The organism is Rhizobium sp. 01T417, from assembly GCF_056398905.1.
The window spans coordinates 56,301-113,048 of the sequence record NZ_JBFTQH010000008.1 but is presented as its reverse complement, the minus strand read 5'-3'; the positions used below and the strand labels follow the sequence as shown (position 1 = coordinate 113,048).

54 protein-coding genes and 1 pseudogene (2 of these 55 running past the window's edge) are annotated in these 56,748 nt (G+C 56.9%); 28 read left to right on the top strand and 27 right to left on the bottom strand.

All coding sequences use genetic code 11. The features are described 5' to 3' along the window. Positions 1-511, top strand: the 3' portion of a protein-coding gene (locus tag AC1DPR_RS11275) for an ABC transporter permease (RefSeq protein ID WP_477816334.1). Its footprint begins 590 nt before the window's first position; 511 of the gene's 1,101 nt are visible here — the last part of the coding sequence; its start codon lies beyond the left edge, outside the window; its stop codon occupies positions 509-511. Continuing rightward, positions 508-1,419, top strand: coding sequence for an ABC transporter permease (locus tag AC1DPR_RS11270; protein ID WP_477816333.1), 912 nt, complete (start codon positions 508-510; stop codon positions 1,417-1,419). The genes AC1DPR_RS11275 and AC1DPR_RS11270 overlap by 4 nt, the downstream gene beginning before the upstream one ends. A 187-nt stretch (positions 1,420-1,606) precedes the next feature. On the opposite strand, the gene AC1DPR_RS11265 is transcribed toward AC1DPR_RS11270, so the two are convergent. After that, on the bottom strand, positions 1,607-2,353 hold the full coding sequence (locus AC1DPR_RS11265) for a sulfite exporter TauE/SafE family protein (protein ID WP_477816332.1): 747 nt from the start codon (positions 2,351-2,353) through the stop codon (positions 1,607-1,609). 97 nt (positions 2,354-2,450) lie between these two features. Here AC1DPR_RS11265 and AC1DPR_RS11260 point away from each other — a divergent pair, with 97 nt between their 5' ends. Beyond that, on the top strand, positions 2,451-3,332 hold the full coding sequence (locus AC1DPR_RS11260) for a LysR family transcriptional regulator (protein WP_477816331.1): 882 nt from the start codon (positions 2,451-2,453) through the stop codon (positions 3,330-3,332). Positions 3,333-4,340: 1,008 nt separating this feature from the next. On the opposite strand, the gene AC1DPR_RS11255 is transcribed toward AC1DPR_RS11260, so the two are convergent. The 3 genes from AC1DPR_RS11255 to AC1DPR_RS11245 all read right to left on the bottom strand — a co-directional run bounded on the left by AC1DPR_RS11255 (position 4,341) and on the right by AC1DPR_RS11245 (position 6,725). Beyond that, positions 4,341-4,925 carry a hypothetical protein gene (locus AC1DPR_RS11255; protein ID WP_477816330.1) on the bottom strand — a complete coding sequence of 195 codons (585 nt, stop codon included), beginning with the start codon at positions 4,923-4,925 and terminating at the stop codon, positions 4,341-4,343. Positions 4,926-5,075: 150 nt separating this feature from the next. Next, a complete protein-coding gene (locus AC1DPR_RS11250; protein WP_477816329.1) occupies positions 5,076-5,501 on the bottom strand; it encodes a SyrB-like regulator in 426 nt (141 codons plus the stop codon). Between the two features lie 837 nt (positions 5,502-6,338). Next, positions 6,339-6,725, bottom strand: coding sequence for a hypothetical protein (locus tag AC1DPR_RS11245; RefSeq protein WP_477816328.1), 387 nt, complete (start codon positions 6,723-6,725; stop codon positions 6,339-6,341). Positions 6,726-8,509: 1,784 nt separating this feature from the next. On the opposite strand from AC1DPR_RS11245, the pseudogene AC1DPR_RS11240 reads away from it, so the two are divergent. Further along, positions 8,510-9,017: pseudogene (locus AC1DPR_RS11240) on the top strand (SDR family oxidoreductase); the annotation flags it as partial. A gap of 258 nt (positions 9,018-9,275) precedes the next feature. On the opposite strand, the gene AC1DPR_RS11235 reads toward AC1DPR_RS11240, so the two are convergent. From AC1DPR_RS11235 to AC1DPR_RS11200, 8 genes are all read right to left on the bottom strand, one after another. Continuing rightward, positions 9,276-10,202, bottom strand: coding sequence for a cation diffusion facilitator family transporter (locus AC1DPR_RS11235; RefSeq protein WP_477816327.1), 927 nt, complete (start codon positions 10,200-10,202; stop codon positions 9,276-9,278). Positions 10,203-10,767: 565 nt separating this feature from the next. Then, positions 10,768-11,445: an HAD hydrolase-like protein gene (locus AC1DPR_RS11230; RefSeq protein ID WP_477816326.1), complete on the bottom strand. Its 678-nt coding sequence runs from the start codon at positions 11,443-11,445 to the stop codon at positions 10,768-10,770. A 257-nt stretch (positions 11,446-11,702) separates the two neighbouring features. Continuing rightward, positions 11,703-12,350: a dihydroxyacetone kinase family protein gene (locus tag AC1DPR_RS11225; RefSeq protein WP_477816325.1), complete on the bottom strand. Its 648-nt coding sequence runs from the start codon at positions 12,348-12,350 to the stop codon at positions 11,703-11,705. 4 nt (positions 12,351-12,354) lie between these two features. Continuing rightward, on the bottom strand, positions 12,355-13,356 hold the full coding sequence (locus AC1DPR_RS11220) for a dihydroxyacetone kinase subunit DhaK (protein ID WP_477816324.1): 1,002 nt from the start codon (positions 13,354-13,356) through the stop codon (positions 12,355-12,357). Between the two features lie 20 nt (positions 13,357-13,376). After that, a complete protein-coding gene (locus AC1DPR_RS11215) occupies positions 13,377-14,411 on the bottom strand; it encodes an ABC transporter permease (RefSeq protein WP_477816323.1) in 1,035 nt (344 codons plus the stop codon). After that, positions 14,411-15,976, bottom strand: coding sequence for a sugar ABC transporter ATP-binding protein (locus AC1DPR_RS11210; protein WP_477816322.1), 1,566 nt, complete (start codon positions 15,974-15,976; stop codon positions 14,411-14,413). Before AC1DPR_RS11210 ends, AC1DPR_RS11215 begins: the two co-directional genes overlap by 1 nt. A gap of 75 nt (positions 15,977-16,051) precedes the next feature. After that, positions 16,052-17,062 (bottom strand): substrate-binding domain-containing protein, encoded by a 1,011-nt coding sequence (locus tag AC1DPR_RS11205; RefSeq protein WP_112649340.1) that lies wholly within the window; start codon positions 17,060-17,062, stop codon positions 16,052-16,054. Between the two features lie 30 nt (positions 17,063-17,092). Then, positions 17,093-18,115, bottom strand: coding sequence for an ABC transporter permease (locus AC1DPR_RS11200; protein WP_477816321.1), 1,023 nt, complete (start codon positions 18,113-18,115; stop codon positions 17,093-17,095). Between the two features lie 195 nt (positions 18,116-18,310). Between AC1DPR_RS11200 and AC1DPR_RS11195 the strand changes: the two genes are divergently transcribed. Both AC1DPR_RS11195 and AC1DPR_RS11190 read left to right on the top strand, forming a co-directional pair. After that, the gene (locus AC1DPR_RS11195) at positions 18,311-19,393 is read left to right on the top strand and encodes a LacI family DNA-binding transcriptional regulator (protein ID WP_477816320.1); all 1,083 of its coding nucleotides are present in this window, start codon (positions 18,311-18,313) and stop codon (positions 19,391-19,393) included. Positions 19,394-19,608: 215 nt separating this feature from the next. Beyond that, a complete protein-coding gene (locus AC1DPR_RS11190) occupies positions 19,609-20,760 on the top strand; it encodes an MFS transporter (protein WP_477816319.1) in 1,152 nt (383 codons plus the stop codon). Positions 20,761-20,900: 140 nt separating this feature from the next. Here AC1DPR_RS11190 and AC1DPR_RS11185 read toward each other — a convergent pair whose 3' ends face one another. After that, a complete protein-coding gene (locus AC1DPR_RS11185) occupies positions 20,901-22,124 on the bottom strand; it encodes an MFS transporter (protein ID WP_477816318.1) in 1,224 nt (407 codons plus the stop codon). Between the two features lie 779 nt (positions 22,125-22,903). Here AC1DPR_RS11185 and AC1DPR_RS11180 point away from each other — a divergent pair. The 14 genes from AC1DPR_RS11180 to AC1DPR_RS11115 all read left to right on the top strand — a co-directional run bounded on the left by AC1DPR_RS11180 (position 22,904) and on the right by AC1DPR_RS11115 (position 40,116). After that, entirely contained in the window at positions 22,904-23,608 is a 705-nt protein-coding gene (locus AC1DPR_RS11180) for a helix-turn-helix transcriptional regulator (RefSeq protein WP_477816317.1), read from the top strand. A 239-nt stretch (positions 23,609-23,847) separates the two neighbouring features. After that, on the top strand, positions 23,848-25,167 hold the full coding sequence (locus AC1DPR_RS11175) for a nucleotide sugar dehydrogenase (RefSeq protein ID WP_477816316.1): 1,320 nt from the start codon (positions 23,848-23,850) through the stop codon (positions 25,165-25,167). Between the two features lie 99 nt (positions 25,168-25,266). After that, positions 25,267-26,640 carry a glycosyltransferase gene (locus AC1DPR_RS11170; RefSeq protein WP_477816315.1) on the top strand — a complete coding sequence of 458 codons (1,374 nt, stop codon included), beginning with the start codon at positions 25,267-25,269 and terminating at the stop codon, positions 26,638-26,640. Between the two features lie 16 nt (positions 26,641-26,656). Beyond that, positions 26,657-27,757 (top strand): hypothetical protein, encoded by a 1,101-nt coding sequence (locus tag AC1DPR_RS11165; RefSeq protein WP_477816314.1) that lies wholly within the window; start codon positions 26,657-26,659, stop codon positions 27,755-27,757. Then, on the top strand, positions 27,742-29,196 hold the full coding sequence (locus tag AC1DPR_RS11160) for a mannose-1-phosphate guanylyltransferase (RefSeq protein ID WP_477816313.1): 1,455 nt from the start codon (positions 27,742-27,744) through the stop codon (positions 29,194-29,196). Before AC1DPR_RS11165 ends, AC1DPR_RS11160 begins: the two co-directional genes overlap by 16 nt. After that, a complete protein-coding gene (locus AC1DPR_RS11155) occupies positions 29,189-30,703 on the top strand; it encodes a right-handed parallel beta-helix repeat-containing protein (RefSeq protein WP_477816312.1) in 1,515 nt (504 codons plus the stop codon). Before AC1DPR_RS11160 ends, AC1DPR_RS11155 begins: the two co-directional genes overlap by 8 nt. 4 nt (positions 30,704-30,707) lie before the next feature. Then, positions 30,708-32,138 carry an MBOAT family O-acyltransferase gene (locus tag AC1DPR_RS11150; protein ID WP_477816311.1) on the top strand — a complete coding sequence of 477 codons (1,431 nt, stop codon included), beginning with the start codon at positions 30,708-30,710 and terminating at the stop codon, positions 32,136-32,138. A gap of 7 nt (positions 32,139-32,145) precedes the next feature. Continuing rightward, complete coding sequence (locus AC1DPR_RS11145; RefSeq protein ID WP_477816310.1) at positions 32,146-33,246, top strand: alginate O-acetyltransferase AlgX-related protein; 1,101 nt, start codon at positions 32,146-32,148, stop codon at positions 33,244-33,246. Positions 33,247-33,251: 5 nt separating this feature from the next. Then, on the top strand, positions 33,252-34,025 hold the full coding sequence (locus AC1DPR_RS11140) for an SEL1-like repeat protein (protein ID WP_477816309.1): 774 nt from the start codon (positions 33,252-33,254) through the stop codon (positions 34,023-34,025). A gap of 23 nt (positions 34,026-34,048) precedes the next feature. After that, positions 34,049-35,359, top strand: a complete 1,311-nt coding sequence (locus AC1DPR_RS11135) for an alginate O-acetyltransferase AlgX-related protein (RefSeq protein WP_477816308.1) — start codon at positions 34,049-34,051, stop codon at positions 35,357-35,359. Between the two features lie 5 nt (positions 35,360-35,364). Continuing rightward, positions 35,365-35,994 (top strand): alginate O-acetyltransferase AlgF, encoded by a 630-nt coding sequence (locus tag AC1DPR_RS11130; protein WP_477816307.1) that lies wholly within the window; start codon positions 35,365-35,367, stop codon positions 35,992-35,994. Between the two features lie 9 nt (positions 35,995-36,003). Continuing rightward, complete coding sequence (locus tag AC1DPR_RS11125; RefSeq protein ID WP_477816306.1) at positions 36,004-38,739, top strand: tetratricopeptide repeat protein; 2,736 nt, start codon at positions 36,004-36,006, stop codon at positions 38,737-38,739. Next, positions 38,740-39,816: an alginate lyase family protein gene (locus AC1DPR_RS11120; protein ID WP_477816305.1), complete on the top strand. Its 1,077-nt coding sequence runs from the start codon at positions 38,740-38,742 to the stop codon at positions 39,814-39,816. Positions 39,817-39,867: 51 nt separating this feature from the next. Then, the gene (locus AC1DPR_RS11115) at positions 39,868-40,116 is read left to right on the top strand and encodes a hypothetical protein (RefSeq protein WP_477816304.1); all 249 of its coding nucleotides are present in this window, start codon (positions 39,868-39,870) and stop codon (positions 40,114-40,116) included. Between the two features lie 711 nt (positions 40,117-40,827). On the opposite strand, the gene AC1DPR_RS11110 is transcribed toward AC1DPR_RS11115, so the two are convergent. Next, positions 40,828-41,433 carry a general stress protein gene (locus AC1DPR_RS11110; protein ID WP_477816303.1) on the bottom strand — a complete coding sequence of 202 codons (606 nt, stop codon included), beginning with the start codon at positions 41,431-41,433 and terminating at the stop codon, positions 40,828-40,830. 26 nt (positions 41,434-41,459) lie between these two features. Then, on the bottom strand, positions 41,460-41,771 hold the full coding sequence (locus AC1DPR_RS11105) for a PepSY domain-containing protein (protein WP_477816302.1): 312 nt from the start codon (positions 41,769-41,771) through the stop codon (positions 41,460-41,462). A 224-nt stretch (positions 41,772-41,995) separates the two neighbouring features. Here AC1DPR_RS11105 and AC1DPR_RS11100 point away from each other — a divergent pair, with 224 nt between their 5' ends. Next, on the top strand, positions 41,996-42,460 hold the full coding sequence (locus AC1DPR_RS11100; RefSeq protein WP_477816301.1) for an HD domain-containing protein: 465 nt from the start codon (positions 41,996-41,998) through the stop codon (positions 42,458-42,460). A 100-nt stretch (positions 42,461-42,560) separates the two neighbouring features. Here the strand turns inward: AC1DPR_RS11100 and AC1DPR_RS11095 are convergent, their stop codons facing one another. Continuing rightward, positions 42,561-42,812 (bottom strand): DUF6894 family protein, encoded by a 252-nt coding sequence (locus tag AC1DPR_RS11095; RefSeq protein WP_113164039.1) that lies wholly within the window; start codon positions 42,810-42,812, stop codon positions 42,561-42,563. A gap of 249 nt (positions 42,813-43,061) precedes the next feature. On the opposite strand from AC1DPR_RS11095, the gene AC1DPR_RS11090 reads away from it, so the two are divergent. Continuing rightward, the gene (locus AC1DPR_RS11090; protein WP_477816300.1) at positions 43,062-43,571 is read left to right on the top strand and encodes a cupin domain-containing protein; all 510 of its coding nucleotides are present in this window, start codon (positions 43,062-43,064) and stop codon (positions 43,569-43,571) included. A gap of 104 nt (positions 43,572-43,675) precedes the next feature. Here AC1DPR_RS11090 and AC1DPR_RS11085 read toward each other — a convergent pair whose 3' ends face one another. Next, positions 43,676-43,837: a hypothetical protein gene (locus AC1DPR_RS11085; protein WP_477816299.1), complete on the bottom strand. Its 162-nt coding sequence runs from the start codon at positions 43,835-43,837 to the stop codon at positions 43,676-43,678. A gap of 367 nt (positions 43,838-44,204) precedes the next feature. Here AC1DPR_RS11085 and AC1DPR_RS11080 point away from each other — a divergent pair, with 367 nt between their 5' ends. Then, positions 44,205-44,570, top strand: coding sequence for a PAS domain-containing protein (locus tag AC1DPR_RS11080; protein WP_477816298.1), 366 nt, complete (start codon positions 44,205-44,207; stop codon positions 44,568-44,570). 189 nt (positions 44,571-44,759) lie between these two features. On the opposite strand, the gene AC1DPR_RS11075 is transcribed toward AC1DPR_RS11080, so the two are convergent. From AC1DPR_RS11075 to AC1DPR_RS11060, 4 genes are all read right to left on the bottom strand, one after another. Further along, positions 44,760-44,963 carry a CsbD family protein gene (locus tag AC1DPR_RS11075; RefSeq protein ID WP_018859863.1) on the bottom strand — a complete coding sequence of 68 codons (204 nt, stop codon included), beginning with the start codon at positions 44,961-44,963 and terminating at the stop codon, positions 44,760-44,762. A gap of 374 nt (positions 44,964-45,337) precedes the next feature. After that, positions 45,338-45,826, bottom strand: a complete 489-nt coding sequence (locus tag AC1DPR_RS11070) for a GNAT family N-acetyltransferase (protein WP_477816297.1) — start codon at positions 45,824-45,826, stop codon at positions 45,338-45,340. A 328-nt stretch (positions 45,827-46,154) separates the two neighbouring features. Continuing rightward, positions 46,155-46,466 (bottom strand): hypothetical protein, encoded by a 312-nt coding sequence (locus tag AC1DPR_RS11065; protein WP_477816296.1) that lies wholly within the window; start codon positions 46,464-46,466, stop codon positions 46,155-46,157. An 86-nt stretch (positions 46,467-46,552) separates the two neighbouring features. Then, the gene (locus AC1DPR_RS11060) at positions 46,553-46,948 is read right to left on the bottom strand and encodes a DUF1236 domain-containing protein (RefSeq protein ID WP_477816295.1); all 396 of its coding nucleotides are present in this window, start codon (positions 46,946-46,948) and stop codon (positions 46,553-46,555) included. Between the two features lie 371 nt (positions 46,949-47,319). Here AC1DPR_RS11060 and katE point away from each other — a divergent pair, with 371 nt between their 5' ends. Next, complete coding sequence (gene katE / locus AC1DPR_RS11055) at positions 47,320-49,455, top strand: catalase (protein ID WP_477816294.1); 2,136 nt, start codon at positions 47,320-47,322, stop codon at positions 49,453-49,455. A gap of 120 nt (positions 49,456-49,575) precedes the next feature. Here the strand turns inward: katE and treZ are convergent, their stop codons facing one another. The 3 genes from treZ to AC1DPR_RS11040 are packed head-to-tail and all read right to left on the bottom strand — an operon-like array spanning position 49,576 to position 52,376. Beyond that, on the bottom strand, positions 49,576-51,333 hold the full coding sequence (treZ, locus tag AC1DPR_RS11050; protein ID WP_477816293.1) for a malto-oligosyltrehalose trehalohydrolase: 1,758 nt from the start codon (positions 51,331-51,333) through the stop codon (positions 49,576-49,578). Further along, positions 51,330-52,106: an SDR family oxidoreductase gene (locus tag AC1DPR_RS11045; RefSeq protein WP_477816292.1), complete on the bottom strand. Its 777-nt coding sequence runs from the start codon at positions 52,104-52,106 to the stop codon at positions 51,330-51,332. Before AC1DPR_RS11045 ends, treZ begins: the two co-directional genes overlap by 4 nt. Next, complete coding sequence (locus AC1DPR_RS11040) at positions 52,107-52,376, bottom strand: hypothetical protein (RefSeq protein ID WP_113162975.1); 270 nt, start codon at positions 52,374-52,376, stop codon at positions 52,107-52,109. A 642-nt stretch (positions 52,377-53,018) separates the two neighbouring features. Here AC1DPR_RS11040 and AC1DPR_RS11035 point away from each other — a divergent pair. The 3 genes from AC1DPR_RS11035 (at position 53,019) to AC1DPR_RS11025 (ending at position 54,368) form a co-directional block, all read left to right on the top strand. After that, on the top strand, positions 53,019-53,519 hold the full coding sequence (locus tag AC1DPR_RS11035; protein WP_113471860.1) for a sigma-70 family RNA polymerase sigma factor: 501 nt from the start codon (positions 53,019-53,021) through the stop codon (positions 53,517-53,519). 160 nt (positions 53,520-53,679) lie between these two features. Continuing rightward, a complete protein-coding gene (locus AC1DPR_RS11030; RefSeq protein WP_477816291.1) occupies positions 53,680-53,892 on the top strand; it encodes a hypothetical protein in 213 nt (70 codons plus the stop codon). Between the two features lie 29 nt (positions 53,893-53,921). Further along, the gene (locus AC1DPR_RS11025; protein WP_113162972.1) at positions 53,922-54,368 is read left to right on the top strand and encodes a hypothetical protein; all 447 of its coding nucleotides are present in this window, start codon (positions 53,922-53,924) and stop codon (positions 54,366-54,368) included. Between the two features lie 22 nt (positions 54,369-54,390). Here AC1DPR_RS11025 and AC1DPR_RS11020 read toward each other — a convergent pair whose 3' ends face one another. The 3 genes from AC1DPR_RS11020 to AC1DPR_RS11010 form a co-directional block, all read right to left on the bottom strand. Next, a complete protein-coding gene (locus AC1DPR_RS11020; protein ID WP_477816290.1) occupies positions 54,391-54,813 on the bottom strand; it encodes a hypothetical protein in 423 nt (140 codons plus the stop codon). 120 nt (positions 54,814-54,933) lie between these two features. Then, positions 54,934-55,095 carry a DUF1328 domain-containing protein gene (locus tag AC1DPR_RS11015; RefSeq protein ID WP_082728580.1) on the bottom strand — a complete coding sequence of 54 codons (162 nt, stop codon included), beginning with the start codon at positions 55,093-55,095 and terminating at the stop codon, positions 54,934-54,936. 74 nt (positions 55,096-55,169) lie between these two features. Beyond that, positions 55,170-55,697: a hypothetical protein gene (locus AC1DPR_RS11010; protein ID WP_477816289.1), complete on the bottom strand. Its 528-nt coding sequence runs from the start codon at positions 55,695-55,697 to the stop codon at positions 55,170-55,172. A 394-nt stretch (positions 55,698-56,091) separates the two neighbouring features. Between AC1DPR_RS11010 and AC1DPR_RS11005 the strand changes: the two genes are divergently transcribed. Continuing rightward, on the top strand, positions 56,092-56,748 hold the beginning of the coding sequence (locus AC1DPR_RS11005) for a phospholipase D-like domain-containing protein (RefSeq protein ID WP_477816288.1). 849 nt of this gene lie beyond the right edge of the window; the window shows 657 of its 1,506 coding nt (coding positions 1-657); its start codon is at positions 56,092-56,094; its stop codon lies beyond the right edge, outside the window.

Here is a 56,748-nt window from a genome sequence, read left to right as displayed (position 1 = left end):
GCTCTTGATTTCGGGTACGCGCGTCAACGTCTCGCTGATCATTACAATCGTCCTATCCTTGGCTGCCTGGATATTCATGCAGCGGAGCTTTGCCGGCTACAAGCTACAGGTTGGAGGCCTGGCGCCGCGGGCTGCAGCCTATGCCGGCTTCAAGGAAGGCTGGGCAATCTGGCTCTCGCTCCTGATCGGTGGATGTGCCGCAGGTCTTGCCGGCGCCGCTGAGGTCGCCGGGCCTCTGGGACAGTTGCAGCGGTCAATCTCCACCGGCTACGGCTATGCGGCTATCATCGTCGCCTATCTGGGCGGTCTGCATCCAATCGGCATCATCGCCTCAACATTGTTCATGGCGGCTCTCTACATTGGCGGCGACAATGCCATGGTATCAGCAAACCTGCCCATCGCGGCGGTCCGGGTTTTCCAGGGAAGTCTCCTTCTCGCTTACCTGGTTGCAATCGCCTTCGTCCGATACCGTCTTGAGTGGCGTCGGATCGTCCACCGGAGCCAATCATGAATGCCATCGAGTTCATTCTTGCGGGCATGCTCGCAGCCGCAACCCCTTTTCTTCTTGCGGCACTTGGCGAGCTGGTCGTTGAGCGTGCAGGCGTTTTGAACCTTGGCGTGGAGGGTCTGATGGCCTTTGGCGCAGCCTTGGCCTTCATCATCGTCTATCACGGCGGCGGGCACTTTGCGGGATTTGTCGTCGCGGGGCTTGGCAGCGCCGCCCTTTCCCTGGTCTTTGCGCTGATTGCCCTTGGCTTCAGGGCCAACCAGGTGGCAACGGGCCTTGCGATCGGCATCCTTGGCCAGGGTCTGTCTGCACTGTTTGGCAAGTCCTACGAGAGCCTCACGGTCAAGGGCCTGCCCAAACTTTCCCTTCCGTTTCTGTCCGACATCCCGATCATCGGTGGGATCTTTGTTCAAGACGTTGTCGTCTGGCTGTCGCTCGCCGCTACGATCGGGATCTGGGCCTTTTTTGCCTTTTCGAAGGTTGGGCTCGTCGTGCGGGCAGTGGGTGAAAACCCCAGGGCCGCTCACGCCATAGGCTATCACGTGATTGCTGTTCGCGTGATTGCTGTAGCCTTCGGCGGCGCGATGGCAGGCTTTGCCGGCGCCTATGCTTCGGTGGTCTACACGCCGCTTTGGGCAGACGGGATGATCGCGGGTCGAGGTTGGATTGCCATTGCGCTTGTTGTCTTCGGCACGTGGCTGACTGGCCGCATCTTTCTCGGAGCGTGCCTGTTTGGCGCCGTCTCCCTGATGGGCCTGGCCGCACAGGCGACAGGGTTGAACGTGCCCTCGCAACTTCTTGCAAGCCTGCCCTATCTCGTTACCATCATCGTGCTCGGCATCATTTCTGCAGATCGTCGCCTGTTGAAGCTGAATGGGGTCGCCTCGCTCGGCGAGCCCTTCGAACGTTGAGCGTTGCAAATAGCTGCATCGAGCACGATGGAAACTGGTGGGAGACGCGAGATTATGAGGGCTTCGCCGCCGGCTAACCCAATCGCACCTGCCAAGAGCGTCGATGGTCTCAGGGCCATAGGCATCAAAGCGAGATCTCTCTATGCGCAGTCTCGATCTGGCCAGCGCTCATGCCAGGAGAGGCTGACTAAACGCCTCGCAGCAACATCTCTATCCCGAGAAGCGCAAGGGCGATCAAAAAGCAGCGCTTGAACGTCGCCGGACTAACCGCCTTCCTCATGTACTGGCCGGCCCACATACCGATCAGAGCTGGAAGAACAGCCAGGCTCGACAGCGCTACTCCATCGAGCTGAAATGCATCTTGCAGGGCAAGCCCAACGGCGAGCGCGATGGTGGAAATCGTGAAGGATAGACCGAGCGCCTGAACGAGATCATCCCGTTCAAAGCCAAGTGCCTGGACATACGGTACGGCCGGAATGACGAACACGCCGGTTGCGCCTGCGACTAGGCCTGTCGCCAACCCAATCATGGGCGAGAGCCAACACTCGTGTGTTTGGTTAATATGGTAAGGTTTGGCTGACAGCGTGTAGATCGCATATGCCGTAAGCGCGAGGCCGAGGAAGACGGTGCTCAGGCGGGTTTCGCCACCTGTCAGCACAGACGCACTGGCGAGTGTGCCGACAAAAACTCCGGCCAGCATCGGCCAAAGCCGACGCAGGACTGCGACAAAGTTCGGGCCCGCGATGAGTTGCCAGACATTCGTTGTGAACGAGGGGATGATGAGCAGCGATGCCGCTGTAACGGGCGACAACAATCCGCCCAGAATAGCCATGGCGACCGTCGGAAGGCCCATCCCTGTGATACCCTTTACGATACCGGCGACAAAAAATGTAGCTGCGACAGCGAGCAGCAATGAGATCGAGACATCATTCATGTCTTCTCATTACGACTTCTGACATCGTCCACAATGCGGCAGTTCCGTTTCCAGCCTTCGCCTGGACCGAAGGCAACGAGGAGTGTAATCTTCGAGGATGCGCTTCGATTTTACCGATCTTCGCCTCTTTCTTGCTGTTGCTGACGCTGGCAGCATCACACACGGAGCGGCGGAGGTGAGCCTTTCGCTTGCCGCGGCGAGTGAGCGCCTACGGGAAATGGAGGCAACCGGAGGCGTACGCCTGCTCGAACGAGGTCGTCGGGGCGTGAAATTGACAGAAGCGGGTGAGGCGCTTTCGCACCACGCTCGTGAGATTCTAAATCAAGTGACGCTAATGCGTGGGGAAATGGGACGCTTCGCACAAGGCATACGCGCGAGTATTCGTGTAATCGCAAATACTGCGGCCATCGTCGAGGTTCTTCCGATCCGCCTATCGGCGTGGCTTGCTTCGCATCCGCAAGTCGATATTGATCTCCGGGAGCGCCAAAGCCATGAAATTGCCCGAAGCGTCTCTGCAGGTTTCGCCGATATCGGCGTATTGTCGGATGCAGCTGCCCACCAAGGTTTAATCCTTAAACCTTTCGCGGTGAGCAAACTCGTCGTCGTCTCAGCAAAGACACATTGGCTCGCGACTGAAAAGGAAATCCCGTTCGCCCGGCTCGCCGAGCAATACTTTATAGGCCTGGAAGGCGGCGCATTACAGGACCATCTCGACACTCAAGCCGAGAGGCTGGGCGTAGTGCTCCGATACCGGATCCGCCTCCGCACGTTTGAATCCATATGTGCAGCAGCAAGCAACGGCGTCGGGGTCGCTATCGTGCCGGACACGGTGGCGCGGCAGTGCAAGCGGGCTTATAACTGCGGGATAACACCTTTAACCGACGCATGGGCGCGGCGAAATCTTTCCGTTTGCGTGGCCTCTGGATTCGATCCCACTCCAATTGCTCGAGAGCTCTTCGACCACTTGGCAAATGCGTGACCTGATGCCAGCATGTGCCGAGGCAACGGCAGGCGAAACTCGAGCAGTAGCGCAGGAGCTTTTTCTCGGGGAACGCCTTTGAGGCGGGGCTTTTTGTTGACCTATGCGACTTCTGCGCTAGTTTGTCTCTTGCACCTGTTTTGGTGCGTCCTCTTAATTCCACCTAAACGGCCCCGCCAAATCGCGGGGTTTCTTTTTCGCCTTCGACGCAGGGACCCGTCCATTTGCAGGGTATGGATTCCACGGTTCGTTCTGCTATCCCGGAAAACAAGTAAGGAATTTAAGAAACATCACACACCTCTCCGTGCCACCACTCAGCGAGTGGACGGCATGCGGTATTCTTCAACAGGCTCGGGTTTGCCGGTACGAGCCGCACCCACCTTGGTCCGTTATTTAATAATCAATCGCCGAAGCGTCGAAGCATCGTCTGAAGCTGCAGATTTTCCTGGCGAAGGCGTATTGCCAAGAGTCGTTTCAGCCGCCTGTTCTCCTCCTCCAGGTCCGCGAGATCGTCGAATTGCGTTTCGATCTTCGCAAGGCGCGTGACCAGATTGCTCGCCTGTGGGACGCGATTTTTCTGGCGGGCGGCGCGTTGTTTGCGAGGAGGCGCACTTTGATTTGGCGAAGTGACCTCAGGTTCGATTGCCTCTGCCTTGGAATCCGAGCTGACTGTTACGCCGTCCTTTTGCTGAACCGTTGGAGTCTCGAAAGCGGCGACGGGAAGCTGGATCGTTTGATCGGTGCGACCTTCGCTCGACACATCAATTGATCGCACTGGAACCGGAGCCGACTCGATTTGGCTTTCTTGGACGGCAGGTATCGAAAGAGTACTCGGCTCGAAAAGGTTCGGTGTCTGCGAGGCCGTTTCACGGACGGCGGCCTCAAGATCCGTACCGGCCCAAATGGAAGCCGGCTGTGTTTTCGATCGACGCCGCGCTGACTTGAACTCGACGACAAATTTCCGTTGCTGTGTTTTCATGGTGTCCTAAACTGTGCGAGCGACGCAATTCAGCTTACGTCGAATCTCTTGAGCATCTCTCTAAGCTGAGCATTCTGCTGGCGCAACTTTTCAGCCAGTCGCGTCCTCAACTGCCCTATTTCGTCATCGAGTTCCCTCAACGGGTCAATGGGGGTTTCCCGGGGAGGCGAAATTGATCTCGCTCTTTGACCCTCCCCTGATAACACGGTCTTTCCGACAACTCCATCCGGGCGGTTTTCTTTGACATGGCGCATGCGTCGCGCGTTGCTTTTGCGTGCGTGTTGCCCACCGGAACCGCCTTTAGCAAACGATTCCTGAGCCCTCGCCCCCGGCGGAGGGACCTGAGCATTGCTCCGTTCTTCATCCGCGACAGATTCGACTGGCAGCCCCGATGATGGAGGATCAATGTCGCTTCTGGCCGCGTCCGGGCCCACGAGCGTGTCGTCGTTTTCTGGCGCCAGATCCTGCGCATCCGGTACCTTTGGCGATGCGGGAAAATGCTCTTCCTCGACTTCAACCGCCTTTGCGTCGGCCTCGTCACCCGGTGAAGATACGCCTTCCGTTCGCCGTTGGCGCGACGTCAGTTTTGACAGGAATTTCCAAGGAGATTTCATCTTGCTTCAATCTTGAACAAGCTGCACCGCGAGGTTGCAGTAGCTTATTGGTCAGGCCCGGAACTGGGCTCGACCAAATCAGTCTTGACAACATCCGTCGCCACATCATGTCACGCTGGGTTACCGCAACTGATCGAGTTTTTTAAACTCTCAGTTAAGACCAAGCCGTTTGCGAAGGTCAGCATTTTCCGAGCGTAGCTTTTCAGCAAGTGTCTTGCGCAATCGGCTGTTCTCTTCCTCGAGTTGGATCAGATCTGCCATATCGTCCAGTGCCGAGACAGAAGCGGGAGCTGTCTTGGTCACTTGTTTTTGCGCTCCAGGTCTCCGGCCTTGCTTGACCGCGCCCTTCGCTTTCGCAGTGGCGGTCGTTGCTGAAGCAGCTGGCTTTGGCTCGCTCGCTGGCTCTTCCACCTTCTTGCGGCGACCTCGCGGGGATTTTACGACCGGCGCTGGCGCTACGTCGGCAGCGGCCTTCTGACGTCGTGGTCCCCGTGTTTTCTTCGGCGCCGGCGCCTCCGCCGAAGTAGTCGCCTCTGCGCCTTCGGTTATCGACGCGGTATTGTTTTCGTCAGCCATGGTTTTCTCCCTCACTAGCTAAGGATTCTTTTCAACTGCGCGGTGGACAGAGTCGACATAAGGCCAATCCTCGGGATTGTGATTTTTACGCACTTCATTCAATTCAGTTCGTTGCACGTGCGACACCCCTATTCTGGTAGCTTGCTCAAGTCATGAGCGGTAAGAAGGCAGGCGCAAGGGAAATGGGAGCCAACCTTTGGGCCATCGGCCGCGATGCACGAGAAACTAAATATTGGCTGCGTTGACGGCTAGTGAAAGGGCAACGCGCGACTTCTCTCCTGCCAATGCCCGGTCAACCGCGACGCACATCACTGCCCGAGCGCGTTCGGAATCTAACGCTACACCATGATCGTTACACCACTGGCGGACAACATCGCTCACTGTCTGGAGGTCGTCGTCATCCAAGGGGATCAAGTTGAGAAGTGGAGGCATGCCCGTGCTCTCCAGTTAGGCAAGAGCACCTATAATCTCCCAACCGGTCTCTGCCGATAAAATAGGGACCGACACCTGGAATGATACTCTGATCTTGGAACAAGGCAATGCCGAGATCGGAGGTCAGACAATGTATAGGAAGGGGCGCAAGCTAACACTGTTGACCAGGGCGATGCCAAAATGAAGTTGACCGAGAATAGCCTTGCGATCCAACTCTATGTCGTCCTTGACAAGCCGCCATCATACCGTCCGGATGGCGCCCTAGTCGGACATAATCGAACACATCTCCCTTTTCGCTTCGGGGGCGACGAATGGCCGCTCGATCCGTCGTGAGGGCTGAATTAAGCTGGCGGGATCCTGCAATGCCCCACCAGCGCTACGAGCATAAACTCTCTTCGGTCAAGCCTAGTTCCTTGAGAGGAGAACAACGTTCTCGTTCGACAAGGTTACAGTCACAGGAGCGCCATTGATCCGAATGGTAACCTCTCCCTTTTCGTCGTCCACGGCAGTAATCTCACCAAACAGACTGACACGGTCTTTTATGGTGAAACTCCTGCTAGATGTGTCGGAACGCCACATCGAGTCGTCCCAGTAGAGGTCGAGTTCCGATATGCCAACGCTCGTGAGAAAGCTGGTCTTCAGGTTTTGCTCCAGCCACTCTGCCGAACAGCCAAGCGCGGTCGCGGCCGCGTTGACGTCAGAATAGTCGTTCTCTCCGCCCTCGCCCCAAGTGACCTTGACGGACTCGCCGCGCTCTGGATTTCGATAGATCCGAACGTTCTTCTGTCTCATGGTTCGACCTCCTATTGGCTGTGACTTAGCGTTGATGTGCGAGTTTTCTTCCGCGCTGATTGCGTTTTTGATTATCCCGGTTCAAAGATTGCGGATTGGCGATATATTGTAAAGGCACTCTAGCGAGCTAAAATAGCCGCTACTACGGGGTCGTAGTCTGGACTTTCCCGCGACGCCTCTCTCGCGCAGCGCTCAAGGTAAAGATTCAGCTCGTCAACGTTAGTCTTGGTCATTCCAGCAGGGAAACCTGCGACGATGCAGCTCGAAAATTCGGCCACGACACGGCTGGACCGCCCTGAAATGGGGTGTCATCGACTTCGCTCGTTTGAGGGAAAGCAACCAAGCTTCGAGACCTATCTGAAGCGCATAGCGAGGCCATTGCCTTTCGTCAAAAGATGAGGCGGGCTAGACAAGTTGGCCTCGTCGCCGAATGCAATCAGACCCGCAAGAAACTGGAAGAAGACACATACGACTACCTGGTTTTCTAGATTCTCTTCCCATCGCCGTGCGTCCTCCCCGGCCAACAGGATTGCGACACCGGCGGCGTGTTCATGCAGTTCTGAATCCTCCTCGATATTTGCGAAGATATCGCATCGCYTTCATGCTTGGCTCCATTCACCGCCTGGTTGATGAGGATAGGAAGTTCGCTATATTGGACAACTATTGGTGATGTGGCGCTATTGGATTGATTAATGTCGTAATTTGGACACCAAGCAATCAAATGAAAGGTAATGTAGTTATAACGAAATAAAGCGCAAAAAAATCGCGCCGGGAACGAATCAAATGACACCGTCCGAGTACCGGGCGACGCTGGCTGTCATCGGATTGACGGCAAGCGTCGTGCAAGAGCTTTTCGATATAGATGAACTTACAAGCCGCCGATGGGCCACCGGCGACCTACCCGTTCCGCGCGCCGTCGCATTGAGTTTGTTGCTGATGACATCGTATGGCGTCTCCATCGGTGAGGCACGGATTCTTACAGGCTCCATACCCCTATTAAAGTCAGCTTGAGCCCCTCCCCCGACCGCATGCAAATGGGTCATGTTAAACCTGTCCCATCCTTTTGCAGGATAGTACGGGTCGATAACGCAGTCAGCTGCGATGTCGCCGACGCGTGGCCGTCTTGCGGCGGACTGGCCGCGCGATCGGAAAGAGCGTGGGTTTCAGAAAAGACCGGCAGGCTGTTTGACCAGTTCCGTTTTAAGGAGGTCTGGGGGCCAAAAGATATTGCCGGTCTGAAGCGGGCGAAGGGAAGCCGTTTGGGGCGGGGGCTTCCCTTCTTGTGCTTCCCAGCCGCTCAGCGATCAGGACAACCTAGAGATAGCCGCCGTGGGCGATGCACGCTAGTTGGACCAAAGTCCGAGCACGTCGGTCCAAAGTCCTAGCTGCTGGCGTCCACACGTGCCCATTGCCGATTTGGAGGAGGGTGATGGAGCAAATGAAGACCGCTGCGCGCGACGAGATCGTCGAAACCGTTCGATCGTTGGCAAGGACAGGCAGCCAGGGAGTGGCGATTGGCTGTGCCTGTTTTGCGTTGTAGGCAAGACTTGCGGCGCGGCATTGGTCTTTGTCAAAAACCCATGGCTCTGGCCACAATCCAGGTGGGAACCCCGGCGGTTACGGCTGATGCCAGCAATATCGAGACTATCTTGATTGCATAATCCCGAGCATCGTGCCGTTCGTATCTCATTGACCTACCTTCCAATCCCCGCTTTCGAATTGAACTACGGGGTGACGGACGCGTCGAGTCACGATTCTTCAACGTCGTTAATAGTCGGCGTCGCAAGACTGTCACGCGGTTCGGACATCTCGATATCCTCGTCAACAACGCTGCGTTCCAGGTGCATTCACAAAACATCGAAGACCTGAGCGATGAACATTTCGACGAGACGATGAAGACGAACCTTTACGGCTATTTCTTCATGTCGAAAGCGGCCGTCCCTTATCTCGTGAATGGTTCGGCAATCATAAATACAGGGTCGGTGACGGGGATCGAAGGAGTTGCTCGACTACTCAATGACAAAGGGCGGCATACATGCCTTCACCCGAGCACTCGCGGGCCAGCTTGTTCCCAAGGGCATCCGCGTGAACGCGGTCGCACCCGGGCCAGTCTGGACGCCGCTCAATCCTTCGGACAAGGAGGCGAAGGATGTGGAAACGTTTGGATCGCAGACGCCGATGAAGCGGGCCGCACAGCCGGAAGAAATCGCTCCGGCATACGTCTTCCTCGCATCTTCGCAGATGTCGAGCTACATCACCGGCGAAATTCTGCCAATCGTTGGCGGATACTGACGCGGTGCAGCGAGCGGGGTTTGCGCCCAGTTCGGTCACGGCTGGTTGTCAGCGTGACCCTGCCAAGCACCTCTCGGATCTGTGGAGCGTCGCGTGATAGCGGACGCTATGAGAAAGTCGGCGCCCAAGGAGTCTTTCTGAGCTGTCATCGTATCGAGTGAGGCCGCTTGTGACGAAGCAGTGTTCAAATCAGTCAACGGCAGTCATCATGCTCTTTAAAGCGCAAATGCTGTGCCGAAAAGCGCGAGGCTCAAGGAACTATCCCGCCCATTCCGCATCGGCCGTGAACGCGATGGTGAGCCAGCGGTTGGTGCTTTCATCGCCGATCGCATTGCCGATTTCGTCGCGCAGCGCATCCCAATCCTCCACCGTTTTCGGCGGAAGGCCCTTGGGAACGATGAAGTAGAGTTCGATCTGTGTTGCCCTACCGACACGAGCAACGTAGGCGCGATATGAAAGGAAGTGGAGGCGACGCACGGTTTCGGAAGCGACGTTGTCCACATGGTTCTTAAGGTCGACCGGCGCGATGAGAAGGATCTCGGTCAGTGCCTTCCAGATCGTACCGATTGGAAGCGGGATCATCACCACGCAAACCAATGCGAGGACGACCGGGTCTACGTAGCTGGCGATCCACGCGACAGGGGTCGGCTGAACAGCGAGACCTATGACAAACGCGATCAGCAGAGCAAGGGCAATACCTCCCGACATTATCCAAGCCTTGACGTCAAGCGAAATGAAGTCCGACTTCAGGCGGCGGTTCAACCTGGCACCAATAGCGGCCATGACAGCGCAGACGAGTACAGTCGTCGCCGTGTAGGTGATCGCCACGCCGTAATGCAGTTCGTGCCCGCCATTGAGGATGCTGATGATCGCGTTAATCAGCGCGTAAACCGCAACGGTCATCAGCAGGCTGCCATTAAGCATCAAGACGATCGGCTCCAGATGCCAGAAGCCCATTGTAAAGCGGTTACGAACTCTTCCAGACAAAGCGTCCGTTTGCGCTGACTTCACGATCAGGCTCGACACCCAAAGCGCAAGGCCGGTCATCGCAGCGTCGCCCAGAGAATAGACGCCGTCAAAGGCGATGGAGAACGAGCCCGACAAAATGCCAAAGGCGACTCCGAGAGCGGCGACAACAACCGTTGCCGCAATTGATATGCGTAGGAACTGCTGCTCGCTCAACATCCAGTATCTCCGACATGACCGCCCGACTACGTCCATCCTATCGTTTTGGCATCGCTCGTGAAGAAATATCGAGGATATCGACGACATCACGGTGCTGGCTCCGCGCTCTAGGCTGCGTTCAAATACCGGGGTTTCGCCGGCCGCGGGTCACGATCGCCGGCAGTCATTCCTCTGCGAGCCGGAGCGGCTTGTCCAGTCTGTCGCGCAGTACGTCTAGGAGGCGGTTCAGCCAGCGAATGATGGCGTCCTCGACGGTGTTCAGGGCACGCCCCCAAGCTCTCGACCTTCTTCGTCCACAATGAGTAGTCACCAGATGTTTGATGACAAGGTCGTCCTCGTTCTCCTTGACCGCCAGATAGCTGTGGATCAGACCAAACGCGGCGTTGTGCGCAACTTTGTATTCCGAAAACGCTCAATCGACTCCCGCCTCCCGGTTGGATTTACGCATTTTCCATACGTGGTCAGGAACGCCGCGGAGGAACCATTCTATCGATCAAGTCCGTCGTTCCGCCGACGCAGCCCGGATCGGCCTCGAAAGAAAATCGGCCGAGATCGACAGACCGTTTCAATTCGAAGCCTCGGGTGCGATTGTCCCGATGGCCGCTGCGGCGAGCTCCGCCGGCGTTTCAATCAATAGATCCGCGCCGGCGTGTTCCAGCTCTTCTTTCGTCCCGTAGCCCCAAAGGACGCCAATCGATCGCATTCCGTTCGCATGCGCGCCGGCGATGTCGTACCGGCGATCCCCAACCATGACGCAGCGATCGCGGTCGAGGCCGTTCTCCCGCAGGATATGGGCGATCAGTTCCGGCTTATGGTCGATATCGCCAGTCGGCGTCGATCCGTAAATTCCGGCAAACTGCGAATCCAGCCCCTTATTCTCAAGGATCCTACGCGCGAACGTCTCGCGCTTCGACGTAGCCAGGTAAAGCCTTGCGGACCGGCTCATTGCCCGCAGAGCCTGCGGTATCCCGTCATAAACCTCGCTGAGGAGCAGGCCGCCAGCCCCGTAATCCTGCCGGTAGGCATCGACAGCTTCTGCGACGCGATCATCCCCGAATTGTTTGAGAAGGTAAGACATGACGTCTTCAATCGGTGGACCGATGATCGATGCGATGTCCATCGCTGGATCGGTTGTATGCCCGAGCGCGCGCAGAGCAGCACGACAGCTTGAGAGGATGCCAGGTTCCGACGCGATCAGCGTCCCATCGAGATCAAGAAGGATTGCGGAAAGATCAGATACCACCAGGCAGTTCTCCGTTGAGTTGCTGAAGGGGCAATAGCGGAAGTGAAACTGAAATACACCTCCAAGAAACCACGCCAGTCCCGGCACGGATGGGGTACGCAAAACCTCGGTCGCCCAGAATGACAATTCAGGGTCTCGTTCAAAACCCGGTGCAGCGGGTCAAAGTCGGTGTCTAAATCGACACCGACCCATACAGATCACTGCTTGTGCTGTCGCACGAAAGTCACACGCTGACCAAGGACCAGACTACCTATCGTCTATCGGCGCCCCACGAAGTCCGCCATCCGACGGATCAAGAATGCGCCGACCGTGGCGCCGGCGTCCTGCAGACCGACGGTCTTTTCCTGGAATGCCGCCGCCTTGCCGTGCTGTGCCAGCATGGACTTTGTGGCTTCCAGCGCCTGTTCGGCAGCCTCGGCCGTGACGCTTAGAGCGTCTGAAAGCGCTGAACCCGCAGCAGCATGCGCCTCCAGCGTCGTCGCGACAGGATCCAGCACGTCGAGCAGGGTTTTGTCGCCAACCTTGGCCTTGCCACGCTCGGCAACACCATCGCGGTAAGCCCGCCAGAACGCTGCCATGTCGGCAGTATCAAGCGATTCCTTGCCTTCTACAGCCTTGCTTGCCCGGAGAAACCCTGTTGCCGTCAATGTGCCCATCGTGGAGGGAGCAGTACGCGCCATCGTCGCCCCGGCGGTGCGAAGAAGCTTGGCTATACCGGCTGCCTCGCCTTCAGCGACCAGCGCTTCGGCCGCGGCCGCGAAGGACTTGTTCATGGTAATGCCGAGGTCGCTATCGCCTACCTTGCCATCAAGCGCGATAAGGAACTCGCGCTGTTCGGCAAATAGCTCCTTCCAGCTCTTGAAGAGGTCGATAAGGTTCGCGGCGTTCAATGTTTGAAGCGTCATGATCTCACCCCGCGATGTGCTGGAAGAACGGCGTGTTTGCGGGGGCCGCGACGAGGCGATCCAGCTCTTCGTCGAGATGCAGGATCGAGATGGAGGCGCCTGCCATTTCCATCGACGTGGCGAACTCACCGATCCAGACATGCTTGGCCGTGACGCTGCGTGCTTCGAGAAGCTGCGAGACGCGGCGGAAGAGGATATAGAGTTCCTCCAGTGGCGTACCGCCAAGTCCGTTGATCAAAACGGCGACATTGTCGCCGGGCTTGTAGTCGGTTTCGGCGATGATGCGCTCCATCATCTCGTCGACGACAGCATCGGCAGGCGCGAGCTTCTTGCGGCTGATGCCGGGCTCTCCGTGGATGCCCATTCCGATTTCCATCTCATCCTCTCCGATAGAAAAGGTGGCATGGCCGATCTCGGGAACGACGCAGCTGGAAAGCGCGACGCCCATGGTGCGGGTGCGCAGGCGGGCCTTGTCAGCAACACGCGTGACCTCGTCCAGTGAAAGACCTTCCGCAGCGGCAGCGCCCGCAGCCTTATAGATGAAGAAGATGCCGGCGACGCCGCGACGCTTGTGTTCCTCGCCAACGACCGACGAGGCAACATCGTCATTGCCGACGACTTGCTTGACGGCGATGCCGTCGAGATCGGCGAGTTCTGCCGCCATGTCGAAGTTGATGATGTCTCCGGTGTAGTTTCCATAGATGTAGAGCACGCCGGCGCCCTGATCGATGTGTTTGGTGACCTGGTACATCTGCTCTGCGCTGGGTGACTGGAAAACCCCACCGACGGCCGCGCCATCAAGCATCCCGTCGCCGACGAAGCCGAGGAAGGTAGGCAGGTGACCGGAGCCCCCACCGGTGGCGATGCCAACCTTGCCTGTCTTGGCCTTGGCGGTGACGAGGCAGCGCAGGTCGCCAGCTGTATAGGTGACGGCGGGATGGGCCTTGTAGATGCCTTCGAGCATCTCGTCGACGAAGTTGACGGGGTCGTTCAGGAATTTTTTCACGGGGGTCCTCCGGGACTGGGTTATTTCTTACGCTGGCGCGTGACGAAGAAGGCGGCCGCCAGCAAGATAAAGCTGCCGACGACGAGGCGCTGCCAGGTGCTGGGAATACCGACCATGACGAGCACGCTGTTGAGCACGACGATCAGCAGCACGCCGAGAAGAGTGCCGAGGACCGTGCCCGTGCCGCCGGTGATGCGCGCCCCGCCGAGCACGACGGCGGCGATGACATTGATCTCGGTGCCAACAAGATCGAAGGGGTTGGCCTGGCGGTTGGCGCAGACATGGATGATGCCGGCAAGACCGGCAAGGGCGCCTGCATAGCCGAACAGGAAGACATGCACGGTGCGCAGGCTGTAACCGAGACGGCTTGCGATATCGGCATTGCCGCCAACGGCAAAGATTGCACGGCCCATCAGGGTGCGGTTGAGGATCCACCAGGTTACGAGCGCCGCGACGGGCAGAACGAGGAAGTAGAACGGCAGCGTGATGAGCGCACCGTTGGCGGACTCAAACTGGACGAGCGGCATGCGCCCGAAGGCGCCCATCTGCGGTGGCAGCGACATGATCCACACTGTGCCGATGAACGAGAGCAGGAAGCCGCGGAAGAGATATTGTGTGCCGATGGTCACGATCAGCGACGGCACCTTCAGATGATGGACAAGCAAGCCATTGATGACGCCAAGCACCGCGCCGCCAAGTGTCGCCATCAGAATGACGATGACGATGGGCAAGCCTGGCAGGTAGCTCTGCACCAGTACCGTCATCGAGTACATGGTGAAGGCCGCGATCGCTGTGAAGGACACATCGATGCCGCCCGCCGCAAGGATAATGAAGACCCCGAGCGCGAAAAGCCCCATGACCACACTGGCGCGGCCGATGTCGATGAGCGTCGATGGCTGCAGGAACGCCGGGTTGGCGATGGCGACACCGACAGCGATCGCTATCAGGAGGATGAATGTGATGGTCTCTGGGCGACGGCGCACCAGCTCACCGAAAGTGAAGGAACGCGACGGGCCGTCGGCACCGTGGAGTTCATCGGTTCGTGAAGCGTTCATTACACGGTCTCCGTCGTAGTCGCCAGCATCGCCTTGTAAAGCTGGTCTTCAGTTGCCTGCTCCGCATCCATTTCCGCGACCACTCGACCGCCGTTCATGATGAGGATGCGGTCTGCGTTCTGAAGGAGTTCCGGCAGGTCGTCGCTGACAATGATAAGACCCATGCCGGCTTCAGCGAGCCCCTGGATGACGCGGTAGATCGTATCCTTGGAGCCAACGTCGACGCCGACGGTCGGTCCGTGCAGCACGAGTAGCTTGGGCGCGATGCTCAGCCATCGGCCGATCAGTACGCGTTGCTGGTTACCACCCGAAAGCGCCCCAACAGGCAGGTCGAGATTCTTGGTGTTGAGCCGCATTTCCTCGGAGAGCCGGGCCGCAATGGTGCGCCCCTCCTGTCGATCGACGACGCCGAAAGAATTGGCAAGGCGCGAGACGATAAGAGCGATCTCGTTTTCAAAGATCGACTTGCCGAGGAAAAGGCCTTCGGCGAGCCGGTCCTCCGGCACATAACCGATGCCTCGCTCGATCGCCTCGGCGGGCGAGCGTACCGAAACGGTCTGACCCTCGATCGTCACCACGCCGCTTGTCGCGGGTGCGACGCCGGTGAGTGCCATGGCAAGTTCGTTGCGGCCGGAATCGGCAAGACCAGTAATGCCGAGGATTTCACCCTTTTTGATCGAGAAGCTCATATCCCGCACGCCATCAGCAATGAGGCGGTCGACCTTGAGAAGTTCGGCATCGGACGGCTTGCCCGTACGATAGCGCTGAGCGTCGATGGATCGGCCGGTCATCAGCTCGGCCAGTTCCTTCTTGCTGTAGTTCGCGATGGGGCCCTGGGCGACGCACTGGCCGTCACGGAAGACGACAGCGTGGCCCCCGATGCGGTAGCATTCATCAAGCTTGTGGGTGACGAAAAGCACAGCGACATTTTCGGAGCGAAGGCGCTCGACGACACGAATGAGATTGTCCACCTCGCGACGCGTCAGGGACGTGGTGGGTTCGTCCATGATGACGAGCTTGGCGCGGGTCGCAATGGCCCGTGCGATGGCGACGAGTTGGCGGGACGCAAGCGGCAGATCGGAAACGATGGTGTTCAGGAAGGTCCGGTCGGTCGGCAGCCCCGCGGCGGCGAGCGCCCGTTCGGCCGTCTCCTTCAGTCGCTTGCGGTCGAAGAGGCGCGCCAGGCGGCCATTGCCGTTGACCAACTGCTCGTTCAGCGCGACGTTTTCGGCGACTGTGAGGTTGGGCAGAAGCGACAGGTCTTGGTAAACCGTCTCGATACCGGCAGCCAGCGCCTGGATCGGCGTCAGCGACGAAAAGGTCTCGCCATCGAGGATGATTTCACCCGAGGTCGGTGCGTGTGCCCCGGACATGATTTTGATGACAGTGCTCTTGCCGCACCCGTTCTCACCGAGAAGGTGGTAGGCTTCGCCCGGCTGGAGCGTCAAGTCGATGCCACGCAAGGCATGAACGCCGCCAAACCTCTTCTGGATGTTTCTAAGTTCAAGGAGCGCAGCCGAATGCTGCGCGGTATGTGTTTGTGCCGCCACGGAAATTGTCCTCATGCTGACCGGCGCGTCGTTGCGCCGGACGGGTCGGCCGGGAGGTAAATCTGCCGGCCGACTGACGGTTTGCGGGAATTAGAACAGGTGTTCCTTGTAGGTCGCCTTGTCGGCCAGGACCATGCCATTGCCGAGGATCAGCAGACCCTTGCCCGGGCCCTTTTTGACCGAGACCTTGTTGTAGCCTTCGACACCGAGATCCATCCCGTCGGTGACTTCCTTCTTTTCCAGCAGCAGCTTGGCAACGGAGTTCATGGCCATGCCGGCCTTCTGCGGATCCCAGAAGCCGATTGCGGTGATTGCGCCGGATTCGAGAAGGTCAGCGGATGGGTTCGGCAGGCCGGTGCCGACCAGGCAAACCTTCCCGCTCAGACCCGCTTCGTCGATCGCGCGGCCAACGCCGAGCACGTCATTGCCGGCCGAGGTCTGGAAGCCCTTGATATCCGGGTGCTTGCGCAGGATCTCCTTGGCCTTTTCATAGGTGCCGTTTGCGTCGTCGAAGGATTCGTTGTTCGGATCGACGAGTTCCATGCCGGCATATTTCTTGGCATTCTCTTCGCCGGCGCCGACCCACTGCATATGAGTGCGGCTACCTAGCGAACCAACAAAAGTCGTCCACTTGCCTTGCTTGCCCATGCACTCGGCCAGGCGCTCGTTGAGCGCGGCACCGTAGTCGGCATTGTCGAAGGCCTCGACGTCGGCATTGGTGTTCGTCTGGTTATCTGCTTCGTGAGTCACGACGACGATGCCGCGGTCCATGGCGCGCTGGAACGTACCTTCGAGAACAGCCGGGTCCATCGGCACGACGGCGAGCGCGTTGACGCCCTTGGCAACGAGATCGTTGACGATCTGCAGCTGTTGGGCCGAATCCGCTGTCGCTGGACCGCTCTGGGTGGCAACAACGTCAGTATTTGCCTCCTGATAGGCAACGACGCCCGTGTTCATGCGGTCAAACCACGGAATACCGCTGATCTTGACGACGGTGGCGATGACAGGCTTGTCCTGGGCGGCCAGCCCACCGATCGAACCTGCGAGCGCGACAGCTGCAACCGTGGTTCCAGCCAAAAGCTTCTTCGAAAACGACTTCATAGTTTCCTCCACGAATATTCCCTCCTGTTCTTACTTCGATGCTTGAGGGACAGGCACCGAAGGGGTTTGCGTGCGGCGACCTGGGGACAGGAAGCCAGCGATGTCGTAGCGGCCGATGGCCAGGAACGTGAGCAGCAGCAGGCCCCAGGCAAAATCGCGCACGAAATTGGAAAGGCCGCCGAAATTGAGCAGGCTCGACATAAGCTGCAGGGCGATGGCGCTGAGCACAACGCATACGACGCGCCCGTAGCCGCCCTCCGGCTTCACGCCCGCCATCACCGCAATGAGGATGGCGATGAGCAGGTACGAGCTGCCGTAGTCGAACTTCACATTGACGTTGCGCGCCGCAATGATGATCCCGGCAAGACCCGACAGCGTGCCCGAGATCGCATAGGTGGCGATGATCACGCGGTTCCTGGGAAAGCCCGCATAAACGGCTGCCCTGGGATTGGTGCCCATCAGCATCAGCCACAAGCCATAGGGCGTGAACTTCAGCAGTGCTGCAACGGCGCCGGCGACGAGCACAAAGATTAGAAAGCTGATCGGCACCGCAGCAATCATGTCGTTGCCGATGCTGGAAAGCAGCGCCGGGCTGCCGACAGCCACGGCCTTGCCGCCCGAAACAACAACCGCAAGTCCCATGAAGGCCATCTGCGTGCCGAGCGTGCAGAGGATGGGCGTAATGTTCAGCCGCGAGATGAGAAGGCCATTGATGACGCCGCCGGCAAGACCGACCAGGATCGCGCCCGCGATGAACAAGAGGCTAAAGGCCATGCCGCTCTCTGACACGGACAAAACGGATGACACGATGACGGCGGAAAGCACGCCGGAAAGATTGGCGAGCGCAATCCCTGACAGATCGATACCGCCATTGCCGGCACACATGGCGAGCATGACGCCGATGGCCAGAAGACCGATTTCCGGAACCTGGCTTGCCATGGACTGGAGATTGAAAACAGAAAGGAACGAGCCGCCTGAAATCAGGGCGCCTGCCACAAGCAACAGACCGTTTATGACAAGCAGCATCGCCAGCTGTCCGCCGGTTTTCTGCATGATCTCCTCCCATGTGTTTACTAAACAATATCAAGCTTCACTAAACGCTATCAAAGGATATTTGCGCTGACAAGCCCCGTTTTTGCGGGATATCGGTTGCGAATGGTCCAAAATTGGCTTAGGTCTCGCAAATACCGCTTAAATCGTTTAGTAAACTCGTTCGCAGTCGCAGCATGAAGGGCAACTTGTCTCCGCATGAAGAAACCGGGAAAACTGACCATCAGGGATATCGCCGAAGCGGCGGGCGTATCGCCCGCGACGGTTTCGCTCGTGCTGAACGGCAAGGGGGAGATTTCCGGCGTGACGCGGGCGCGGGTCTTAGAGGCGGTGGCTAGCCTCAACTACGTGCCGCGGGCAACGCGCAGCAACGCCGAACCGGGCGAGACCTTGCGCTTCTTGAAGATCGCCAAGCACGGCCACACGGTCAACCGCGACCATAGCGTCTTCATCTCCGACTATATCGACGGCATGTCTGCCGAGGCGACGCGGCGTAACTACACGCTCGAAGTCGTGAGCTTCGAGGGTCAGCCGATCAGCACGGTGGCGGAGTCGCTTGCCGGCGCGCCGATATCAGGCGTCATCGCGCTGGGTACGGAGTTGACCGAAGCCGATATCAGGCTCATTCAGGGTCTTGGCCTGCCGACGGTCTTCATCGACACGTTCTATGACGTGCTGGAGGCCAATTTCGTCGACATGAACAACGAGGACGCCGTCTATAAGGCGCTGTCACGTTTCCGCATGCAGGGTTTCCAGCGCATCGGCTTCGTCGCATCCCATGTCGACACAACCAACTTCCGCCTGCGCCGCGAGGCTTTTTTCAAGAACATGGCGAGGCTCGGCCTGCCGGTGAACGAGGCCGACATCCTTTCGGTGGAATCGACCTATGACGGCGCCTATCTCGATACTCGCGCGCTGCTTTCGACCGGGCTGGAGCTTGCCGAGTGTTATTTTTGCACAAACGACATTATCGCCTACGGGTTCATTCGTGCGCTTCGCGAATATGGCGTATCAATTCCCCAGGACGTCTCGATCATCGGCTTCGACAACCTGCCGCAGAGTGCGACCATGGAGCCGGGTCTGACGACCATCGACGTGTCGAAGCGGAAGATAGGCAACCTTGCCGTTACCGTGCTGGACGACCTGATTGCCGCCGCCGAGCCGCAGCCGCCAGTCAAGATCCTGGTTGGCGCTGAGCTTGTTCTGCGCGCCAGCCACGAGCATGGCGAATCGGAGACTGCGCAGGTCCGCGCGACGCGCAAGACACAGCAGCCCGTATAACGAAATCGCAAGGAAACTCATCTTGTCAGGGAAGAGGAACTCGCGTAAGACGCGTATCGTCGCTGCAACTACGCGGACCTGCCCACCGCTGGAGCGGCCGTTCCCTCTGACCGCTAACTCCATGCTTTAGGGCATCGGATGCGATGACTTTCGTTTGGATCACGGTCGGACGTTGAGGAATTTCCGCCACAACCTAATGACACGGGAGCCTGGAAATGCGTATTGAGCCGCAGGTGCGAATTTATACCTGCTTCTTCCTCTTTTCGGCATCGACCGGTGCCCTGCTCTCACGCCTTCCCGATCTCCAGGATGCCCTCCAGGTCAACAAGTCGGAGCTTGGCCTCACGCTGATTGGTGCAGCGATCGGTGCACTGATATCCTTAACGTTCTTTTCGCCCCTCGTGGCCCGTTTGGGTGCCAGAACCACTGCGTTCATAACCGTACTCGGGACGTCCGCGCTGATCGCCTCGGTCCCGTGGATGACAAGCGCCGAACTTGTTTTTGGGATCCTGTTTTTGGAAGGATTGCTCGCAGGAGCCCTGGAAATAAATCTCAACGTCGAAATTGACCGTATCGAAGCGCAGCTCGGCCGGGGTGTCATGAACCGTGCCCATGGTTTCTGGAGCCTTGGATTTTTCGTCACTGCGCTTATGTCATCAGGAGTGCGTCAGGCCGGCATCTCGATGCAACTTCACTTGGCACTGACATTTATTGCGGTTTTGATTGTGGCCGCTGTCGTGATCAGCGGAATGCGTAGTGCACCGGCACGGGCTTTGGGCGAGCATGCGGACGCAGGTCATGTCGCATTGCCGACGCTTGGTCTTCTTCCCCTCTGTGTCATAGGCATTGCCGCTTTCTTGGTGGAGGGTGCAGGCATAGATTGGTCATCGATTTACATGCGCGATGTTTTCCAGGTTGAACCATTTATCGGCGGCCTTGGATTGACCCTGTTCACACTGTTCATGGCGCTCACCAGGCTATTCGCGGATCGTTTTGTCGATCAATACGGCTCCCGGGCAGTCGCGGTCACTTTGCTGCTGATCTCAACGGCTGGACTCATGGCAGTTTGGCTTGCCCCCCATCCCCAGCTTGCCCTCGTCGGCTTTGCCTTAATGGGTGGCGGCTGCAGCGCCGTCTATCCGCTTGCGGTTTCGGCTGCCGCTCAGCGAACCGACCGGCCTGCGCATATGAACGTTGCCGCTTTGGGCCAGATGTCCTTCATCGTTTTTTTCCTTGCTCCACCTTTGCTCGGCTTTGTCGCTGAGCAGGCAGGTATTCGAATGTCATACCTGATCTGCATTCCGGTGATTGTCGGCGCGCTATTCTGCGTCAAATCGCTCTCAACAAGGCGAAGTGCGTTCGCGTAACCGCCCAAGTCGAGGAAACGAAACACGCACGGCATCGGCGTCTCGAACGGCCTGATGGCGGCGAACTTCCCGATGCCGTCAACTCTATCGGCATGTTAGACGCCACGGCAGAAGTCTGTTCCCAGTTCCGGGCAGCCAAATTAACCCTTGAGCGTCCTGACTTTGGCAAGCTCAGGAAACAGGCGTGTCCACATCAATACGATCGCAATAGTGCCGACGCCGCCGATGACGCCGGCCAAAAGAGGCCCCATGAAGCCCGCCAGCATGCCGGATTCGAATTCGCCGAGCTGATTGGAGGTACCGATGAAGAGCGAATTGACCGCATTGACGCGGCCGCGCATCTCATCCGGCGTCAAAAGCTGGACGAGCGAGCTGCGCACCACGACGCTGACGGTATCGGATGCCCCGACGACAAGCAGTGCACATACAGACAGTGCAATGTTGGTAGAGAGCGAAAAGACAACAGTCGCCGCGCCAAAGACGGCAACGGAAGCAAGCATCTTGATCCCGACACTGCTCCTCAGCGGCCGCCGCGCCAGCACGATCGACATGGCGAGTGCACCGATCGCCGGTGCGGCACGCAGCAATCCCAACCCCCAAGGGCCGGCATGCAGGATATCCCGCGCAAACATCGGCAGCAAAGCGGTCGCCCCACCGAGCAGCACTGCAAAGAGATCAAGCGAAATCGTCCCTAGCACGACGGGTCGGCTGCGGATAAACGAGACGCCGGCAAATATCGACGTCAGCGTTACCGGCTCGCGTTTTGCGGGCCTCCACTGCATTCGGATAGAAATTACATTGACGCTCGCAACGGCAAAGAACACGGCGGCGATGGCAAAAGGTGCGACCGGATCAACGCCGTAAAGCAGGCCGCCGAGGGACGGGCCGACGATGAAGGCAGTCTGCTGCATCGAGGTGGTCGTAGCGACAGCCCGCTGGAGCATCAATTCAGGCACGATATTCGGCAGCAACGCTGCCATCGTCGGCCGCTCGAAGGCGGCGGTAGCACCCAGGATCGTGACGGCAGCGAGTATACCCGCCGGTGTCAGCCACTGCTGCCAGGTGGCAATCGCGAGCGACAGCGAAGTCGCTGCCTCGATAAGCTGGCAGACAAGACCGATGCGTCGGCGGTCGTAGCGGTCGGCGACATGGCCAACGATGAAGGTCAGTACAACCATCGGCAGGAACTGGCAAAGGCCTACAAGCGCCAACGCAAAAGCGCTGTGCGTCTGGTCGTAGATCATCCACCCCATCGCGATCGCGATGCATTGGAATGAGAGAGAGGAGAGAACGCGGGAAGCCGCGAAATTGAGGTAGCCTGGATGGCGAAGGACGCTACCCGGCAGCACTTGAACAGTATCCATTTGAGCATCCAGGCCGGCGGAACCCGCTGAGCCATTTATAAGATTCTTATACGGTTTCTGTGCTGTTCGCATGACAGGTTTGTCAACCGCTGGAAGAGCAAATTGCTGCTTTGCGCCAGCGCGAACGAGATCGCCCACGTTCAAATCTTGTTGATCAAATTGCCCCGGGCCATCTGTTTCGGACAATTCCCCGGAAGGGCCGCCCCCCTAAAAGGGACCGGCAGGGTGGCCCGTTACGAATGACAAAAGACGGTGGCGACCGTCGCCAACTCAAACAATTGCGCAGGGGTGTCCATCCCTCCCTGTCTGAGCTTCTACACAAGGCACTCGTGAATTTCCTTTGGGGAGCCTGTCGATCGACCTGCCCCGGTACGGCACGCTCACCGATTTCTCGATAGTCACTTTGTGCCGCCGAGCGCGACATTGCTTTTGGCTGCCTCCGAATAGTGAATCCGACTTTTCATGTCGCTGCCGAACGCAATGAAGCAACCCGCGCCCCCAGCATGTGGTAATCCATCGGACATCAAGCGAAAGCCGCAATAGGCCAGCCTTACCCGGCATTGTGAGGAGCTTTTTCTCGCAATGCGAAGCAAAGTTTCAACGAGAAGACGTAATTATCTAAATTCCGTCTTGACAGATTAAGTAATTTTTAAAATTATCTCCACGTTCTCTAGCTTTCTGCATGTCATTGGAGGCAGTGCGCCATGGTGTACTGGATATGCAGCAAGTTCCTAACAGTAATAAATGGGAGGAAGTTTCATCTTGATTGAGGAACTTTCATGGGAACTAAAAGGATTCGGGTTTCGGTAATTTGCTCGTCTGGTGAACTATCCGAAAAAATTCGGTCGGGAGTCTGCGCTGATCATGGGATGTGCTTCGTCGATACGAAGCGCGCCGGTGAGTCTGTGCATGAATTTGTCGCCCGAACATTGCCCGCGGTTGTATTATGCGAAATAGCCAGTTCCGCCGACGTTGCGACTGGCACTGCAATACGCCGTTTGGCCGACACGGAGACAGAGTATCCGTTCACCCTGATATATGCCCTGAGCCGCGCAAGCGCGGATCTCATTCGTGACATCTATGTCGATGGCGTATCAAGCATGGTGTTTACGAATGACGACAACAGGGACATTCGCGCAGCAATCGCGAGCGTTGCGGCTGGTCACCACCATATCAGTCCCGCAGTCTTCAGATCGCTACCCGATTTACATATTCGCAGCTTCTACTCACTTCTCAACGGCCCATCACCTGCGGCATCGCGGTTGTCGGAAGGCAACCTGAGCGTGCGCGAAGAACTCGTTCTCAAGCTGATTGCCTATGGCTTCAGCACCAAGGAGATAGCGGCAGAGATGCGGCTAAGCACAAAAACGGTCGACACATACAGAGCACGTGGAACAGACAAGCTAAGCCTTTCGAGCCGCGCATCCATAGTAAAATATGGAGCATCAAAAGGTTGGTTTGATATTTATCAGCAACAAAGCTGACTATTCCTCAAGTATTTATCCAATTATTCCTTCTGGACCTTTGAGTTCCGGAAGAATATTCCTATCTAAGCGATCTATTACTTCCAATTTGCCCTACATCTATTCTTATTTATCCGACTTTTTTTCTTTTTCTCCCAACGTATTCTTCGTATGTGCCTGACGATACTTCGGTACGCCGGAGAACCGTCCCGTCGTGTTGCCAGGCCACTCGGAGCAAGATGCAATCGTGGGGACACGTTATGGCGAGAATTAGTATACTTGGTATCGGATACGTTGGAGTTGTGTCTGCGGCCTGCCTTGCAGAAGATGGGCATACCGTCGTTGCCGTAGACATTGATCCGGCCAAGGTGGCAAAACTAAATGCCGGCGAAGCGCCGATCGTGGAAGCGGGGCTGACGCCGTTGCTTGAGCGCAACGTTGCGCGAGGTCGGCTGAGCGCCTCGACAGACATTGCCGCTGCCATTGCCGAAACGGACTTAACGTTCATTTGTGTTGGCACACCCAGCGCGCCAGATGGTGCTGTTGGATTGGACTACGTCAAGCAAGCTTGCGGCGACGTTGCAACGGCGATCGCACAAAAGGCGTCCTTCCACTCTGTCGTGATACGATCGACCATCGTTCCGGGCACTATGAACACCCATTGCATACCGATCCTGGAGCAGCAGTCCGGATTGATCGCGGGCGAAGGATTTGGTGTCGGCTACTATCCGGAGTTCCTCCGCGAAGGCACGGCCATCGAGGACAATTACAATCCCGGCCTCATCGTTTTTGGCGCGATAGATCCTGTCACCGAGCGACTGCTGCGCGACATCAACGAAGGATTGCCATGTGCCATTAACGTCGTTCCTTTGGCGACGGCGGAAATGATCAAATACACCAGCAACTCCTGGCGTGCGGTCAAGGTCACCTTTGCAAACGAAATCGGGAACATTGCCAAATCCTGCGGCATCGATGGTCAGCTGGTGATGAAGGTGCTGTGTTCAGACGACAAGGTGAACATGTCACCCTATTTCATGCGCCCCGGCTTTGCGTTCGGCGGTTCTTGCCTGCCGAAGGATGTTCGTGCCCTTCGGCATCTTGCGCAAGGCAAGGCAATTTCAACACCATTGCTTGACTCGGTCCTGACAGCAAATGCCGAACAGATCGAACGGGCGGAAACGATGGTCGAGAACGCGCCGGGCAAGTCGATCGGGATGGTGGGTATCAGCTTCAAGGCAGGTACCGACGATTTACGTGAAAGCCCATTGGCTGAGCTCGCATCGCGGCTGATATCCAAGGGTTTTGATCTTAGAGTCTACGATCCGAGTGTCAGCGTCGCCTATGAACATAGCATGGGCGGCTCGGGCCGGGGCAGCGGCGTCGTCCCAGACCTCAAGGAACGCCTTGTCAGCAAAATCGACGAGCTCATCTCGGGCGCTGACATCCTGCTTGTTGGCAATCGCTATGAAGAGGCGCTTGAGCCTCTGACCGCGGCGGCTGCAACCAAGAGCCTGGTTGACCTCACTCGCATCGATCCGAAGATGCGCTCGGGTGGTCTTTACGCAGGCATCTGCTGGTAGGAGCTGAGTGTGCTGGGCCATCTCCTCTATATCCTTGTGTTCTCGAGCGTCGCGGTTGCGATCCCCGCTCACCAGCTTGCCGAGAACACGGGGCTAATCTTGACCATCGGCACATTGGGACTGTGGCGGTACGGCTGGGGCGCGATCAACTTTATCCGAGCGCAGATCTTCATTCATGTTGTTCATCCTCGTCGGCGCGCCACCCTTTCGCGGATTTATCTTGAACGGAAGCGCCCGGCTCATTCTTTCTTCCTTGCGACGACATACAAGGTCGATACGGCCGTCACGACCAAGGTCTATCGCTCGCTTTTTAGGGCGGCGGCGGCTTCACGAGGTGGTGCTACGGTTGTTGCCTCGATCGTGGATGCTGCTGACGAACGGCTCATTCGGCAAATCTATTCACTGATGCGGTCCGAGATCGCTCACGTAAGGCTAATTGTTGATCGCATTCCCGCTACTGGAAAACGTGATGCGCTTGCAACCTCCTTGCGCATCATAGCCCGGCAGTGCCCTATGCCCGACGACATCGTGGTTCTCATTGATGGTGACAGTTGCCCACCGGTGGATCTCGTCGAGAAGTGCGCCCCCTTCTTCATCGATCCTAAGATCGGTGCGCTCACGACGGATGAGGATTGCGAAATCGTGGAGTCCCGGCTGTTCCGAGACTGGTTCAATTTGCGCTTTACTCAACGCCACATGATGATGTCTTCCATGGGACTGTCCGGGCGCGTCCTGACGCTGACAGGACGTCTGTCGCTCTTTCGGGCATCACTCGCCTGCGACCCGGATTTTATCGACAATGTGCAACACGACTGGCTCGTGCACTGGCGACTTGGAACCGTGCGGTTTCTGACCGGGGATGACAAGTCAACCTGGTTCTGGCTGCTCAAGCGCGGGTTTAAGATGGCCTATCTGCCAGACGTTCGTTCGGTCTCTATGGAGAGCCAGCCAAAGCCCGGATTCGTTGATTCTGCGGTTGCGTTGATGCTGCGATGGTTTGGCAACATGCTGCGAACGAACGGAAGAGCGCTCGCGCTTGGGCCACGCCGTATTGGTTGGTTTACATGGTGGTCTGTGCTCGACCAGCGTGTATCGATGTGGACAACACTGTTTGGTCCGGCGACTGTATTGATGTCGGCTCTTCTTGTCAGCCCTCTTGTCCTGCCTCTCTACCTGGCATGGGTCATGTTCACCCGGTACATTTACTGCTGTCTGCTAACGACCTTCAGGCCCGCCTTTCCGATCACCTACCCATTCCTGTTGTATTTCGGCCAGATCGGCGGCGCGCTTGTAAAGAGCTTTGTCCTCTTTCGCCTCGATCGGCAAAAATGGACCCGGCAGTCCACCGCACGGCGTGCGCGTCCGGCATCTGCATCCGAACGCTTGAAAAACCTTTCCTCGACTTACGTTCACCTGCTGGCGAGCTCCTGGCTCCTGCTCGCCGCCCTTATGATTTCCACCGCAAAAATGTGACTTGGAAGGATCTCTGATGACGACTATCGACCATCGCGAAAAAGAAGTGCCTTCAGTCGACAAGGGTGCGGGCGACGTGCCCGATTTCGAAGAGGCGAATGAACATCCGCGCTTGCGCATACCGTTTTCCGTCACGATCGATGGCCGCGCTTATGAGGGGGTAACCCTTTCCATGGTAGGCGCCAGAATTGCCGGAATTGCAGCGGCTAACTGGGCGGGGGCCGCCAAACTTGCCATCTTTCGCTTCAACTTCAAAGAATTCTGGTTGTCACTGCCGATCGATGTGACGGTTGCGTCGAGTGATAGTGAAACCGGCGCAATGATCTTGCGATTCCGCGATCCGACTGGTCAGCACATGCCGCAGATCCGCTATCTCTTGAATAGCTGGCTTGCAGGCGACCAGATTACCCTGAACGGGCTCCTTGGCACGCCAGGGGCCGGACAAGGTGAAACTACGTCCACTCCAAAAGGCGCCCTGCAGCCAGGTAACGCTGTTCTGGCCAAGGTAGCCGGGACACTCGGTATCAGTTTGGCCACCATTGGCCTCATCGCCTTCATCGCATCAGGACTGAGCAACCGGCTTTTCGTGACTGACGTCGATGGACCCGCGGTGGTTCAGCGTCAGGGCCTGACAATGAAGGCGACCACCAGCGGTCAGATTGACTTTATCAATTTGAACGCCGCGGCCGGCCAACCGGTCTATTCGATCCTGTCATCGAATGGCGTCTCTCTGACCGCCAGCATGCCTTGCGACTGCGATGTGATCCCAGCAGGAATCGAACGCGGCTCCACGGTCCTCCTCGGACAACCGATCCTCGATGCAAACAGGCGCGACGCACCACTCATCGTCCAGTCTACGCTGACAGGCCCCGAACTGCGCCGACTGGCCGAGGGGGCGACAGCTGAAATTGAAACGCCTGGCGGAAATCGAATTGAGGCTAAGGTTGTCCTCGACCGTACTGCCACCGGCCCCGGGGGGCCGCTGCCGGTCACTCTGCTTCCCATTCGACCATTGGAGGCCACTCCCGGAACACCGGTGGCGGTGCGCCTCGACAACTCGCCTGAACTATTGCGTTCGATGAAGGCCGGCCTGTCATATCTGTGGGGTTCGAAATGAGTGACATTCATCCACTGATTCTCTGTGGAGGTTCAGGGACTCGTCTTTGGCCGCTTTCGCGAGCTCATCAGCCAAAGCAGTTCCAACCGATCAATGGCGAAGGTTCCCTGACGTTCTTTCAGAGTACGGTTCAACGCCATCGCAGCGATCTGTTCTCCGACCCGATCGTCTGCGTCGGTTCTCGTCATGTGCAAACCGTTGGCCGCCAGCTTCGTGAAATTCAAAGCAAGGCACACATCATAACTGAGCCAGTGGCAAGGAACACGGGCCCAGCGGTACTGGCGGCATCACTCTATCTTGCTGGTGCCAAACCTGATGCTGTGCTGGTCGTGCTTCCATCTGACCATGTCATTAAAGRCGAGCTCAATCGGTTGATTGCACAAATGCACGATGCGGCCCTGGATGGATTGGTCGTGACCTTCGGTATTCAGCCCAGCTATGCCGAAAAAGGCTACGGGTACATCATGGACGGAGGCCGGTTCGACCATTATCCAGGCCTGCATCGCGTCGAAAGCTTCATCGAAAAGCCGAGCACAACGATCGCTCAATCGTTAATTGACACAGGCTTTGCATATTGGGCCTCGGGCATCAGCATGTTTCGGGCAAGCAAGCTGATCTCGGAATACCAGCGTCACGACCCGGCGACATTTGCGCATGTGCAGGCGGCTCTCCAGTCCGCCTCGCCCCTTGAAACAGAGGCGGGGCTGCTGCTCGACGAACGACATTTCATGAAAGCTGAAAGTCAACCAACCGAAAAGGCGGTGTTTGAACGGTGTAAGGACATTGCCCTTGCGCCGGCGGCGATCGAATGGGACGACGTCGGCGGTTGGACCTCTCTCCACGCGATCGGAATGAAAAACGAGAGTGGCAATGTCACGTCAGGGGACGTCGTTCTGTTTGATACGCGAGGCTCTCTGGTCCGCGGCGGCGAGCGTCTGGTTGCTGTCGTCGGCATGAACGATGTGGTCGTGGTCGATACCGACGACGCATTGCTTGTCACAAACAAGGCAAGCGCCCAGGACGTCAAGCGGATTGTCGAGCACCTCGTGACCCTCAAGCGTCGGGAAGCAGAAAATCATCGCAGCCAGGTCACCGAGTGGGGCAGGATCAAGTCGATGCAATCAGGCCCCGGCTTTGCCATGGATCTTCTCAGCATAGACAGCGGAAAGACCGTCACCCTTGTTGGCGAGGAGGGCGTATCGCGGACTCTCGCCGTCATCCACGGTCGCCTGCAGCTTGTTGGTGACCACACCCAATCCGAGTTAACTCCCGGGCTGTCGGCGATGGTTGCGATCGGCAAGGAGGCAAGACTTGTCAATACCGCGGATACGCCGGCCGAGGTTATTGAAATCAGCTGTGGCAATGCCAGCGCAATTGGCCTGTCCGGTCAATCACTTGCCGCCATTGCGGCTGATGTGAGGGCGGCCGATTATGCCTAGTCGTCCTGCTTTTGTTATTGCCCTTGCCGCTTGCCTAGCGTGGCCGCCTTTCGCGCTCGGCCAGCAAACGTCATTCAAACGACAGCTGGAAGCGCTCGAGTTCGAGACACGCAGCTTGGACGTGCCGTCCGCCGAGATCTTTGCGCGCGCCAACGAGTTTGCCGGAATCGGCAAATTGCAGGCGGGGGAGCAGGCCGCGCGACTTGTGCTGCCACAAGGTCAAAAGCGTGTCAGTCGTTCGCCCATCGACATTCTCATGCGTCGCATTGGACTTTCGGCGAGCGACGGCTTCGTAGAGACGAGCCTCAAGGCGCAGCCCGACCCGCAGGCAAGCGCCATCGTTATCGAAAGTGGCTCTCATACGTTGGACGATGTTCGACAGGCATTGGAGTCAAAGGGGATTGGGAGCTATCTGGAAAGGCGGCCGGAAGGATATGTCGCCCACCGACCCATCTTCATTTGGGGCGGCGGGGCACTGACAATCGGGCCGGGCGAGACATTGACCCTGGACAGCAGCCAGGGCGCTTTTATTGTCAATACCGGCGTGCTCGAAATCATTGGAGCCCGACTGGACGCAACACCGGATGCAAAGAGCGATTTCCGGCCATTTCTGCTGACGACATTTGCCGGCGCGACACAGGTTAGTCGAAGCGTAATTTCAAACCTCGGCTCTCCCGCGTTTCCCGAATCAAGCGGTTTGGCATTTACGCATCAACAGTTTTCGGCGTCGGGAACAGCGTCGATGCTGAGGGATAACCTGTTCAGGAACGGCGTTGGGGTCGCAGTCACCGCGTCGAATAGGCTTGACGTTACCGGCAATCGATTTGTCGACGGCTCGAAAACAGCAGTCCTTGTAAAGGCGGCGCGCGATGTGCGTATTGCCGACAATATCGTTTCGCAACGAACCGGTACGCACGCCATCAAGGTGACTGACAGCTCCAGTCAAATCGACATTTCGCACAACGTTATCGTTGACAGTCCAGGTAACGGAATCTTTGTGGATGGCGGAGCAACTGATGTCAGGATTTCTCGCAACCTCGTCGGGAAATCAAGGCTGGCAGGCGTCAGTGTCGCTGGTTCGGCTTGTGTTGCGATCACAAGCAATTTTGTCATCGCCAATGGCTCGCGGGGCATCGCGATGCGGTCCGTCCTTAGGGGCAAGGTTGAAGACAACCATCTGATTGCAAATGGGTCGGCGGGTCTGGCGATTTCCGGACAGTCCGACCATGCCGCCCTCCTCGTTTCTCGAAACATTTTCAAGGACAACCGCTTCGGGTTGAGCGGCGCAAGGCTGGGTGAGTTAAGCCTTTCCGCAAATGACTTCGAGCGGCAGCTTCCAAGAATCGCTGATGGCGAGTTCGCAACCAATCTCGGCGAACTGCTGGAATTTGTCGCATCCAGCAAGCCTGGCGAATTCAAGCTGGCGTCGACCACGTCAGAGGGTGGTGAGTTGTCGCAGTTTTCAGCCGTCGATCTGGCTCATTGCGTCGCCAAGAAGAGAGCATGACGTCATGGTGTTTTCCTCCGAGGTTTTTGTTTTTCTTTTTCTTCCAACCTTCCTGGTCGCCTACTATGCGACGCCCGTCGCCGGCCGCTCTCTTACCATCCTCATAGCCTCCTATATTTTTTACGGCTGGTGGCGGATGGATTTTCTGGCGCTGCTGTTTGCGACCACAGTGTGGGTTTACACCTTCGCGATCGCCATCGAGCGCAATCGGGAGCGGCAATTGGGAAAGATCCTGTTGACGCTTGGTATATCCGGCTGCCTGACAGTGCTTGGCATTTTCAAGTATCTGAATTTCTTCATCGACAGCCTTGCGGCCCTGATCGGCACGGATGCCGAGGGCCTTGGTGTCCACTGGCGTCTCATCCTGCCAATCGGCATCTCCTTTTATGTCTTTCAGTCGATCAGCTACCTGATCGATGTCTATCGCCGGGACACAGCGGCAACGCGCAACTTCATTGATCTGGCGGCATACAAGGCTCTGTTCCCACAACTCATCGCGGGACCGATCCTGCGTTTCAAAGATCTGGCGGACCAATTCAAGCATCGTGAACACACGTTGCAGAAGTTTGCCGACGGCACGGCACTGTTTGTCATTGGCCTTGCAAAGAAGGTGTTGATTGCAGATCCGATCGCGCCGATCGCGGACAGCATCTTTGCAAGCCCTCACCCGACGTTGATCGAAGCCTGGCTTGGCTCCATCGCCTACATGATGCAGCTCTACTTCGATTTTTCCGGATACAGCGATATGGCGATCGGACTTGGCCTGATGATCGGGTTTCGCTTCGCTCCAAACTTCGACGCACCATATCTCAGCCGCAGCATCACCGAATTCTGGCGCAAATGGCACATCAGCCTTTCAAACTGGCTTAGAGACTATCTCTATATCCCGCTTGGTGGGAGCCGCCACGGTCCTATCCGGACCTACGTCAACCTGATTTTGGTCATGCTGCTCGGTGGGCTCTGGCACGGTGCCAACTGGACTTTCGTGCTCTGGGGCGGATGGCACGGTGGCTGGTTGGCGGTCGAACGCGCAACCGGCTGGAACAAGATTGCAGCCTCGTGGTTGATTGCATTACCCATGACGCTTTTGATCGTTTTATTGGGTTGGGTTATTTTCCGGGCAGAGAACGTCTTTGTCGCGCTCGACCTCTATACAGGCATGCTGGGGTTCAACGGGCTGTGGGTTCGACCAGAGCAACTTCTCGATATCACACACGAGGGATTGCTCACGCTTGCGGTAGCTTGCGTCATTGTCGTAAGCGAGCCTTACCTCCTGGTTCTGGAACGGACGAACGTTGACCTGCCCTCTGCTGACGGCAGCGCTACAGCGCGCCAATCCATTGCTGTCCCTTTAGTGCTGACATTGCTGGCAACCGTGACGGTATTGAAGCTCGCGGAGGCCAATCACTCGCCGTTTCTCTATTTTCAGTTTTGAGGAACCAATGCAGATCCACGCTCGATATAATACAGCCGCAAGACTGCTACTCCCAGCGATGTTGTTCGGCTATGCACTTGTAGCGAATGTAGACATTCGCCATCAGTTGGCAGGGGCTCTTTCGAAACTTCCTGCCAACCTTGAGCAACTTAGCCATGGGCTGATTGGTACGACGCTCGAAACCGTCTACAAATCAGAACTGCCACATCGCGAGTTTGCGGTCGAACTGGTTGGAGCTGCGCGCTACATCCTTTTTGGCGAGGGACGCCGCGGTGTGGTTGTCGGAAAGGGAGGATGGCTTTTTTCCGAAGAGGAGTTTCGCGGTGCCGCCAACGCTGACACCGGCATCGAAACCGGCGTTCGCGAGATATCAAAAGTGGCCGATACTCTTCGCTCGCATGGAATTCGGCTGATCATCGTGCCTCTTCCGGCCAAAAGCGACATTTATCGCGAAAATCTTGCCGATGACCGATATGCCTCGATCGCGGAGCACCGATATCTCCACTTTGTCTATTCGCTGTCCTTGGCAAAGATTGACACTGTCGATACGCGGGGTGCCCTGCTCGCTGCCAAAACCAGCGAGCCCGTCTTCCTGAAGACAGACACGCATTGGACGCCAGCAGGCGCCAAGGCTGTGGCAGGTGCGGTTGCAGCATTCGCAGGTATTGCCGGCCAATCGCATTTTGCCTTGAAAGACGAGCCGGAACGCACGGTGGAGGGAGACCTCGTCAAGTTCGTGACCGGCGAAAGACTGGCGCCGTCGATCGGACTAGGACATGAAGTGGTCGCACCACAAACGGCAAGCCGAGATGAGGCGGGATTACTAACCGACATTCTTGGCGAAAGCGACCGATTCCCCGTCGCTCTGGTCGGCACCAGCTATAGCGCCAATGACACGTGGTCCTTCTCCTCATACCTGGAAGCGACCTTGGGAGTAGATGTGCTGAACGTCGCTGAGGTCGGCCGTGGACCTGTAGTTCCCATGCGCAATTTTCTGGCGGCCGACAACCAGCTTGAGGGACAGTCGACTGTCTTATGGGAGTTTCCGGTTCGTTACCTGACAGAGCCTCGACTTTGGGATGCGCCCGCATCTGCGGTTAGGGAGTAGATAAAATGCGGATTCATGCCCTCCTGCTCGCTTTCAGTTTTGCGCTCGGCCTCGGCAGCAATGTCACACCTGCCGTCGCGGTTACAAAAAACGCCGATGCCGCGAAATCAAAGGCAGACGCGAAGCGCTATCGACAAGGCTTCAATCAGGGAATTACGAGAACAGACCAGCTGGAGGGCTCCGAGCTCCAATCAATCCGGCGGCGCATGATCGCCCGGCAGCGGGTTTCCTACAAGGAGCTGCAAATGCTGGCCGACAGGGGCGACGGCGTGGCTGCAATTTACGTGGCCAAACGACTTGCGGCAAACCCGACGCTTAAAGCGGACGCAGTTCACTACTACACGATCGCATGCAGTACAGGCCGTGCAGGTGCTGTTGCCCCACTTTCCAGATTGCTCAGCACCGAAACAGGCTCCATCAGCGAGCCACGGCTTGATCAGGCAGAGCAGACCCTTCGCGACCATGCCGCCCATGGGAATCCTGTTGCGGTCGCTCAACTCATCAAGTTTTACAAAAGTGGCCAACCTTTCGGAGCCAAGCCCGATGAGGTCATCCGCTACGAACGACAGGCCGCCTCCAGTGGCGATGCAAAGACAGCCCTCGATATGGCGATCTCGATGATTTCGCAGGGGCTGACAAGTGAACAGGAAAAAAAAGAAGCAAGGCAGTTCCTGATAACCGCGCAAACAAGTGCTGAACCCAGCACGAGGGCGGTGGCGGCCGCGGTCCTGCGCCGACTGGACACCGAACCCACCAATCTTGTCGAGGTCTCTCAATGATGAGCCGTATCAGACAATCGGCCGTGCGTACCGGCATCGCAATCGCGCTGACCTTCGGTTCGTGGGGGACCGGCTACGCAGCGTCATCGGCATTCGGATGCGCAGGTCTCGAGACCAATAAACAACTTGCGTCGGTCGAGGGACGGAATGGGTTCTTCTATCGGGTTATTGCGGACTTGCGCATGGAGCAGCAGCTTTCCGAGCATACTGCTGACCAGGTCGCAACGATCGCCGAGGCGCTTGAGGCCCAGGGAACCACGCTCGTTTATGTACCAATACCAACAAAGAGCCTCGTGCTGCCACAATATCTGCCTGCCACGGCAAGCAGTGACTTTGGGTTCGACTACGATGTGGCAAAGAAGGCATATGAAGGCGTCATTCAGCGACTGCGCGAGCATGGCATCGTGACCGTTGATCTGTTGAAAAGGCTCAAGCAACAGTCCGGCGAAGAACCACCATTTTTCCAGGCTGACTTCCACTGGACGTCCGCCGGAGCTCGTGCCTCGGCAGGAAAAATTGCGGAGGTAATTCGCTCACTCCCAGGCGCTGGCGAACTGCAGAAGGCAGACTTTGAGACAAGGCCGACAACGCCGTCGTCCATCATCTCTACAATGCGGCGAATGCTGCAGGCCAGCTGCACCGATGCTTTGCCCCTGCCCCGCACGCAAGGGTATGAAACCGTCGAGACCGACAGCGGAGCGAGCGCGATCGACATATTTGGAAGTCCTTCCTCCGGTGGCACCGTCGCCCTGGTGGGAACCAGCTATTCGGATCTTCCGGCGTCGAACTTTGCTGGCTTTTTGTCGCAGGCTCTATCAACACCAGTGACGAACTACTCGATTTCAGGCGGCAACCAATTCGGTTCTATTACCTCCTACCTGACGTCTGAGGTCTTCCAGGCAAACCGGCCTCGTTTTCTGATCTGGGAAAATCCCATCTACAACAATCTCGGCAAGTTCGGTGACGCACCACTGATCGAACTGGCGACAGCTGCGCGTCAAAGCTGCCGTAGGATCGACCCCGAAAGAATTTCTCCTCTTGGTCCCACGACAGTGAGTGTAGCCCTTGAACAGGGCGAGGTCTCCGATTCCGCCGTAATCTATGCATTTTCTGGCGACGCGCTCAGCCGGCACGCCACATTGAGCTTCAAACTGAACGACGGTCACGACTACCAAAGCAGTATCGTGCGGGCGGATCGAATGGTCTCGACGGGCCGCTTCTACTTCCCGGTGCGATACTTTGCCAGCGAGGCATCCAAGCGAATTACCCTCGAATTCGACCGCCTGTCCACAAACGCGGCAGCAGTGAGTGTCTGCCATCCCAAAGCAAGGTGAGGATCATGTTTCTACCACGCACATATGCCGCCCTTCTGACCCTGATGCTGGCCCTACCAACGCTTTCGTTGGCCCAAGATGCCGGGCTTTATGGCAAGCCGATTGATCCCAATGGATCCTTTGTTCGTATTCTCGATACCAATGCATCAGCCGCTGTGATCGCGGGATCCCAGGTTGCAGGTTTCGACGATGGCGTATCGCCTTATGTGGCCGTCAAGCCAGGCAACGTCGACATGTCGATCGGTGCTGAGAGCATCAACATCACAGCTGCCCCAGGCAAGTACTACACCTACGCCAAGCTATCGGACGGGCAGACGAAACTCTATGTGGATGGCGTCAAGGACGATCCTTCCAAGGCGCAGGTCTATCTTTACAATCTCAGTGATCTTGAATCCATTGATCTCGCCGTGCCCGCTGCAAATGCAACGGCAATCAAAGGGGTTGCCTCCGGAACATCCGAGAGTGTTTCGCTGCGGGCCCCGCTCAATCTCAGCTTCGCAATTCAGCAAGGTGGAAAGACCATCACGCAAACCGACAAGATCGACCTGAAACGGCGCGCCGGATTCAGTATCGTCTTGTCGGGCAATGCGGGCGACTACCATGTAGTCGTCACCGAAAATCATCTCAACCAATAGGGGGCGAGTATGCTGTCTCAAGTTTTGCGTTCTGCGCCTTTGTTCGCCGGGACCGTCGCGACCTGCCTGTGGCTGGCAGTGGCGATCGACCAGGTCAAGGCAGATCCGGTGGCCATTGAGTTCCTGCCACCCAAGGTAGATGTCAAGGCGGTCTGTGTACAGCGCGCGCCCGATGGAGAAGTGATCGATCGGTGGGTTTCATGGGATCGCAAGACGCTGCCAAAACTTCAACCTTGGATCATCCAACGCGAGGCTCAACGGCTACGAGACATCGATCCGGAACTTTATTTCCCCATCATCGCCCGCATGATCGAGCTTCTGCCGGACATTGACCGCAGCCTGAAGCCACGGGACCTGGAGGCTGACAGGATTACCCTTTACCTGCGTGCCGGCAAAATTAAGGAGCTCGAGAGTAACGGAGCCTTGGAAACATTTTTCACGCAGGCGGAGGCAGGTGCGCCGAAGGACCTCGACCTCGCCGCTGAACTGATACTGACGGGGGTCGTCGCTCAGAAGGATAAAACTAAAGCTCTCTCCTATCTCGTCAATGCCGCTTATGGTGGAAACCCGAACGCGCTCCTGCAGCTTGCCAAGCGAAACCTTGATGGCGAGCGGGTCGAGGGTTGGTCTGTCGATCCATCGCTGGCCATAACCATGGCCTTTGGCGCAATGGTCGGAAAGCTCGACAGCGGAATTTGCGATCGCGTGGCACGCATTGCGCGAGAGTACGAAAAAGGAGACGTGGTCAAGCAAGACCGGACGATTTCGGAGGCATGGTTGCGGTTTGCCGGCGATCTTGGCGATGGCAACGCAGCGTGGAAAGTAGCCCGCTATCACCTCGAAAGCGCGGATATTCGCAAGGACAATGCCGTCCTTATGCACTACCTCAAGTTTGCGGCCGATAATGGCGTGATTGCTGCCCAGTCAGAGCTTGCACACGTGTATGAGGTCGGCGCCATCGTTACAAAGGACCTTGAAAAATCGGAATACTATTATCGCCAGGCGGTTGCGGCAGGACATCGCAGCAGCTTGATCAGGCTTGCCAATCTCTATGGCGAATCCGATGCAAAGGACGCTCGGGAGAAGTACGTGCAAGCACTGAACGAACTCGCGTCACTCGAGGATGCCCCCGGCTGGGTTTTTGCGCGATTGGCCAATCTAGCGATTGACAAGGATGGTTTCTGGAAATCGCGTGATCAGGCAAGCAAGTTCTTTCAGCAAGGCGCTGATCGTCGTGACATGACGTCGATGCACAGCCTTGCGGCTCTTCGTCTGAGCAGCACTGGTGATGGAAATTTCGATGAGGGCATCAATCTCCTATTGGCGCTCCTCGACAATTTCGGCCGGACAGACACGATGAAGGATCTGCGCGACGCGTATCTGTGTCATGCACCAGACGGACCGCGACTCGAACAGGCGGAATACTGGTCAAATGCTGCCAAGGGATCGCAGGGCAGCGCATGGTCTGTCGAGGACATCGATGGACTCGTGCAACATCTTGATGATCCGCAAACCGCCTTGCTTCAGTCCGGCGCGCTCAACGGACAGCCAAAGGCGATTGCGGGCTATCTCTGGTATCTGACTTCTGTCGCAAAGGACGCGGATGCAATCAAGGAATGGGAGGGTCGCCTCTCGCGCAGCCCCGATGCCGAAGCGGCGTTTGCGGCCCTGATGCTGCAGGCTGCCGGGAATGACATCGGCAAGAAACGTGCCGCATTGGAGCGGTTTCTTTCGGCCGCCGACCTGCCGAGCTCGGCCGCACGCATCGGGGCCGGCGAACTCATACTCTCATCCTTTGCAGAAGATCCAAGTCTTTTGGCAACGGCAGAGAAATATCTGAGACTTGAGGCCTCACATGGCAACGGAAAGGCCATGCAGTTGCTGGCCACCAAGTTTGCCGCACCGGCTGAAATCTACAATCAGTATCGCTCGGCCATCGTTGATCGAGGCGACGCAGATGCATCGATTTTCGCGGCAAGGTACGTCAGCGATGTCGCAACGAAGGAAAAATATCTGCTGCGAGCTCAAAGCCTCATGGATTGCTCCTTTGATTCCGCCTTGTCGATGGCGCACGCCTATATCGATTTGCGCGAGCCTGAAAAAGCACAGGACTGGATGGACGTTGGCGAGACCTTTTCAAAGGACAAGCCCTGGAGAGCAAGAGTGCTTGCGGAAGCCTATTCGACCTTTCCTTCGCCAGTCGGACAAGACAGTGCAATGCGCTTGTTTGAAGTTGCAGCACGCGGCGGTGACGCGAGGGCTGAGCAGTATCTCTTGAAGACATATACTGATCGGCAGGGGCAGCAATTCTCGCTCGAGAAAGCGACCACGTTGATGGTCGCCGTTATCCAGAATGCTTCCGCAGATCGGGTTGCCAGCCGCTTGAATGGATTGGCGAAGTCACACAAGACTGTCTACGAACAGCTCCTCGCCCGGATTGACCTCACCTCGATCTACGAACGCTCGGCGCAATCCGGCGATCCTGTCGGAATGCGTGAGTACGCAAAACTGAAGCTTGCAAACAGTGGGGGTGCCGAGGCAGCGTCGAGTGCGACGGATCTGTTCCGCAAGGCCGCAGACAAGGGCGATTCCGAGGCAATGGTGCTACTGGCACAAAATTACGCTTACGGGATCGGCACGCGGCCATCCCTGCCGGAGGCGAAGCAATGGCTTGAAAAAGCAGCGCGTCTTGGAAGTAAGCAGGCAAATGAGATGCTGTCAGTTATGTCAACGAAGGTAAATTAAATGAGACGTTCCACTCTCCCGCCACTGTGGTGGCCTTTGACCCCATTGACATGCCGTCGGACTGCTCTCGTCCCAATGTTGGCGCTGGGTCTGCTTACCGTCGAGGCGCAGCTCGCGCAAGCCGAGCTTAAGTGCCCGAGAGTGCCGAAACCTATGACGAGCCTCGAAATCGGGAGCCGCTATGAGAAAGGCGATGCCTCGCGCTCGGAAATCGATGAGGATGAAAACGCGGCAGTCAACAAGGCGCTTCGGCCTCTGGACCTGTTCGTCAGAGCGGTTGCGGCGCTTACGAAGGGATCCTCCAGCAAGCATGCCAACGACGAGAAACACTTGTGTCTCTATAGTGCCCTGGCATCCTGGGCGGATGCAGGGGCATTGTCGGATCTGAGCACCGTGAATGCCAAGCTCGCCGTTTCGCCACGCCTTGCCGGCATCGCGATTGCCTATAACGAGGCGAAAGAAAAAACAGCTCCACCTCCAGAGAAGCGACGGGCAATCGAGGCATGGTTGGGCCCACTCGGCCATACACTACAATCGTTCTTCGATAACGATGCGCCTGAGATGGCATCACAGAACAACCTTCGGGCCTGGGCCGCGCTCGCGGTCACCCAGATCGGGCTGGCGACGAACGACGACGCGCTGATTTCCTGGGGCTCGAAGTCCACTGAAATGGTCGTGTGTTCCGCCGACGACGACGGGGCTCTTCCTTTCGAAATGAAAAGAGGAGACAAGGCGTTGCATTATCAGTTGCATGCGGTCGCACCCCTGGTGGTCAACACCGTGCTCCTGGATAACCGTAACGGTGATGGGTTCCAGGCTTGCGGCGCAAAGCTCGAACGGATCGTGGACTTTACACTTTCTGCGCTTGAGAACCCTCAGCTGGCGGCAGCAAAGGCGGGTACCGAGCAGTCGTTTTCAACCGGCAGCGAGACATTGGAGCCGTTTCAGCTTGCGTGGCTGGAGCCCTATCTCAAGCGTCAAAAGGATGAAAAGGCCTTGCGCTTCGCGGAAAAGTACAGGCCGTTATCGAACTCGAATCTCGGCGGCAACCTGACCGACCAATACTCGAGCAACTGAGCCATAACTGCCTCCAGCTACAAGCCATACACGCGAAGAAGGGAGTTTCCCGTGCGTAAAATTCATTATCTGGCAATGATCGGTCTCGCCACACTATTGTGCGGATCTTTTGACGCGTCGGGCCAGGGACTGACAGTTCGCCCGACGGTATCAGATCAACCGCCGGAAAATAAGCAAGCTCGGAAACTGACCCCCAAGGCCTGCGCCAAACTGCTGACCAAGGCAGAGAATTCGGGCAAGAGCATGAACTTGATTATGCAGCGAAAGATGCAGCTTGCCTCCCGCGGTTGCGAATTCTAGGTCAAGATCTAGACCACGATCGTAACCGCGGACGACCTCGTCGTATACCGATCGATACACCACTTTTCGTGAGTACAGACCACGCGCTTTTTGCTGGAGACTTCGAACAAAATCCCGCCTTCTTTATAGTCGCTTTTCGGGGAAGCGACGTTCTAACCTCGCCCTGGATGGTTACTGGATATCTCTTGGAAGCCTGTCGATCATGGCCCATCAGATATGAAACGCTGACCGGTTGCTTGGAGCGAAACCTTGGGATGCGGTTCGGATCGCCCGTCCAGCTTGCAATCCCGATCGTAACAGCCTTTTCAGTCCCGGCTCATTGGCGCGTTTGATGGCTTTCGGAGCAGATGAGGTCAAGCTGCGTCATTTCAAGAAACCATATCTTGAGATGGCGAACTCTCAGGATAAAAACTTTGACCAGACGTTTTACCTGCTGTCCGTCAACGATTCCCTCGGCATATCGAATTGTCCGAAGAGTGGGCGTTGCACCTCGCCAATTGCTCCCGCGCCGTCCCACGCTTCGCGTTTGGCATCTGCGCGAACCACTGGCTGGATGTCCATTGGGCGCTATTTTAAACGACCGGCTGTCCAGCAGCGGGAGGCTGACACTGGGGTTAGTCGCCCGGCGTCCTGTATGCCGATGTCATCCTGAAGCTTTCTGAAGGAAACCGAAGCGGCCGCATCGGGCGGCCGCTTACAGCTTCAGTTCGCCTAGAGGCTGGAACGATATCGTTGTCGTTCAGCGGCGATCTGCTCCGCAGTATAGGGATCGGCGGTTTCGTCAAAACGGGTCCAGCCCTGCTCAACATAACTCGCGCGCCGCGCTCCGATGTCTACGGGACGCCACCGGTCAAGGATAGCCTGAGCCTCGGCGACACGTGCTTCCTCCACCCTCGCGGCGACGACCGATCCTCCGCGGCGGACGCCTTCCGCGTAAAGGTGGGCGTCTTCCTCAGGAACGCCTTCCTTGACCATGGCACCGACGATACCCCCGACCGCACCGCCGGCAACGGCGCCGGCCGCAACTCCGGCCGCGGTCGCAACGAGCCAACCGGCAGCGACCACGGGACCCACACCCGGAATGGCAAGCATGCCAAGACCGGTGAGGAGACCGCCGGCACCGCCGGCCAGTGCGCCAAGACCGGCACCGGTTCCTGCGCCTTCTGCGGCGCGATTGCCCTGGGCTTCGACATCAACACCATTCGCCTCGTTGGTGGCAATGCTGATGTCATCGGACGGGACGCCCGCGTCTTCCAACGCTGACACGGCCGCGCGCGCGTCATCGTAGTTATCATATAATCCAGTGATCGTTCTCATATGACTGCTTCCTTGTTTATTCGTGGTTACTTGGCCATGGTGACGTTGCCCTGAAAGTCCAGGGAGACGCTCGCTTGTTTGCCATCCTTGGTGGCGCTGGCCCGCCACACCCCTTGATCGTCAAGCTTGAGGCCGGTGACGTCGGTGTAACCAGCTTCCTCGATCCTGGCCTTTGCCTGGCCTTCGGTGAAGCTGTTCTTGCCTGCTACCGGGGCTCCCGGATTTTGCTCGGTTTTGACCGCGGGTGTTGTCTGGGTCGTCGTCGGCGTTTCGCTCTGGGCGAGCGCGACCGAGGCCGTCATCACCATGCCGATAGAAAGGATCATGAGTTTTTTCATTGATGTTTCCTCTGGTTGAGAACAGACAAACAACCAGAAACCCTGCTTGTTCCATTGACACGTTGAGACTGAAGTCGATCGACCCTCGATCGATCGTTTGCGCTCGGCAGGAATTAGATCCTGGGAGTCGACCTTAAGTTTTCTTCAGAACAGAGCCTTCACCAGGCGGCACGCGCAGGAACTCAAAGCATTGCCCGGGCGTTGATTTACTGGAGGTAAGAGTCATGGCATCAGAGCATCTGGGCTTAATGAGTGAAGGCGATAATGGGTTGGATGTTTTACGAGCGATAAAAATCGCATTCTCGGCTCATGCAGGCCAGACCGACAAGGAAGGAAACCCATATTTTTCGCACTGCAAGCGCGTCGCTAGCGCCGTCGAGGGGGACGAGCAGCGGATCGTCGCCTACCTGCACGACATTGTCGAAAAGGGCCGCGGCTGGACATTTGAACGTCTGAGGGATGAAGGATTCAATCCTTCCGTAGTTGCCGCCATCAACGCCTTGACCCGGAGAGAGAACGAAAGCGAAGATGAGTTTGTCGTTCGGGCAGCTAGTGACGACCTTGCCCGTCCGGTAAAGGTGGCCGACCTTAAAGACAATCTGAAGCAAGCCCGGAATGCTGGTTTGGATCAGTCAAAATATAAGGAAGGTCTCAAGATCATTGAGGAGTTGTACGGCTTAACTTGCTAGGAGCGGAAAAAAGTACGCCAGCAAATAAGACGCCAAACCTGGGTGAACGGAACGCAAAGTGGCGGGCATCCTCGCCCGATCATTTGCAGACACTGGTCCCCTATCTCTCAGAATCTCCACCAGCATACTCAATGCATAGATTCAATGAGACTGTCACGATCTTAACTCGGTCCGGATTGTAGATCTCAACTTCAAGCGGCTCCCGTGTAGCAGTGGGAATCCCGTCGATGGCCATCTCGGCAACGAGGCGCTTTGCTTCATCGAGCGCCGCTGGCAAGTCGGGGAACTCATAGCCATCTTCGTCTTGCCAGGGAGTGTCTGTCGGGCCGGTTCGGAAGTAGAATCTTGTCACGATGAATCTCCGTTTGCGAGATCAACTCACCGACGGTTGCAAGGTTCCGTCGCGCAATCACGATGGCCTCGCAAAGGAGCGAGTCCGTCGCGGCGACATAGCCACAGTTCACGTCAGTCCGAATTCCGCAGCTTGTCTCGCGCCAAGCGTTGAATACTGATGGAACGATACGGAAATAGCTGCATTTTCGTGGCGTCATCTCGTTTGCTCGTTGGTTAGGGTCGCCGGAATTGGAGAAAGGAAGCATCGATGGAGGTAACAGCCAGTCTTCTTTCGCCAAGCGATTGGATCCCGAACAACCGGGCTTTGCCAGTGCTGTTCTATAAATCTGCCGTCATCAGCGAAGAGGCATCGGCAAAACGATTTGAGAGTCTCTTCCAAGAACACGGTTGGACGGGGCTCTGGCGTGACGGGATTTTTGGCTATCAACACTATCACGTCCACGCGCACGAAGTGTTAGGCGTAGCTGACGGCCACGCCTCCATCATGATCGGGGGCCCTCATGGTATCGATTTTGCGGTCACGGCTGGGGATTGCCTGATTTTACCTGCCGGCACTGGGCATTGCCTTGTCGCCGCGAGCCAATCGTTTCTGGTTGTCGGTGCTTACCCGCCGGGCCAGAGCGCCGACATCAAGACTTCGGCGGCCACCGGCATGGAAATGGACGTGATCAGAAAGTTATCTTTGCCTACCCTTGATCCGGTTACGGGAACGCGCGAGCCTCTCTTGTCCCATTGGCGATCCGAGAAGACGCGATAAAGCGGAAGTAGTGAGCTGATGTTCGACCGGAAAAATTAGACGTCACGTCCTGAAACAGGCAAATCAGGAATGTCAAAGTTAAATGACATTTATTTTAGCCTGCACTAAAACACCCATCCAAACGGAGGAGAGTAATGTCGACGCACATCAGAGAGGGTGATCTCGATACCAAGAAATCCTTGAGGATTTGGTCGGTGCGCGATTATTGCCGCCAGCACCAGATAGGTGAAGCCGACGAACGGCGGATGCGACAGCTCTTTGGTCATTTTGCATCTGCAGGCGAACTGCTTTATAACGTCAATAGAAATCCGCGCTGGCGCGTTTGATTTGTCATGAAAAAGTCAAACGTGAGGGGCGTCGCGTGATCTCCGATTGCGTGGCGCCGCCACCCTTCCTGTTTTCGTTGCGAACCAAAATGCTGGATGGGACACGAAGGTTCATCTGACACCCCGGATTGTTCCTCGCTTCCCTCCCCTTGCCTTGTGGCGGCTCGCGTGCGGTACCACGAGACGACGTCGTGTCATCATAGCTGGCCATTCGCTACCGAAGCGTCCCGACACAGAGCTGATAGTGAACTTCTGGAACTTCCGGCATTGCTGGCAGTTGGGGACCCAACCTTGAAGCGGAGGTGCGATGAGGATCGCAAGCAATCTCGAAGAGAACGCGGCTGAGCCGGGAATTTTTACCTGGGCTCTTGCTGGAGATACCGTCTACGGCGATACGGCCATAGCATCTTTGTTTGGCCTCGATCCGGCCGAGACGATCTGTGGATTGCCGATCGCCTCGTATATCGAGCGAATCCATACCGACGATCGCGAGCGTGTGGCAGTTCAAATTTCGCAAGCCGTCAGAAGCGGGCTGCCCTATCATGCAGAATATCGCGTTCTTGATGCTTTCGACGAAATTCGGTGGGTGATGGCGATGGGCAGGTGCTTCCGGAACCGGCAGGGCGACCCAAACCACTACGCCGGGATCGTCTATCCACTTGAACTTTTGTGAAGGTCAACACAATCACGGTCACCGCGGAGCGGCACCAGCCTATATCGTCCCGTGTTAAGGGCGCACATAGCGGAGATGCTTTGGCTCATAGTCGTATCATGGCAGCGGGAACGCAAATCCAAGATCGCATCTTCCAATGTGTCGAGAGCGCAAAAAGGAGCCCGGATCGTTCCGGGCTCTCCAGTTCGTCTACCAGGTCTGGCTACCGTACCAGTCGTCGATATCCTGACGGGCCCGGTCCCGAGCTAGCCCATAGCGTTCCTGAATTTTTCCTTCCAACTGGTCGCGTTGCCCATCGATTTGGTCAAGATCGTCATCAGTGAGTTTTCCCCACTGTTCCTTGACCTTACCTTTGACCTGCTTCCAGTTCCCTTCAACGCGGTTCCAATCCATGTTTTCCTCCTAGGTTCGGACTGGAATTAAAACGAAGCAGGCGACCGAGTGTTCCGAGTAGCAGGAAGATTTCCGGCAGCACGCGCGGCCTGACCTTGAAAGCTGGCCGGCCATCGATGTCGAGTGCCGCATAACCCTTGGAAAGATCCGGCGATCCAACCGCAATACAGAATGCCGAAGACAGTTGGTGAGACATGTCCGTCTAACGAATGCGACCGCTGCGAAAACTCCAAGACGCAACAGTGGTTTGGCGATGCCCGGATCGAAGGGCAGCGTGCTTATAAATACGCTTGGTGTCAGCCACCGGGTGTATGGGAACTGCGCCTCCGGCCATGTCTCGGATGCGGACGAAGCTGCAAATGATGGCGTGCCGCTTACTGCCTCGCAAGCATCGGCAAAATCAAGCCCCACTGCGTCTCTTGAGGTGATCCGAACGGTTCGAAACCCAGTTTCTTGTAAACGGCAATCGCTCGTTCATTGGCCGGGTGAGGATCGGTTGCGACAACGGGTGCGCCCGCATCGAACAGAGCCCTCATTCTCGCCCCGATAAACGCTGATCCGTGCCCAACACCGATCATTTCGGGGTTTCCTATGTATTGATCGATTCCCCGCGATCCCTTGGGAAGCTTGGCAAAATGGTGATCTTGCCAGCCGTGGACGGTATAGTCCTGCATAAACGCAAAGGGGCGATCGGCTATTGAAACAATCCAACGCGCTACCCGAGGATCAGCCAAGTCTGCCGCATCGTACGGCTCATCTGAGTCCCACCATTCGCGGACATGCGGGTTCGATTGCCATGCTCTAAGCAGCGGGAGATCATCCAACGTCGCTTTGCGAAAACTGTAGTGGTCAGCCGCTGTCATTGAACAAGCTTAGCACGTCGCTGGCCGGTAGAAATGGGCTCTTTGCGACGATCAAGCGACCGCGCGCGAAGTCTGATCGCGGAAGGGGGTTGACCACCAAGATCCATGCGATCGTTGCCCCGTCGGAACCGGCTCAATCCGATTTGCTTTAGCCCACACCCTTATCGACAAAAACCCGGTTGAGCGGCTTCAACCTGATCAAGCATTGTCGTTGCACGCGACGCGTTACCACCAGCGTGTTGCCTCCCCTCGCTTTCGCCACGCTCGCGGCCATACGGCTCTGGCTGAGCGCTTATGAGTCCACGAGACAGTACCCGCTATCAATCTATCAATGGAGCGTCGCCGCGTCCTTGCCACCGGATGCAAGGTTTTCGAGGACAGCCACCAGCTTTGCGAACTCGTTCAGGACCCTTTGAAATTCAGCGTCATCCAGCTCTGCTATGTCAGCTATCATCACCGAAACGCATTTAATCAGCGCATCGAGATGTAAATATCGGTCTAACGCCAACTCGCCGAGTTTTCTTGACTGGTAGAACCGCAACTCATCAACGATACGGCCGACAAGATTGCGTCTGTCGACCCTATCTAGATAGGGAAGCTCAAATTGGGCAAGCTTGATCTCTGTTATGAGCTTTGTCACACGATTCCCCTAAGCCGCGGATGACGGCAGGTGAGAGCCGGCGGGGACTGTCTCCCCGCCGGCATGCGTCCAGCATCCTTTTACGACTACTGGATGACCTGGATCACCTTCCGGGAGGATGGCTCGACGATTACCCGCTGCTCATTGACGATCGCATAGGCATACTTTGGATCATCAGGAATCGGCGTTACAACGACCGTCTCGGGGAGCGGTTGGCCAACAACCACCTTTTCCTTGACGACGACTCGGGTCGTCGGAGCCGGAACTTGCTGCACATAGGTAACGACTTTCTGGGGCGGCGGATCGATGAGGCTACCTGCAACGCCACCGACGATACCTCCAACGGCTGCACCGACCGGCCCCCCGACGATTGCCCCGGTTGCTGCCCCGCCCGCAGCTCCCGTCACCGTCGACGATTGCGCGTAGGCAAAAGTTGATGCGAGAGCGAGCACAGTGGCAGTTCCTATCAATTTGATACGCATTCATTTTCCTCCATTGGAAGCGGTATTGTCCGCTCCCTGAACGAACCACCAAGCGCAGCAACGGTTCCCGGCCCGGGACTTCAGTCTGACGGCGCTCAGACCAAGGTCCAAGGTCACTGCCCTGATCGAATCTCCAATTGAACCACCGCCCGAGCGTGGAGCCAGGATAACCAGAAGTTGCTGCCTTCGTACTTTCAGCCAAATGAAGTTAGTCCGGGGCAGCCAGGCGAAATCAATTTCCACCGGAGTGAGGAATTCGGAGCCTATCGGGAACTTCAACGTTCACATGAAGTTGAGAGATTGGTTCCGTTGCACCGAAGGGACCTGAGCGACGGGAAGTAATCGCATCTCCAGTTTAGGGAAAGCAACCGATGGCGAAGAAAACCACGAAGGGCCAAATCAATCTTGTCTCGATTCACGACCAAAAGCCTCATCGAGGAAATGGTGGCGAGCTCCATCAATTTGCCGAAGACGGCGCCGAAGTCCTGACCACGTCACAAGGCGCGCCGGTCGCTGACGACCAGAATTCACTGAGGGTAGGCGCCCGCGGGCCCCTCATCGTTGATGACTTTCACTTCCGAGAGAAGATTTTCCATTTCGACCACGAACGCATTCCGGAGCGGGTTGTCCATGCTCGCGGTTACGGTGCACATGGTTTCTTTGAGACCTACGAATCTTTGGCAGCATATACTAGAGCCGATATTTTTCAGCGTCCCGGGGAAAGGACACCGGCATTCGTTCGCTTCTCGACGGTTGCGGGCAGCAAAGGCTCCTTCGATCTTGCCCGTGACGTCCGCGGCTTTGCTGTGAAAATGTACACGCGGGAAGGGAATTGGGACCTCGTTGGAAACAACATTCCTGTTTTCTTTATCCAGGACGCCATCAGATTCCCGGACATTATCCACGCAGTCAAACCGGAACCTGACAGGGCCTTTCCACAGGCGCAGTCGGCCCATGATACTTTTTGGGATTTCATCAGCCTTACCCCTGAGAGCATGCACATGATCATGTGGGTGATGTCGGATCGCGCCATTCCACGCTCATTTCGCTTTATGGAAGGATTCGGTGTTCACACGTTCAGGCTCGTGAATGCGAAAGACGAATCGACATTCGTGAAGTTCCACTGGAAGCCGAAGCTTGGCCTTCAATCCGTGGTCTGGAACGAAGCGGTCAAGATCAACGGTGCCGACCCGGACTTTCACCGCCGCGACCTTTGGCAGTCCATAAAGTCGGGCAATTTTCCTGAATGGGAACTGTGTGTGCAGCTGTTCGATCAGGATTTCGCCGACAGCTTCGATTTCGACGTCCTCGACCCGACGAAGATCATTCCCGAAGAGATCGTGCCGGTGAAACCGATCGGACGGCTGGTATTGGACCGGATGCCTGACAACTTCTTTGCCGAAACTGAGCAAGTTGCATTCATGACCCAAAACGTCCCGCCCGGGATCGACTTCAGCAATGATCCGCTGTTGCAGGGGAGGAATTTCTCTTATCTTGACACGCAGCTCAAGCGCCTCGGTGGTCCAAACTTCACGCATCTACCCATCAATGCGCCCAAGTGTCCGTTCCAGCATTTCCAACAGGACGGCCACATGGCGATGCGCAATCCGGTCGGCCGCATCAACTACCAACCGAACTCTTTCGGTGAAGGGCCCCGAGAGTCCCCCGTGCTGGGTTACCGGCACTTTGCCTCGTCCGAAGAGGGTGGAAAGGTACGGCTTCGTCCGGAAAGCTTTGCCGATCATTATAGTCAAGCCCGACAGTTCTACATCAGCCAGACCCAGCCCGAGCAGCGCCACATAGCGGCGGCTTTGACGTTTGAACTGAGCAAGGTGGAGACGTCGGTCATCCGGGAACGCATGGTTGCTCATCTGCTTAATATCGACGAGAGCCTCGCCAAGACCGTCGCCGATAAGCTTGGCTTCCAGAGCATGCCTAAGGCCGCGGACGCGGCAATGCCGACACGTCAGGATCTTGAGCCTTCACCTGCCCTCAGCATCGTGGAGAAGGGTCCGAAGCGGTTCGAGGGCCGAAAGCTTGGCATCCTCATAACCGATGGCGTAGACGCCAATCTGCTGAAGGGATTGACCGATACTGTCGGAAAGGAAAAAGCGATCGTCGAGTTTGTTGCTCCCAAGGTGGGCGGGGTCACCGCTTCGAATGGAAAATGGATCCAGGCACATCACATGATCGACGGAGGCCCGTCGGTGCTGTTTGACGCCGTGGCATTGCTGACTTCCTCCGCAGCGATCGAAGAGCTGATCAAGGAGGCAACGGCCCGCGACTTTGTGGCCGATGCCTTCCAGCACTGCAAGTTCATCGGATACGACCAGTCCGCCTTACCCTTGCTCGAAAAAGCGGGCATTGCTGGAATGGAAGACGAAGGCATTGTTTCACTATCAGGAAAAGACAGCCTGCCGTCCTTCGTCTCAAAGCTTGGCACGCTTCGTGTTTGGGCCCGTGAGCCCTCTGTGAAACTCGGCAAGGCGTCAGTCCCGGTCAAATAGGTATTTGACGCAGGCGCGGTAATCCTTGCCGCGCCTACGTGGAAGTCGTCACGGAGCGTTGTTCGCTAGCTTTTCCGCTTGCTTCTTCACTGAACGGCGCTCTGAGAAGGACGATTTGCCTTAAAGGACATATAGGTGCGTTGTCCATGGCTGCAAAACCTCCTCTGCAGCCTCGCTGACAGGCGGATACACCCTCTGGCCACAATCGCGTTCCATCGACATTGCCCGCCCTGAGGCATTGGCTCTCAACTGCAGGGTTCGCGCACCCAGCTTCCAGTCAAGGAACACTGCCTGTTCAACCGCAGAAACGACCGAGCCCGCGTAACCGTCTGCATCCGGTAGCAAGGGAATAACGTGGTTGCGACGAACCTTGATCAGTCGTTTGAAAAAAGATGCCCACGCTGCCGCCTCATGGTCAGCGAGAACGTCCCAATCGAGTTTCGAGTCCAGAAAGGTCGAGAGATCGTTCGGATCAGGCAGATCCCTCGCGCCACAACCTTCGGGCAGGCCACCAAAATTTTCTGCTTCTGTCGACCTGCCGGCGGCGATCGCTCTCGCCAACTCGCCATTATAGTCGGCGAAGAAGTGAAACCTGCGCGGAGTTAGATGGTCGTCGCCCATGAAAAGAAGCGGGATTTGCGGTGACAGCATAAGGATCTCTGTCAAAACCCTGTGACAGCTTTGATCAATCATGGTGTGAAGACGATTGCCAAGCGCACGGTTTCCCACCTGATCGTGGTTTTGAAGAAAATGCACGAAGGCGGTAGGCGGCAACGAAGCCGAGCAGGCTCGATCGCGAGACTGAAAACTATTGCCGTCGCACAGATATCCGTTTTGGAGCGTCTGCTTCATCTTCTGCCATGGCTTGTCGCCAAATGGAGCATAATGGCCACTCGCCTCGCCCGTGACCGCCACGTGCATGGCATGATGGAAGTCGTCGTTCCAGTCGGCAACAAAAAAGGGTCCGCCATCTCGAGAGAGAAGATTGGTGGCATTGGCAGGGTTTTCCGTGATCAAGTGCACATGGCGATCCAGAAAGCGCGCGCGAACCTTTTCAGAAATCTCTTTCAGTATGTGCCGGTCGGTTCGATCCTCAATTTGGTCTACGGCATCGAACCTCAATCCATCGAACCGGAATTGATCAAGCCAATAGATCACGTTGTCGATGAAAAAGCGCCTTACGGGCTCCCTTTCGAAAGCAATCTTCGGGCCCCATGGTGTTGGATCGTCTTTACGAAAGAACTCTGCTGCATAAAGCGGCAGAAAATTTCCCTCTGGTCCGAAGTGGTTGTAAACAACATCAAGAAAGACCATGAGGCCATATCGATGGGCTTCGTCCACAAAGTTTTTGACGTCGTCTGGCGAACCATAGGAATTATGAGGAGCATAGGGATAGACGCCGTCGTACCCCCACCCTCTCGTGCCTGGAAATTGTGCGAGTGGCATGATCTGGACGGCCGAAACACCTAGTTCCGCTAGCCGATGCAGGTGCTTTTCTGCAGCCGCGAACGTTCCTTCGGCTGTAAATGTGCCAATATGAATCTCGTAGATTATGGCCTCCTCCCAGGGACGGCCCTTCCAAGGTACCTTCCAATTGAAGTCGGATCCCCAGAGGCGAGATGGTCCAAGCACCCCGGCGCGCTGCCACCGTGAGGCCGGGTCAGGAACACGTGTGCCGTCCGCAAGGGCGAACCAATAGTCCGCATCGTCGGTCAAGGTTTCCGTAATGGAAAACCAGCCATCATCAGCCCGGTCCATTGGTACCTGCCGATCATCGATCGCGACAGAGACGCGCGCCTGCATCGGCGCCCAAAGCCTGAGGATGGTTGACCCGTCGGGATTGGAGGCTGGTCCCCAGGAAAATTCCCAATCTTTCATCGCAGCAACCCTTGTCCGCCGTCGACGAAGACCGGGCTTCCAGTGATGTGCCGAGAGGACGTGCTCACCAAGAAAAGGATGGAGTCGGCCACATCGCCAGCCCGCCCCGGCTCCCCTCCCGAGATCGGAACGGTACCTTCCGGCCAGATCACCGGTACCTCCGACACTTCCCTGTGTCGAACCTCGGTCGAATCTTCGATGTTGGTCTCGATCGCGCCAGGACATATGACATTGATGCGAATTGCATGGCGGGCGAGCTCGAGGGCAAGCTGCTGGGCCATGGCGACTTGGGCGGCTTTGGTCGCGCTATAAGCGGTTGCACCTGGTGTCGTGAATGTGCGCACCCCGTTGATGGAAGAAACGATGACGATCGCTCCTCCCCCTGACTGCTTCAGTAACGGAACCATCTTGTTGAGGGTCAAGTAGGTCCCACGCAGGTTGACATTAATGGTTGTATCCCATTCCGCGGGTGTGAGGTCATCGATCGGTGCCCATACGCCATTTATACCGGCATTTGCGATGACCGCATCGAGGCGTCCGAAACCTTCCAAGATTTTACCTGCCGCGCGCTCCATATCTTGCTCCGACGCGACGTCGCCTGCCATTGCCATTGCCGTCGTCCCGGTTTTTTCAAGGCGCTTCGTGAGCGCATCGAGCGCGCTCGGATCCAGATCGAAAAGGAACAGATCGTAGCCGCCCTGAGCCAGCTTCTCTGCCGTCGCCAGCCCGATCCCCGATCCCGCTCCTGTGACAAATGCAACGGGTTTAGCCATCTATTGTCCCTCGTCGCGCTCCGCGAGATCACTCGGCGTCGCTCGGGCGGCCGCAGCCCCGACAGGATCGAAGGTGGTGGCATTGCCGTCGGTTCCGAATGCCGTCAGCTGCACGAGCACCTCCTTGGCGCGTCGCACGGCGCTGTCTGCCCCGAGACTGCGGTCATCGGTTACCATCCTGACGGAAACAAGTTCGCCTCCCTCGCCGACAAATTCGACCGTAAGCTTTCCATCGACAACAGAGCCGACATGGGTTTCGAGAAGCTGCATGACGTCCTCCTGCACTGGCGAGAAGGAATGCTTGGGACGAGGCGTTGTTCCCCTTCGATGCCAAACAGATACTGACATCATAAGGGAGCGCGCTTACCCGCGCTCAATGTCGGCATAGCATCGTGAATACTGAGAGAAGGTGCGGGGCCTCTTAAACCCAGGGCAAGACTTTTGCGACAGTAGTTCTCAGTGTACGGACGCCGAGGTAGGAGCGTTGATCAGGATCGCCTCAGGGCCCGGATATCGAGAAATCAGAAGGGTGACCAGTTCATCCTGGGTGTTATGACCCTGGTGAAAGAGATCTATGGCCGCTTCGCAAAGTACCTCGGAAGCTCTTTCGTCCGGTTTGGCGTCAAAATGCTTGTACCAGGTCTGAACTGAACGTGAGAGCATCGCCATATCCGCATCCCGAAGCCATCGCATGAAGGTCAAATTCATTCTCCCGTTGCTTGGTCGGGAGCCATCGTAACTTCCATATATTAGAGGTCAATCATGAAGTCGCGTACGGTAACGGACGGTAACAATGCCCTCCGATATCACCGGCGTCGGCCCCGAGCGTGCGGTATCGCACCAATTCGGTTTTGCTGGAACCAAACACTCATTTGAGGTTTTCCTTCCAGTATCCGTTGCGGGGAAGAGATAATGACCGCACACATTTCTCCCGGCTCGATGAGTGAGGAAGTTGCCGCGCTCATTCCGGCACTACGAGCGTTTGCCCATACTTTCTATCGGCATCCCAACGACGCAGATGACCTTGTACAGGAAACACTTGTTAAGGCTCTGTCGAACCTTGATCATTTCAAGGAGGGGACGCGGCTGAAATCGTGGCTCTTCACGATTATGCGCAACAGTTTTTGCACCCGGTATCGGATTGCGAAACGGGAGATCGTTGGGATGGCGGACGGTTTGTCGCTAAAGCGAGCCGTCGCGCCCGAACAGGAGTGGAGGGTTCGCGGTCATGAGCTTGAGGTGGCATGTGCAAGTCTGCCGGCCAAGTATCGCAGCGCTTTTGAGTTCATTTTCATTGATGGGCGCAGCTATGAGGAGGCGGCTGATCACTTCCATTGCCCGATCGGCACAATCAAGAGCCGTGTCAATCGCGCACGACGGCATCTCATGATCGAACTCGAAGTACCGGGCTAATTGTCGCCGCCGCCCTCGCCCTTGTGATGGACGATCAAAGCCGTCGGTTGCAGATTTCCAAACCGAAATCCTCTAACGGGATTAGCGCCCTTCGATTGCCAGCAATACCCAGGGAACCAAGTCGGGCCGCGTCGGTTCAAGACTGAGAATGGAGGAAATCATGAAATCGAAACCCGCGACAGACGCGAAGGGTGCCTTCGCACCATCGCAAGCAAAGCGCGAAAGCGACGGCGTTGAAAGTGCCAAGCCCACAGTGGTTACCGGATCGCAGGATACCACTGTGAACAAGGTCCCCCCTGGTGGCAAAAAGATCAAGGACTGGAACATCAACTACGACATTTCTGAAGTGAAGCAAGACAACGATCAAGGTTAGCAAAAGGCGCAGTTTGCGGAGAACGAGCCATGTCGAACGTCGTCAAAACGGGCCAGGACGAATCTAATAATGCAACCAGTCGAACGACCTTTGGTCGCTCGACGGAGAGTCAGGCACAAATCCGTGACGCTGCGGCAGTCGAGACGTATTCACCGGACGAGCCGTTGAATGTCTATCGGCTTGAACCGATCGCCGCACCAGATGATCCGCGGTGGGACAATGCCACAAACCACGGCATTGTCATCGTTGCGGCCCGAACCGCTGGCGATGCGCGTATTGTAGCAGCGAGCCGGGAACTTGACTTTATGGAGATTGACGCCGCTCCCGCTGAGGATGTCACGACATCGAACGCAAGTGCCTTTCGAGACGACAAGCTCTATACGGTTGTCGAAATCGAGCGGGGACGCTCGGACCTGAAACGTGGTGTACTAGGCGGCAATGTCTCGGTGAACACAATCATATCGACCCAGACCTGAACTTCGGCGGCCTCGGAGGCCCTTATCCTTCGGTCCGGCGCTGAATGGCTGCTGCCACAATCGGCAGGGCCGCAGTGAATGCTGATCCGAGCGGTATCGTGCGAAGGAGGCTTGCCAGGACATAGGTACCGGCCATTGCTCCCGCCAGTTTCAGCCATGGGTAGTCACCGAGTTGCGCATGCGCGCTCGCATCCGCCCATTCGGCACGTGAACGGATTACAGTCTCAGCTTGCTGTGTAACAACGGAAAGCCTGGCACGAAGATGCTCAACTTCATCCTGTACTGCTAAAAAATCCGAGTGAACGTCCTCAAAAGTTCGCCGCGAAAGCGCATCAGATACGACCCGATCTTCCGCGTGAGCATCTGCCTCCAGCAAAGCCAAGTGCTCCTGTAAGTCGTCGTCGGTGTCGAACGCGACCGGGCGTCCAGTAGTGTCGGCAGTCATCCTAGTCTCTCCAAATTTTCCGCGCGTCATCGCGAAGCTGAAGGCTTTCCTCACTAACTCATACGAACAGACACGGCGGCGGATTTCCGCCACCGAGCGAGGCTCATTCCAAAGAATTCTTCATCGCTTTATCACACGCATTGCGATTGAGACGACAAAAAGCACCAGAAAGATGAAGAACAGGATCTGAGCGATCGATGCGGAAGCTCCGGCGATACCGCCGAAACCAAGTACACCGGCAATCAATGCGACCACCAAAAATACAAGAGCGTAGTAAAGCATTTCAACCTCCGTCATTTTGACGAGAGGAAAACGGAGCGAAAGGCGATTGGTTCCGAGGCCGGCCAGTAGTGGGGTCAGAAAGCTGCCAGCGTGCGGTTCCTGGTGAACGCGAAGTCACCATCATTGGGCTTCGGCGGTTCGGCTGCGGCCAGATATGCATTCACGGGAACAGTCAAAACGAACCAGACACCTGCTCCGAGGATGAACAATTCTCCGGATTGATCGCCTGCGCGAGCAATCATTGGCAAACAGACAGAAATGAGGAGCACGAGCATCCGCACCGACCACTCGGTTTCTCGCTTCCTGATTGCGAGGGCCGCCCTTGCGCGATAGGCGCGTGCGTCATAGTCACCGCGCTTCGGCCCTGCCAGAAGGTTCCATGCGGGGCGCAATGACAAAAGCATCAAGGTACTTGCCGCAATCAACCATCCGGCTCCTGAGAGGAACCAGCAGCTCACGGCGATCAGGCACGAAATCACGATGAGCTCCCAAGCAGGACCGAGCTCGTCCGGGGAGCGCCGGCTTTTCTCATGCCAGATCTGGAGTGCCCGCGAAGCCCCCTGAAGCATCGGCTGGTCAACGAAACGACTGATAAATTCCATATTGCGCCCTTTGGTCCACGAAATACCAACAACAGGCAATTTCGGCAGGAGCGTGGCGTCGCTTCGAAAACGGTCAGGTGACGACTGAACTGCAATCCACTGTTAACGGCCGCGGGTGAGGAAAGAACGTCGTGATTCTCGGACGCCGGTTCGTTTCTATTCGTGAGCGAGTAACCCTTGCCAGTCATCGAAGAGTTGGGACCGTGCCGCCGCCTCCGCGTCGTTGGACGGTGCACGTTTGGGTTATGGGCTCGCGACTCGCTGCGATCGTATTGAGCTGGCCCTCGATTTTTTTTGCCGGATCTGGAACAGGCCGCTCGCCGCGCGCGTTTCGCGAGACATCAAAATCGCCACGAAGTTAAAGGAAAAACAGCGCCAAATGCACGAGTATCGATTGGCAGACAATGCCCCCAATCCGGATCGCTTCCGGACTGTCTTCCCTTCTCTAAGCCGTTTGGCAGGTGAAAAGCCTGTACGAAGTATCGTCCGCCGCGGACGCAACGCCTGGCGCACTGGGGTTGCTGATGAGGCTACATTTCTGATCGACGGCGAAGCATACTTTTCTGCCCTAGACGACGCGCTTGCGCGAGCGCAGCGCGAGATCTGGATCATTGGTTGGGATTTTAACCCGGATATTCGCCTGCGACCCCACTCAAGCACCGAAACACTTGGCGAACGTCTCTTGTCGCTGGTGGGCAACCTCCCGCAACTAAGGGTCAGAATTCTGGTTTGGGGGATGGGGCCTATCTATTCGGGCAAGTCACTGCGGCTGTTTCGACAGAGCCCAATCTCCAAACATCCGCAGATCTCTTTGACTTTCGATTTTAAACATCCACTGCGTGCTTGCCACCACCAGAAGCTCGTTTCGATTGACGGAAGTGTCGCCTTCATGGGTGGCATCGACCTGACAGCCAGACGGTGGGACGAATCCGACCACCGGAGTGCAAATCCTCTAAGACTCTCCCCTGACGGTACTCCCTACCCGCCTGTTCACGATGTTCAATGCCTGGTTTCGGGTGAGGTAGCGGGAATGATCCGTGATGTGGCCAGA

Excerpts from the sequence above, each read along its gene's own strand:
- AC1DPR_RS11270 (WP_477816333.1), top strand. The coding sequence starts at position 508 with ATGAATGCCATCGAGTTCATTCTTGCGGGCATGCTCGCAGCCGCAACC.
- AC1DPR_RS11265 (WP_477816332.1), bottom strand. The coding sequence starts at position 2,353 with ATGAATGATGTCTCGATCTCATTGCTGCTCGCTGTCGCAGCTACATTT.
- AC1DPR_RS11260 (WP_477816331.1), top strand. The coding sequence starts at position 2,451 with ATGCGCTTCGATTTTACCGATCTTCGCCTCTTTCTTGCTGTTGCTGAC.
- AC1DPR_RS11255 (WP_477816330.1), bottom strand. The coding sequence starts at position 4,925 with ATGAAATCTCCTTGGAAATTCCTGTCAAAACTGACGTCGCGCCAACGG.
- AC1DPR_RS11250 (WP_477816329.1), bottom strand. The coding sequence starts at position 5,501 with ATGGCTGACGAAAACAATACCGCGTCGATAACCGAAGGCGCAGAGGCG.
- AC1DPR_RS11245 (WP_477816328.1), bottom strand. The coding sequence starts at position 6,725 with ATGAGACAGAAGAACGTTCGGATCTATCGAAATCCAGAGCGCGGCGAG.
- AC1DPR_RS11235 (WP_477816327.1), bottom strand. The coding sequence starts at position 10,202 with ATGTTGAGCGAGCAGCAGTTCCTACGCATATCAATTGCGGCAACGGTT.
- AC1DPR_RS11225 (WP_477816325.1), bottom strand. The coding sequence starts at position 12,350 with ATGACGCTTCAAACATTGAACGCCGCGAACCTTATCGACCTCTTCAAG.
- AC1DPR_RS11215 (WP_477816323.1), bottom strand. The coding sequence starts at position 14,411 with ATGAACGCTTCACGAACCGATGAACTCCACGGTGCCGACGGCCCGTCG.
- AC1DPR_RS11210 (WP_477816322.1), bottom strand. The coding sequence starts at position 15,976 with ATGAGGACAATTTCCGTGGCGGCACAAACACATACCGCGCAGCATTCG.
- AC1DPR_RS11205 (WP_112649340.1), bottom strand. The coding sequence starts at position 17,062 with ATGAAGTCGTTTTCGAAGAAGCTTTTGGCTGGAACCACGGTTGCAGCT.
- AC1DPR_RS11200 (WP_477816321.1), bottom strand. The coding sequence starts at position 18,115 with ATGCAGAAAACCGGCGGACAGCTGGCGATGCTGCTTGTCATAAACGGT.
- AC1DPR_RS11195 (WP_477816320.1), top strand. The coding sequence starts at position 18,311 with ATGAAGAAACCGGGAAAACTGACCATCAGGGATATCGCCGAAGCGGCG.
- AC1DPR_RS11190 (WP_477816319.1), top strand. The coding sequence starts at position 19,609 with ATGCGTATTGAGCCGCAGGTGCGAATTTATACCTGCTTCTTCCTCTTT.
- AC1DPR_RS11185 (WP_477816318.1), bottom strand. The coding sequence starts at position 22,124 with ATGGATACTGTTCAAGTGCTGCCGGGTAGCGTCCTTCGCCATCCAGGC.
- AC1DPR_RS11180 (WP_477816317.1), top strand. The coding sequence starts at position 22,904 with ATGGGAACTAAAAGGATTCGGGTTTCGGTAATTTGCTCGTCTGGTGAA.
- AC1DPR_RS11175 (WP_477816316.1), top strand. The coding sequence starts at position 23,848 with ATGGCGAGAATTAGTATACTTGGTATCGGATACGTTGGAGTTGTGTCT.
- AC1DPR_RS11165 (WP_477816314.1), top strand. The coding sequence starts at position 26,657 with ATGACGACTATCGACCATCGCGAAAAAGAAGTGCCTTCAGTCGACAAG.
- AC1DPR_RS11155 (WP_477816312.1), top strand. The coding sequence starts at position 29,189 with ATGCCTAGTCGTCCTGCTTTTGTTATTGCCCTTGCCGCTTGCCTAGCG.
- AC1DPR_RS11150 (WP_477816311.1), top strand. The coding sequence starts at position 30,708 with ATGGTGTTTTCCTCCGAGGTTTTTGTTTTTCTTTTTCTTCCAACCTTC.
- AC1DPR_RS11145 (WP_477816310.1), top strand. The coding sequence starts at position 32,146 with ATGCAGATCCACGCTCGATATAATACAGCCGCAAGACTGCTACTCCCA.
- AC1DPR_RS11140 (WP_477816309.1), top strand. The coding sequence starts at position 33,252 with ATGCGGATTCATGCCCTCCTGCTCGCTTTCAGTTTTGCGCTCGGCCTC.
- AC1DPR_RS11130 (WP_477816307.1), top strand. The coding sequence starts at position 35,365 with ATGTTTCTACCACGCACATATGCCGCCCTTCTGACCCTGATGCTGGCC.
- AC1DPR_RS11125 (WP_477816306.1), top strand. The coding sequence starts at position 36,004 with ATGCTGTCTCAAGTTTTGCGTTCTGCGCCTTTGTTCGCCGGGACCGTC.
- AC1DPR_RS11120 (WP_477816305.1), top strand. The coding sequence starts at position 38,740 with ATGAGACGTTCCACTCTCCCGCCACTGTGGTGGCCTTTGACCCCATTG.
- AC1DPR_RS11110 (WP_477816303.1), bottom strand. The coding sequence starts at position 41,433 with ATGAGAACGATCACTGGATTATATGATAACTACGATGACGCGCGCGCG.
- AC1DPR_RS11105 (WP_477816302.1), bottom strand. The coding sequence starts at position 41,771 with ATGAAAAAACTCATGATCCTTTCTATCGGCATGGTGATGACGGCCTCG.
- AC1DPR_RS11100 (WP_477816301.1), top strand. The coding sequence starts at position 41,996 with ATGGCATCAGAGCATCTGGGCTTAATGAGTGAAGGCGATAATGGGTTG.
- AC1DPR_RS11090 (WP_477816300.1), top strand. The coding sequence starts at position 43,062 with ATGGAGGTAACAGCCAGTCTTCTTTCGCCAAGCGATTGGATCCCGAAC.
- AC1DPR_RS11085 (WP_477816299.1), bottom strand. The coding sequence starts at position 43,837 with ATGACCAAAGAGCTGTCGCATCCGCCGTTCGTCGGCTTCACCTATCTG.
- AC1DPR_RS11080 (WP_477816298.1), top strand. The coding sequence starts at position 44,205 with ATGAGGATCGCAAGCAATCTCGAAGAGAACGCGGCTGAGCCGGGAATT.
- AC1DPR_RS11075 (WP_018859863.1), bottom strand. The coding sequence starts at position 44,963 with ATGGATTGGAACCGCGTTGAAGGGAACTGGAAGCAGGTCAAAGGTAAG.
- AC1DPR_RS11070 (WP_477816297.1), bottom strand. The coding sequence starts at position 45,826 with ATGACAGCGGCTGACCACTACAGTTTTCGCAAAGCGACGTTGGATGAT.
- AC1DPR_RS11060 (WP_477816295.1), bottom strand. The coding sequence starts at position 46,948 with ATGCGTATCAAATTGATAGGAACTGCCACTGTGCTCGCTCTCGCATCA.
- katE (WP_477816294.1), top strand. The coding sequence starts at position 47,320 with ATGGCGAAGAAAACCACGAAGGGCCAAATCAATCTTGTCTCGATTCAC.
- treZ (WP_477816293.1), bottom strand. The coding sequence starts at position 51,333 with ATGAAAGATTGGGAATTTTCCTGGGGACCAGCCTCCAATCCCGACGGG.
- AC1DPR_RS11045 (WP_477816292.1), bottom strand. The coding sequence starts at position 52,106 with ATGGCTAAACCCGTTGCATTTGTCACAGGAGCGGGATCGGGGATCGGG.
- AC1DPR_RS11040 (WP_113162975.1), bottom strand. The coding sequence starts at position 52,376 with ATGCAGCTTCTCGAAACCCATGTCGGCTCTGTTGTCGATGGAAAGCTT.
- AC1DPR_RS11035 (WP_113471860.1), top strand. The coding sequence starts at position 53,019 with ATGACCGCACACATTTCTCCCGGCTCGATGAGTGAGGAAGTTGCCGCG.
- AC1DPR_RS11030 (WP_477816291.1), top strand. The coding sequence starts at position 53,680 with ATGAAATCGAAACCCGCGACAGACGCGAAGGGTGCCTTCGCACCATCG.
- AC1DPR_RS11025 (WP_113162972.1), top strand. The coding sequence starts at position 53,922 with ATGTCGAACGTCGTCAAAACGGGCCAGGACGAATCTAATAATGCAACC.
- AC1DPR_RS11020 (WP_477816290.1), bottom strand. The coding sequence starts at position 54,813 with ATGACTGCCGACACTACTGGACGCCCGGTCGCGTTCGACACCGACGAC.
- AC1DPR_RS11015 (WP_082728580.1), bottom strand. The coding sequence starts at position 55,095 with ATGCTTTACTACGCTCTTGTATTTTTGGTGGTCGCATTGATTGCCGGT.
- AC1DPR_RS11010 (WP_477816289.1), bottom strand. The coding sequence starts at position 55,697 with ATGGAATTTATCAGTCGTTTCGTTGACCAGCCGATGCTTCAGGGGGCT.